The 57,671-nt window shown below is 43.8% G+C and carries 45 protein-coding genes (2 of these 45 cut by a window edge); 35 read left to right on the forward strand and 10 right to left on the reverse strand.

Annotated elements, in window-relative coordinates; genetic code table 11:
* The 4 genes from EP58_RS15375 to EP58_RS15390 form a co-directional block, all read left to right on the forward strand.
* Positions 1-115 carry the end of an ABC transporter ATP-binding protein gene (locus EP58_RS15375; protein WP_052164953.1) on the forward strand. Its footprint begins 782 nt before the window's first position, so only the last 115 of its 897 coding nucleotides appear in the window; its start codon lies beyond the left edge, outside the window; the stop codon is at positions 113-115.
* 28 nt (positions 116-143) lie between these two features.
* A complete protein-coding gene (locus EP58_RS15380) occupies positions 144-707 on the forward strand; it encodes a helix-turn-helix domain-containing protein (protein ID WP_036094721.1) in 564 nt (187 codons plus the stop codon).
* Positions 708-808: 101 nt separating this feature from the next.
* On the forward strand, positions 809-1,927 hold the full coding sequence (locus EP58_RS15385) for a nitric oxide synthase oxygenase (RefSeq protein ID WP_052171480.1): 1,119 nt from the start codon (positions 809-811) through the stop codon (positions 1,925-1,927).
* Between the two features lie 604 nt (positions 1,928-2,531).
* Entirely contained in the window at positions 2,532-2,870 is a 339-nt protein-coding gene (locus EP58_RS15390; protein WP_036094722.1) for a hypothetical protein, read from the forward strand.
* A gap of 60 nt (positions 2,871-2,930) precedes the next feature.
* Here the strand turns inward: EP58_RS15390 and EP58_RS15395 are convergent, their stop codons facing one another.
* A complete protein-coding gene (locus tag EP58_RS15395) occupies positions 2,931-3,491 on the reverse strand; it encodes a hypothetical protein (RefSeq protein WP_103034794.1) in 561 nt (186 codons plus the stop codon).
* 302 nt (positions 3,492-3,793) lie between these two features.
* Between EP58_RS15395 and EP58_RS15400 the strand changes: the two genes are divergently transcribed.
* The 12 genes from EP58_RS15400 to EP58_RS15455 all read left to right on the forward strand — a co-directional run bounded on the left by EP58_RS15400 (position 3,794) and on the right by EP58_RS15455 (position 17,903).
* Positions 3,794-4,453, forward strand: coding sequence for a DedA family protein (locus EP58_RS15400; protein WP_036094724.1), 660 nt, complete (start codon positions 3,794-3,796; stop codon positions 4,451-4,453).
* A 516-nt stretch (positions 4,454-4,969) separates the two neighbouring features.
* Positions 4,970-7,273, forward strand: coding sequence for a glycosyl hydrolase family 18 protein (locus EP58_RS15405; RefSeq protein ID WP_036094725.1), 2,304 nt, complete (start codon positions 4,970-4,972; stop codon positions 7,271-7,273).
* A 273-nt stretch (positions 7,274-7,546) separates the two neighbouring features.
* On the forward strand, positions 7,547-8,395 hold the full coding sequence (locus EP58_RS15410) for an aldo/keto reductase (protein ID WP_036094726.1): 849 nt from the start codon (positions 7,547-7,549) through the stop codon (positions 8,393-8,395).
* Between the two features lie 634 nt (positions 8,396-9,029).
* Entirely contained in the window at positions 9,030-12,335 is a 3,306-nt protein-coding gene (locus tag EP58_RS15415) for a pectate lyase-like adhesive domain-containing protein (protein ID WP_052171472.1), read from the forward strand.
* Between the two features lie 18 nt (positions 12,336-12,353).
* Positions 12,354-12,632: a hypothetical protein gene (locus EP58_RS15420; RefSeq protein ID WP_036094727.1), complete on the forward strand. Its 279-nt coding sequence runs from the start codon at positions 12,354-12,356 to the stop codon at positions 12,630-12,632.
* Positions 12,625-13,332, forward strand: a complete 708-nt coding sequence (locus EP58_RS15425; protein ID WP_052164951.1) for a WxL domain-containing protein — start codon at positions 12,625-12,627, stop codon at positions 13,330-13,332. The genes EP58_RS15420 and EP58_RS15425 overlap by 8 nt, the downstream gene beginning before the upstream one ends.
* A gap of 19 nt (positions 13,333-13,351) precedes the next feature.
* Positions 13,352-14,080, forward strand: a complete 729-nt coding sequence (locus EP58_RS15430; protein ID WP_077917953.1) for a WxL domain-containing protein — start codon at positions 13,352-13,354, stop codon at positions 14,078-14,080.
* Positions 14,081-14,129: 49 nt separating this feature from the next.
* Entirely contained in the window at positions 14,130-14,870 is a 741-nt protein-coding gene (locus EP58_RS15435; RefSeq protein WP_036094729.1) for a WxL domain-containing protein, read from the forward strand.
* A gap of 502 nt (positions 14,871-15,372) precedes the next feature.
* Positions 15,373-16,116: a WxL domain-containing protein gene (locus EP58_RS15440; RefSeq protein ID WP_036094730.1), complete on the forward strand. Its 744-nt coding sequence runs from the start codon at positions 15,373-15,375 to the stop codon at positions 16,114-16,116.
* A 69-nt stretch (positions 16,117-16,185) separates the two neighbouring features.
* On the forward strand, positions 16,186-17,208 hold the full coding sequence (locus EP58_RS15445; protein WP_036094731.1) for a WxLIP family cell surface protein: 1,023 nt from the start codon (positions 16,186-16,188) through the stop codon (positions 17,206-17,208).
* Between the two features lie 99 nt (positions 17,209-17,307).
* Positions 17,308-17,565, forward strand: coding sequence for an AbrB/MazE/SpoVT family DNA-binding domain-containing protein (locus EP58_RS15450; RefSeq protein WP_052171473.1), 258 nt, complete (start codon positions 17,308-17,310; stop codon positions 17,563-17,565).
* Positions 17,562-17,903: a type II toxin-antitoxin system PemK/MazF family toxin gene (locus EP58_RS15455; RefSeq protein ID WP_036094732.1), complete on the forward strand. Its 342-nt coding sequence runs from the start codon at positions 17,562-17,564 to the stop codon at positions 17,901-17,903. The genes EP58_RS15450 and EP58_RS15455 overlap by 4 nt, the downstream gene beginning before the upstream one ends.
* 54 nt (positions 17,904-17,957) lie before the next feature.
* Here the strand turns inward: EP58_RS15455 and EP58_RS15460 are convergent, their stop codons facing one another.
* The 3 genes from EP58_RS15460 to EP58_RS15470 are packed head-to-tail and all read right to left on the reverse strand — an operon-like array spanning position 17,958 to position 20,432.
* Positions 17,958-18,452, reverse strand: a complete 495-nt coding sequence (locus EP58_RS15460; protein WP_036094733.1) for a HugZ family pyridoxamine 5'-phosphate oxidase — start codon at positions 18,450-18,452, stop codon at positions 17,958-17,960.
* 26 nt (positions 18,453-18,478) lie between these two features.
* Positions 18,479-19,465 (reverse strand): FecCD family ABC transporter permease, encoded by a 987-nt coding sequence (locus EP58_RS15465; protein ID WP_036094734.1) that lies wholly within the window; start codon positions 19,463-19,465, stop codon positions 18,479-18,481.
* A 1-nt stretch (position 19,466) separates the two neighbouring features.
* On the reverse strand, positions 19,467-20,432 hold the full coding sequence (locus tag EP58_RS15470; RefSeq protein WP_236637268.1) for an ABC transporter substrate-binding protein: 966 nt from the start codon (positions 20,430-20,432) through the stop codon (positions 19,467-19,469).
* A 151-nt stretch (positions 20,433-20,583) separates the two neighbouring features.
* Between EP58_RS15470 and EP58_RS15475 the strand changes: the two genes are divergently transcribed.
* From EP58_RS15475 to EP58_RS15510, 8 genes are all read left to right on the forward strand, one after another.
* Positions 20,584-20,919 (forward strand): PadR family transcriptional regulator, encoded by a 336-nt coding sequence (locus EP58_RS15475; protein WP_036094735.1) that lies wholly within the window; start codon positions 20,584-20,586, stop codon positions 20,917-20,919.
* Entirely contained in the window at positions 20,900-21,436 is a 537-nt protein-coding gene (locus tag EP58_RS15480; protein WP_036094736.1) for a DUF2812 domain-containing protein, read from the forward strand. Before EP58_RS15475 ends, EP58_RS15480 begins: the two co-directional genes overlap by 20 nt.
* A 74-nt stretch (positions 21,437-21,510) precedes the next feature.
* Complete coding sequence (gene relB, locus EP58_RS15485) at positions 21,511-21,744, forward strand: type II toxin-antitoxin system RelB family antitoxin (protein WP_036094737.1); 234 nt, start codon at positions 21,511-21,513, stop codon at positions 21,742-21,744.
* Between the two features lie 236 nt (positions 21,745-21,980).
* Positions 21,981-22,439, forward strand: a complete 459-nt coding sequence (locus tag EP58_RS15490) for a DUF4352 domain-containing protein (RefSeq protein ID WP_052164950.1) — start codon at positions 21,981-21,983, stop codon at positions 22,437-22,439.
* A 20-nt stretch (positions 22,440-22,459) separates the two neighbouring features.
* On the forward strand, positions 22,460-23,734 hold the full coding sequence (locus EP58_RS15495; protein WP_036094738.1) for a nucleotide sugar dehydrogenase: 1,275 nt from the start codon (positions 22,460-22,462) through the stop codon (positions 23,732-23,734).
* Positions 23,735-23,748: 14 nt separating this feature from the next.
* Complete coding sequence (locus EP58_RS15500; protein WP_052164949.1) at positions 23,749-24,417, forward strand: sugar transferase; 669 nt, start codon at positions 23,749-23,751, stop codon at positions 24,415-24,417.
* Between the two features lie 262 nt (positions 24,418-24,679).
* The gene (locus EP58_RS15505; RefSeq protein ID WP_036094739.1) at positions 24,680-28,570 is read left to right on the forward strand and encodes an immunoglobulin-like domain-containing protein; all 3,891 of its coding nucleotides are present in this window, start codon (positions 24,680-24,682) and stop codon (positions 28,568-28,570) included.
* 164 nt (positions 28,571-28,734) lie between these two features.
* Positions 28,735-29,361, forward strand: a complete 627-nt coding sequence (locus tag EP58_RS15510; protein ID WP_036094740.1) for an NAD(P)H-binding protein — start codon at positions 28,735-28,737, stop codon at positions 29,359-29,361.
* Between the two features lie 64 nt (positions 29,362-29,425).
* On the opposite strand, the gene EP58_RS15515 is transcribed toward EP58_RS15510, so the two are convergent.
* The gene (locus tag EP58_RS15515; RefSeq protein WP_159106232.1) at positions 29,426-36,448 is read right to left on the reverse strand and encodes an immunoglobulin-like domain-containing protein; all 7,023 of its coding nucleotides are present in this window, start codon (positions 36,446-36,448) and stop codon (positions 29,426-29,428) included.
* A 488-nt stretch (positions 36,449-36,936) separates the two neighbouring features.
* Positions 36,937-38,394, reverse strand: coding sequence for an AcpB/EbpR/MafR family transcriptional regulator (locus tag EP58_RS15520; protein WP_036094742.1), 1,458 nt, complete (start codon positions 38,392-38,394; stop codon positions 36,937-36,939).
* 468 nt (positions 38,395-38,862) lie between these two features.
* Here EP58_RS15520 and rpsF point away from each other — a divergent pair, with 468 nt between their 5' ends.
* From rpsF to EP58_RS15550, 6 genes are all read left to right on the forward strand, one after another.
* Positions 38,863-39,156 carry a 30S ribosomal protein S6 gene (gene rpsF, locus EP58_RS15525; RefSeq protein WP_036094743.1) on the forward strand — a complete coding sequence of 98 codons (294 nt, stop codon included), beginning with the start codon at positions 38,863-38,865 and terminating at the stop codon, positions 39,154-39,156.
* 59 nt (positions 39,157-39,215) lie between these two features.
* On the forward strand, positions 39,216-39,776 hold the full coding sequence (gene ssb, locus EP58_RS15530; RefSeq protein ID WP_036094744.1) for a single-stranded DNA-binding protein: 561 nt from the start codon (positions 39,216-39,218) through the stop codon (positions 39,774-39,776).
* A gap of 54 nt (positions 39,777-39,830) precedes the next feature.
* Positions 39,831-40,070 carry a 30S ribosomal protein S18 gene (gene rpsR / locus EP58_RS15535; RefSeq protein WP_036061496.1) on the forward strand — a complete coding sequence of 80 codons (240 nt, stop codon included), beginning with the start codon at positions 39,831-39,833 and terminating at the stop codon, positions 40,068-40,070.
* 459 nt (positions 40,071-40,529) lie between these two features.
* Positions 40,530-41,924 carry a branched-chain amino acid transporter BcaP gene (locus EP58_RS15540; protein WP_036094745.1) on the forward strand — a complete coding sequence of 465 codons (1,395 nt, stop codon included), beginning with the start codon at positions 40,530-40,532 and terminating at the stop codon, positions 41,922-41,924.
* 139 nt (positions 41,925-42,063) lie between these two features.
* A complete protein-coding gene (locus EP58_RS15545) occupies positions 42,064-43,065 on the forward strand; it encodes a DUF4003 family protein (protein WP_036094746.1) in 1,002 nt (333 codons plus the stop codon).
* A 330-nt stretch (positions 43,066-43,395) separates the two neighbouring features.
* Complete coding sequence (locus tag EP58_RS15550) at positions 43,396-44,283, forward strand: aldo/keto reductase (protein WP_206539790.1); 888 nt, start codon at positions 43,396-43,398, stop codon at positions 44,281-44,283.
* A 69-nt stretch (positions 44,284-44,352) separates the two neighbouring features.
* On the opposite strand, the gene EP58_RS17100 is transcribed toward EP58_RS15550, so the two are convergent.
* Positions 44,353-45,096, reverse strand: a complete 744-nt coding sequence (locus tag EP58_RS17100; protein WP_052164948.1) for an HNH endonuclease — start codon at positions 45,094-45,096, stop codon at positions 44,353-44,355.
* 89 nt (positions 45,097-45,185) lie between these two features.
* Positions 45,186-45,731, reverse strand: a complete 546-nt coding sequence (locus EP58_RS15560) for a TetR/AcrR family transcriptional regulator (protein ID WP_036081475.1) — start codon at positions 45,729-45,731, stop codon at positions 45,186-45,188.
* Positions 45,732-45,866: 135 nt separating this feature from the next.
* Here EP58_RS15560 and EP58_RS15565 point away from each other — a divergent pair, with 135 nt between their 5' ends.
* Positions 45,867-47,999: an MMPL family transporter gene (locus tag EP58_RS15565; RefSeq protein WP_036094748.1), complete on the forward strand. Its 2,133-nt coding sequence runs from the start codon at positions 45,867-45,869 to the stop codon at positions 47,997-47,999.
* Between the two features lie 262 nt (positions 48,000-48,261).
* On the opposite strand, the gene EP58_RS15570 is transcribed toward EP58_RS15565, so the two are convergent.
* Both EP58_RS15570 and EP58_RS15575 read right to left on the reverse strand, forming a co-directional pair.
* Positions 48,262-52,077: an immunoglobulin-like domain-containing protein gene (locus tag EP58_RS15570; protein WP_036094749.1), complete on the reverse strand. Its 3,816-nt coding sequence runs from the start codon at positions 52,075-52,077 to the stop codon at positions 48,262-48,264.
* A gap of 116 nt (positions 52,078-52,193) precedes the next feature.
* Positions 52,194-53,015, reverse strand: a complete 822-nt coding sequence (locus EP58_RS15575; protein ID WP_036094750.1) for a hypothetical protein — start codon at positions 53,013-53,015, stop codon at positions 52,194-52,196.
* Between the two features lie 472 nt (positions 53,016-53,487).
* Here EP58_RS15575 and EP58_RS15580 point away from each other — a divergent pair, with 472 nt between their 5' ends.
* The 4 genes from EP58_RS15580 to EP58_RS15595 all read left to right on the forward strand — a co-directional run.
* Positions 53,488-55,464, forward strand: a complete 1,977-nt coding sequence (locus tag EP58_RS15580; protein WP_036094751.1) for a DHH family phosphoesterase — start codon at positions 53,488-53,490, stop codon at positions 55,462-55,464.
* A 1-nt stretch (position 55,465) separates the two neighbouring features.
* Positions 55,466-55,912: a 50S ribosomal protein L9 gene (gene rplI, locus EP58_RS15585; RefSeq protein ID WP_036094752.1), complete on the forward strand. Its 447-nt coding sequence runs from the start codon at positions 55,466-55,468 to the stop codon at positions 55,910-55,912.
* 135 nt (positions 55,913-56,047) lie between these two features.
* Complete coding sequence (gene dnaB / locus EP58_RS15590) at positions 56,048-57,448, forward strand: replicative DNA helicase (protein WP_052171474.1); 1,401 nt, start codon at positions 56,048-56,050, stop codon at positions 57,446-57,448.
* A gap of 178 nt (positions 57,449-57,626) precedes the next feature.
* On the forward strand, positions 57,627-57,671 hold the 5' end (the start) of the coding sequence (locus EP58_RS15595) for a Crp/Fnr family transcriptional regulator (protein WP_052164946.1). The gene runs 627 nt beyond the window's last position; the window shows 45 of its 672 coding nt (coding positions 1-45); it begins with the start codon at positions 57,627-57,629; its stop codon lies beyond the right edge, outside the window.

The raw sequence follows: 57,671 nt of genomic DNA on the forward strand, positions 1-57,671 counted from the left end.
AAAAACGGTTTTGACGAAGCAGAAATATGAGAAATTGAAGTTTCCGGTCATATATTTCACAGCGTTACTCCTTTTATTTATGGCGAGCGCGAGTAAATTATTAGGCCTATGGTAATGAGCAATTCAAAAAAGCAGGTGAGAAGATGGGGAAGAGGCAGGCAGTTATAACGCTTCAAAAAGAGGAATATTTAGAAGAAAACGGGGAATATATTATTTTATCGGGGCATTTGACGTGCAGCATGGGTGAGCAGTTATTATGTTTTTTACGCGAAGGGGAACGGGCGATGTTACATGATCAACTTTTGCCAGAAGCGCTCGTGTATCAAGCACGTGATGTGGTGAGATTATTGAAATTAGAGAGTAGCATGACGAATATGCGCTTAGAAGAGCGATATCGGGAGTTTGAGAAAGAAATAGTGGGACTAATGATGGAGCGAATGGAGATGCTGACGCAACAGAAAAAACAGCGATTAGTCAGCACGCTTTTGAAGTTAGGGAGAGAAATAGGAGTTATAGAAGGGGCGAATTGCCGGATTCCGAAAGTTTGGAATCAAATCGAATTGGCGAGTTACATCAACTGTACGAGGGAGTACCTGCTTACTCAAAAAAGGGTTTTGAGGGAGGAAGGCGTCATTTTGGATAGCCATCAGTGGGTTTTGTTGGACTGGGAGCGATGGACGGGGAAAGTGGCAGTGACTCAAATATAGTGGAGAGAGGACTTCTTAATAAGATGAGGAGTTCTTTTTTTGTGTGGGCTTGTGTTAAAATGAGAACATAAGTAAGGTCTAGGAGGTACGCAAAAATGGCGATGAAAACAGAGGAAGCAATCGAATTTCTAACGAAGTCTTACGTGGAATTGGGCAAAAGTGGCGCGGAATTGGAACGCCGTCGCGATGAGGTGAAGCTGGAAATCGCGCAAACCGGTACATATTCGCATACGTTTGAAGAACTGGCAATCGGTGCAAAAATGGCATGGCGGAACAGTAACCGTTGCGTCGGCAGGCTGTTCTGGGATCGCATCCAAGTAGTCGACGCTCGTGAAGCAAGGACGGTGTCGGAAATTCGCGTTGCCCTTTTTGAACATATCGAAAAAGCAACGAACGGCGGTCAAATCCGGCCTTTCATCACGATTTTCAAGCCAGGTAGCGATGGTCCGCGGATTTGGAATCACCAGCTGATTCGTTACGCCGGATACGCGTCAGAGCAAGGCCGTGTCATCGGCGATCCAGCGTCGGTATCCTTCACAGAAGTCTGCGAAAAGCTCGGCTGGCGTGGCGCGCGCACCGAATTCGACATTTTGCCGCTCGTAATCCAGGAAAGCGTTGAAGCAACGCCAACTGTCATCGAAATCCCGCCTGAGCTCGTGCTCGAAGTCCCGATTGCGCATCCCGATTTCCCATCAATCGCCGAGCTCAGCCTGCGCTGGTATGCCGTCCCGATCATCTCCGAAATGCAGCTCGAAATTGGCGGCATCACGTACCAGGCGGCGCCGTTCAACGGTTGGTATATGGAAACCGAGATTGGCGCGCGGAACTTCGCGGATGAAGGCCGCTACAACAAGCTCGCCGCCGTCGCCGAAAAACTCGGACTGAGCACGAAGCGTCTCGATTCGCTATGGAAAGACCGCGCGCTAGTCGAGCTTAATGTCGCCGTCCTCGACTCCTATCACAAAGCCAAAGTCCAGATTGTCGATCACCATACCGCGGCTCGCCAATTCGGCCAATTCGAAACAAACGAGCAAGCCGCGGGGCGCGAAGTCACCGGCGAGTGGGCATGGCTAATCCCGCCGCTATCCCCAGCAACGACGCACATGTTCCATCAACGCTACCCAAATAAAATCGTCAAACCGAACTTTTTCTATCAAGACGCGCCGTTTGAACGCACCGAGATCACCCCAGTAAAGCGCGGAGGCTGTCCGTTTCATTGAGTATATGGGTAGGGCATAACCGAAATAAATCGGCGACAAGCGTTCGCATTGTTGGGACTGTTCGAAATGAAATGAGCTACAGCCCCAATATGCCTGTGAGCATCGCGAATAGGCGGTCCTTCATTATATTTAGAACAAGGATGCGGAACATCTTTGCGGTTCTGCTACACAAGAGCCGTTTCGCTTAACTTCTTGCATGGTCGAGGAAACTACCCTCTCCCTGCTTTCAGTCATCACATACACCAGCATGCTCCGCTTTGTTGTGGTTCTTTGAAGCAAAGCGAGTTAGAACCTCAATATGCAAAAGAATGGAATGAGTTTGCCATCCTCATTCCACCAAATCCCCGGAATACAAACGCTTTTGCTCGATTTGTGTAAAGCTTAATCTTCGTCTTACCCAAAATAAAGGGTGATGCGATGCTTTCTTAGTTGGAGTTTTGTCCAGACCTCATAAATCATGCGAATGTTTGTCGTTGATTGTTTTAGTTTATGCAACTATTCTTGTCAAATACTATGTAAAAATGGTAACATAGAAGCATCCAGGAGTTTGCGTTAGCTTATACGCGAAAACGGATAAATATGTCTTTCGAATGGAGTTTTTACGATGAATTTTGCGAAAACATTGGGGATTATTGGAGCATTGCTCGCGATGGGGCTTAGCCTAACCGTTATTTCCGTCGACAGCATTGCACGCGTTTTGGAAGAAGATTCATTAGTATTCACGATTCTGAACTTCATAGCATTAGGTATGTCATTTGTCGGCTTGTTCGGCGCCATTATCATGAACAAAGCACCGTTAAAAGGCGGCGTCATGCTAATCGCTTCGGCCGTAGCCTGCACAATGAGCGTATCGATGATGTTCTTACTTCCAATCGTACTACTTTGTGTGGCGGGATTAATCAGCCTAAGCACAGCAGACGACCTAACCGAAGCAAAAGCATAATCAAAAAAGCAAAATCCGTGGTTCACTCAGAAGTTTGGAGTGAACCACGGATTTTGTTTTTTATTGATATTTACTATAAAGCCGATCCGCCTGGTCTCTCAATTCCTTCATGTCTTGGCGCGCTTTATTCAATTTTTCATCCGATTCGTTTTTAGCTGAATTTAACTGAGTGGCTTGCGTGTTCAACGTATCAACTTGCGCTTTATATTGGTCTCGCTCAGATTTTAGCTGATTAATCGTATTGTTCAGCTGGCTAATCTGATTATTCAATGCGCTAACATCATTATTTTTTTGATTCACTTCATTTTGTTTGTTTTGCAGTTCTGTCATTTTCGTATTCAATTCTTGTTGTTTTGCTGCAATTTGATTATCTTTATCAGTTAATTGGTTTTTCACATTTTGAATGTCGTTCGTCAATTCATTAATTTTTTGTGTGTTATCCTGTTTGGTTTGCGTCAATTGCCCGATTTTTTGATCCGCCCAAGTCAACACTTCGGAAACCCTAGCCTTGTCGCTTTCTCCGCCCCATAAAATCACACTCGCGCCCAGTACAAGTGTCCCCGTCCCAAATACCATCAACGCTACCAACATAACAACTGTAAACCTCTTCATTTTCCGCATGATTTTCAACCCCTTTTTAGTGTTTTAGATGAAAAATTCCGACTTTTTAAGTATAATCAGAGAAATTCAACTAAGCGTAATATCTTAAATGTTAATAAGTTAATACTGAATTATACCACTGCGCCTAAATGTTGAAACCTCGAAAATAAATTTATTTTAAAAAAAATGTTAGCCTTGCGCAAATTGTTAAGTTTATGTAAATAAGTCCCTAGTATGATATAGAATGAACCAAAAATATGTTACAATAGAAGCTAACTGTGACTAAATAGAAAGCAGAAATTAAGTTAGGACGTGATAGGTTCGTGGATATTATCCAAGCGATGATCAGTTTTATCATCCATATTGATCAGCATCTTGTTGAAATTATCAATACATTTGGCATTTGGACATATGTCATTATTTTCTTAATTATATTTGTAGAAACGGGACTCGTTATTTTCCCATTTTTGCCAGGAGATTCCCTACTTTTCGCAGCGGGCGCCTTGGCAGTATTACCAGGATCGGAGCTCAATATTGTCATCCTCCTCATCGTCTTGTGGGTAGCCGCAGTACTTGGCGACACCGTCAACTACCATATCGGTAAAAAAGTCGGCACTTCGATTCCACCAGACAGCTGGCTCGGCAAATTTATCAATCAAGAAAAAATGGACAAAGCTGAAGCGTTCTTCAACAAGCATGGCGGTAAAACAATTTTCATCGCGCGTTTCATGCCATTCATCCGTACTTTCGCGCCATTCGTAGCCGGTGCAAGTCGCATGAATTACCGTTATTTCTTAAACTACAACCTACTAGGCGCAACAGTCTGGGTACTACTTTGTACGATGGCCGGCTATTTCTTCGGGAACATCCCAGTCGTAAAAGATAACTTCTCACTCGTTGTACTAGGCATTATTTTCGTATCAATTTTACCGATGATTTTCTCGTTTGTTAAGAGTAAAATGGACAGTCGGAAAGCTAAATAAGTGATTGGAAAAGTAGATGAACCCTGATTCGCGGTTTCGTCTATTTTTTTATGGCTATATCCTTGACTTATTTGAAAGGAGCACCAAAATACAGCCAAATATCATTGGAGAGCAGATACAAATCACAGTAAATAATAACTATGCAAAAGCTACCGTAGTAGGATTCCGTTTTATAGAATTATGAACATAAAATCTAAAATTCCTAATAAAAATCCAACTAATAGTTTCAATCTAGCTCTGAATAATGCATTTAGAAACTCATAATTAGCATTAAAAGACAACCTGTGTAAATAAAAACCAACCGTGTAAGTAGTGTGTGTAACAAAAATTACATCCAAAATGCGATGTTAACGCTTTCTTGTTTGGCACAATACTTGCATAATACATAAGTGACCAGAATTTAGTACACGGTAAAAGGGGGATCTAACGGGGGATTTTTGAAATTCTGGGTTTAGAAATTGCAGAGAAAGTAGGCATACCGTAAGCAGAACGCAAAAATTATGAAGAGGTGAAGAAATGAAAAAGGTAACAAAGAGGGTTGTAAGTGTAGTCTCGGTGTTGTTGTTAGTCGTTTCGTTATTTGCGTCATCCGTTCTAGGTAGTGTAGGGAATTCTTCTGTGAAAGCTAAAGCCGCAACCACATCGCAATACAGAAATGTGATGTATTATGGAGATTGGTCCATTTGGGGCGGGGAAGGTCAGTTTTATCCGAAAGATATACCAGCAGAGCAATTAACACATCTAAACTTTGCGTTTCTTGATTTCGATAGTAACGGAAACTTGAAATTCACAGACAAAGATGCAGCAGTTGGCGCACCAGTTGGGCAAGATGGAGTTCAATGGGGCGGAGCAAATGCGGGTATTTTAAACGCGTTACAAGAGTTGAGAGCAAAAAATCCGAATATGAAAATCGGTATCTCCATTGGCGGTTGGTCGAAATCTGGTGACTTCTCTGCAATCGGAGAAAATGCCACAGCGCGTGCTAATTTTGTAAGCAATGTCATGAAATTTATCAAATATACAAATATGGATTTTGTCGATCTAGATTGGGAATATCCTGCATCTGTTCGTGCCGCTGACTTAGTGGACAATAAGAACGATGAAGGTACACCAAACGCAAAACCAGCGGATAAACAAAACTATATTACGCTTCTTCAAGACCTGCGTACGGCTTTAGATAAGCAAGGTGTAGATGTGAAGAAAAAATATGAGTTATCTGTAGCGTTACCAGCGTCTCAAGGCATGCTTGCAAACGGTGTCGATGTGGCGAAACTTTTCAATGTTGTTGATTTTGCGAACATCATGACGTACGATATGAACGGTGCTTGGACTCCGAATAGTGCGCATCATACGGCGCTTTACGGCAACCCGGCGGATCCTAATTATAGCGATGGTTTCTCTGTGGACCAAACGGTGAAATATCTGAAGAGCCAAGGTGCAGCATCTGAAAAAATCGTTGTCGGCGCAGCATTCTACACACGTGGTTGGAACAAAGTGGAAGCGGGTACGAGCACTACGCAACCAGGGCTTTTCCAAGCAGCTACAAAAAATAACAAAGATGCAGACTTAGGAGCAACATACGGCGCTCCAAACGAAAAACCACTAGCAACAGGTGACGGTGGTCGTGCAGGCGGAGTTTGGGCATATAAGAGCATCGATGCTTTGAAAGCCAAATCACCAACGTTAGTCGAATACTGGGATGACGTGGCAAAAGCGCCATATCTATACAGCAAAACGACTGGCGAATTCTACACTTATGACAATGTTCGTTCTGTCACTGCCAAAGCGCAATACGTGAAAGATAATAATTTGGGCGGAATGATTTCGTGGATGCAATCTCAAGATAAAGAAACCACGTCAACAAAACGCGATGAATTAACAAAAGCAATTAAACAAGGGTTGTTCGGCGCTGGAGCACTTGCAGCAAACACGATCGTCTATTCGAACCTAAACGTAGAAGCCACTGTAGCGCCATATAGCGAAAACGGTGTCGGCTATGAAATCACAATCAAAAATAAAGAAGTAGCCAATGAAACAAATGAAGTGTTACAAGCGACCGAATTTGCAGCAGAAACCGTAAAATTACCGAAGTTCTACATCCCTGTAAAAGCTGGCGAAACATTGACCGCTGGGGATTATAAAGCCGGTACTGTAGCGACTGCCAATGGTTACACAACAATCGATTTGGCGTCTGTCTATGATGCACAACAAATTCCGCAAGGCGCAACGTATACATTCCGATTGAAATCCAATCTAACGTCTGTAAACGCGAACAACATTGCGAATATCTCCTTAACACAACGCATGTCTAAAACTGGCACAGAGCTTGGCAAACAAGTCATTTTCGGTGGAGGCGCGGTGGTTCCTGATCCTAGCGACACAGTAGCACCAACAGCACCAACGAATTTGGCAACAGTAACAGCGAACGTGACAGACGTGGTGGTTCCATTAAGTTGGACAGCTGCAACGGATAATGTCGGCGTAGCAGGTTACAAAGTGTATCGCAATGGTACAGAAGTTGCGACTGTTTCTGGAACAACATACACAGACACAGGCCTTACAGCTTCAACAGCTTATTCGTATACTGTAAAAGCCTATGACGCAGCGGGCAACGTTTCGCCGTCAAGTGCAACACTTTCTGTAACAACAAAAGCTGGTACAGTAACACCACCAGTTGGAGCAGGTACGTGGAGTTCAACAGCTGTTTACAATCAAAATGACCAAGTGACTTACAATGGTCACACGTATAAAGCGAAATGGTGGACACAAGGCGATGTTCCAGGGGCAGAGCAATGGGGCCCATGGGAACTAGTCGCGTGACGACAAACGCTCATTGTTGGAACTGTTCGACATGAAATGGAGTTACAGTTCCAATATGCAGGGGAACGAAGTGAGTCTGTAATCCTTGGTTCCTTTTGCCTAGCATCTAAGCATTTGTCGTCCTGCTCACAGTTTTGTGGGAGATCCTGATTGGAGTTAATAGAGAAGTGGGGGAGTGATTGGGCTCTCCTGCTTTTTTTGCGTGTGGAATCTTTGGAAAATTGTGTTTGGAGGTCTATACTGGAGGTGAATGATTATTTGGGAGGTTTTGATATGGAGTTGAAGGCTACGGATAGGAAGGTTTTTCATAATGGGCAGGGGATTCCGCTTGTTGGGATCGGGGTTTGGAAGATGCAGGATGAGCGGGAGGCGGTCAATGCGATTCAGGTGGCTGTCGACGCTGGGTATCGGGCGATTGATACGGCTAAGGTGTATGAGAATGAGGCGTTTGTTGGTCGGGCGATTCGTGAGGTCGGGACTCGGCGCGAGGATTTGACGATTACTTCGAAGCTTTGGAACGCGGATCATGGCTATGACGAGACGCTGCGGGCTTTTGAGACTTCTTTGAAAAAATTGCAACTGGATTATCTGGATTTGTATTTGATTCATTGGCCGGTCGGGAGTTACAAGGATTCGTGGCGGGCAATGGAGCGGCTGTATAATGAGGGGTTGGTGAAATCGATTGGTGTGAGTAACTTTCATCAGCATCATCTGGAAAATCTATTCACGACGGCGAATGAAAAACCAGTGATTGATCAGATTGAAATGCATCCATTGTTGTCGCAGAAACCATTGCGGGCGTATTTGGAAAGTCAGGATATCGTGCATGAGGCTTGGTCGCCGCTTGCGAAGGGTGGGGAGTTGTTGCATCATCTGGTGTTGACGGCGATTGCGGAGGATAAGGGTTTGACTGTGGCGCAGGTGGTTTTGCGTTGGCATCTGAATAATGGCTCGGTGATTATTCCTAAATCGGTGACGCCTGAACGGATTCGGAGCAATTTTGATGTGTTTGATTTTGATTTGAGTAATGAGGAGATGGCGAAGATTGATGCGTTGAATGAGGATAAGCGTACGGGGTCTGATCCGGATAGTGAGGAGTTTTTGGCGAGGACTTGGAACTGAATAAATCCAGCATACTGAAATGGCGGTATGCTGGATTTTTTATTAGATTTTATTCGATAACTGTTGGTAATACTGCCTCGAGCGCTACAATTAGGTCTTGGTTTGTTGTTTGTTTGATGTGAACAATGTTGGGAAAGATGCCGTTTTGTTGAAGCTAATTCTGGCATACATATCGATGGTGGACACAACAACATTCGAAAATCTGGCTTGCAAAATGGAACCGATGCACATGGGGCAAGGGTCTAGCGATGTGACTAAAACAATATTTTCAGGCTCGGGTAAATAGTTGGTTTCTGTGAGTTATCAGCGGAAATGTCTGGTGTTACTTTTTGTAATGTGACTATTATCATATTAAAATATTTTTGTCAACGCCATTTTGTGCATTGAACGACTATTTAGGTTGTTTTTTGTGTCTAAAATGTGTCTAAAACAGAAAATTAATCAGTATTTTTGTCTAAAAATAGTGAAATATATTACGTATGTGTTATTATTGGAATGTGAGCGGGAGATTTTTAAATACCGCACTAGTTATTTTCTGCGTGCTTTTTGAGTGGTGGAGATGATTAGATAATGGCAGAATTATAGAAGACTGAAAAAAACATATAGTATACAATGATTGGGGAGACGTTTTTTTATGAGGGAAAGAAGGCATATTCTTAGGACGCTTATTGCATTTCTCGTTGTCGGACTTGTTATACTAGGTCCGATGCAAGGTTGGGGCGCGAATCTTTTAAATCAATCACAAGAGAATATGGACATCATGATGACAACGGACTTGGCTGAGGTAGAAATAAACCAATCTGTTGTTATTCTTTTTGAGGATAAGTCGGAGGATGGGACGCTGACTTTTGCGATTCCGGATGGGCTGGTTTTTGATGAGGCGAAGACCGTGGAGGCAAATCAGGGTGTGAATATTTTTACGTTTGATGAGAAGGAACGGGTTTTGACGGGGACGCAGCGGACTGGGAAGATCGTTTTGCGGGTGAGTCGTGTTGGGGATTTCCAGGTGACGGCGAACAAGTTAGTGGATGCGCAAGTGGTGGCGACTAGCGGGTTGGTGGTGACGGGAATCGCGAAAAAAGTGGCGCGTGTGGCTCGAGCTGTGAATACGGCGGATGTGTATGATGACGCGACATTGCGTGCGGCGCTGAACAATAAGGATATTACGGTTATTAATGTGACGAAGGATTTTCAGGTGACGGCGAACGCGAATGAGCTGAGTCAGTATTTTCCGACGAAATCATCGCTGCTTTTTAACGGGAATGGGCATACGGTTGATTTTCAGGGGTTGAGTGCTTGGTTTACGATTAGTGCGGCGACTCCGATGAATATGACGATTAAAGATGTGAATATTCTTGGGCGGAATTATTATGGTCCGGTTCGGCTTACGGGGACGCGTGGTTACGGGAAAATTCGCTATGAAAATGTGACGTATACTGGTGCGCAAATTACGGCTTCTTATGAGGCGGATATTGACATTGCTGGGCGTGTGGAGTGTCGGATGGTCACGAGTTATGTGAGCTTGGCGGGCGCGACGGTGACTACGCAGGCGAGTAACCAGGCCAATTTTGAGGCGACGAACATGAACTTTTTGGAAGGGTCGCATTATATTGGAAATACGGTGAATGCGGGCGCGTTTCTGCTTTATTCTGGCGGGAATGTGGACGTGGGCAAGAATGCGATTATTGATTTGACTTCTTTTGGCAATGGTGGCGAGGGTGATACGACTTACGCGACGGTTGCAACGCAGGGCAATATCAGTATTCATGATGGTGCAAAATTCAATATTAATACGGATGCTGGGAGTCGGCGTGGCGGGATTCGTGCTTCGGGTGCGAGTAGTCAGATTTTAGTGGAGTCGGGCGGCGAGCTGAATATTAATACAAAAGGTGCGCTGGATGTTTACCGGCACACGATTTACTTAGGAAATGGTGCGGGGATAACGGTTCAGAATAATGCGAAATTGAATGTGCGGGCGGAAAATACGGCGGGCTCGACGACGAATATTATTGATACGGGGAGTAGTAGTAAATTCCTGATTGGTAAAAAGGCGACGTTCAACGTGTATAGTGACGGGACGGCTTCGAAACAGCTGATTTCGATCGGTTCGAGTGCGTTGTTTCAGTTCGCTGATGCGGCGAGTGTGGATTTGAATTTGAATAATACGAATGCGAATAGTCGGTTGATTTATATGGCGGGTTCGGCTGGGAAGCTGGTCGTGGATGTGCAGCGGGTGTTGGCGTGGAATGCGATTGGTTCGACGGGGAACAAGGACGCGACGTATGAGTGGAATCCGATGTATGGCATGAATATTAGTTATACGGGCTCAAACGTGACGGCTGCGGCGGGGAATTCGTTGACGACGCCGGTTCAGGATAGTTTTCGAACGAATTTCCGGACGCAAAATTTTAAGCGGGTGTTGTTTGAATATATTCCTGATGTGGCGGTGACGCTGGATATTTTGACGGATGCGCATTTGCAGGCGAATAGCCACGTGATTACTGGGACGACGAATCCGGGTGCTTGGGTGATCTTTAGCGGCTCGACGGTGATTCCGGCTGGGACGATTGCGGCGCAGAGCGTGAATGATGCGACGTTGTACCATGTGAAAGCGGATGGGACGGGGAATTTTTCGTATGCGCTACCTGTGAATAAGTATTTTACGGCGGGTGAGACGATTACCGCGAAGTCTTATTTGAATGGGAAAAGTGCTACGGCGACGACGGTTGTGAAGGATTTGACGGCTCCAAATGCGCCAGTTTTGAATGGGATGAAGGATCGGGATGTTGTGATTTCAGGAACTGCGGAGGCGAATGCGACGGTGCGGGTGTTTGGTGCCGATGATACGGTTTTTGCGAGTGGTCAGGCGAACGCGGCGGGGGTTTACTCGATAGCTGTGCCGGCCGGGAAACAACCGTTAGTTCCGTATTCTGTCTATTATACAAAAGCGACGGATGCTGCGGGAAATATCAGTGCGAAGTCGAATCTGGTGACGGTTGCTGATACGACGCCACCGACGGCGAATCCGATTATGCAGACGGTGGATTTGAATGCCGCGTTTACAACGAATGCGAAATCGCTTGTGCGGGATGTGCATGATAATGGCGGTGATGGGGATGATAATCTCACGTATACGCTGACGAAAAAGCCGAACGTTTCTGTGGTAGGCTACACGACGGCGGAGGTTCGGATTCAGGATCGTGCTGGGAATGCGTTATTTGTTTCGATTCCGGTTTTTGTGAAGGATGGTTTTACCGTGACGAATGATAAGGCGATGCTTCAGGCTTATGGTTTCACCGTTTTTGGTAAGGATTTCCCAACGACGCCGGCTGCGGTGGATCAGATGATTTTTACCGAGGCAAAAGTGAAGGCGTGGGGCGTGCCGAGTGGGCAGGATGTGACGTCGCAGGTGCAGATTGTGGATCGAGGTGGTTTATCGAAGACGCCAGGCTCGTATTTGGTGAAGCTGAGCGTGCTGGGCGTTGAAAAGACGGTGGTTGTGACGGTGAAGGCCGGGACGCTGGCGTTTAAGGATGTGACGCATGATGTTTCGTTTGGAACGGCGACGATCAGCTCGAAAAACAAGATTATTGCGCCAGAGACGGATTTAAAAGTGACGATTGAGGACACGCGTGCGGTGATTTCGGATTGGAAGTTGTCGGTGAAATTGACGCAGAATTTGCAGACGTCGGACGGTGAGGAAGTGGCGAATGCGCTGATTGTACGGCAAAAAAATGGGCTGGGCGTGACGTCGGATATGCCGCTTGGCAGTTCGGCGACACCGGTTTATGAGGATAAAACGGGAATCGATGGCGTCAAAGTGGTGGATATGGCGCCGAATCAGTCGCAAAGTATTTTGCTGAATATCGAACCGGGTACGGTGAAGGCGAATAAGGAATACACGGCGCAAATGGAGTGGACACTGGAAAATGGACCATGATAGTAAGGAGGGAAAGCGATGCGAAATATAACACGATTCCTAGCTATCGCAGTGTTTAGTGGATTTTTATTTGTTGGCCAACCTGTGTTAGCGGAGAGTTATGAGTCGGATGTCGGGCTGACTTTTGAAGGATATGAACCGAGTCGTGAGGTCCCGCCGAAGTCGACGGGTGGCGTGGTTGCGTTGCCTGAAACGGGAGATGTTGCGCCTGGCGGGATGCAGCTGGTTTTTGGAGTGGGATTGTTGTGTTTAGGCGGTTTCTTGTTGGGCCAAGCGAGGAGGCGGGCGGATGATTAGGAGATGGATGCTGGTCGTGCCGTTCGTGTTGGCAAGTTTGGCTGTGGGTAGCGATGTGACTTTTGCCGTTTATGAGTCGAATGTGGATATGATTTTGGAGGGGCAGGTGGAGGTTGTTGATCCTGTGAATCCGGTTGATCCGGGAAAACCTGTGAGGCCTGTGAATCCTAGTAAGCCGGGGACTCCGGGGCCGCTGAGCATTGATTATGTGTCGAATATTTATTTTGGAAAGCATCGGATTGGGAAGGAAACGTCGACGTTCTATGCGAATTTGGAGCGGGTTGTTCAGGCCGACGATGGCGCGGAAATTGATGTGCCGAATTATGTGCAGGTGACGGATAATCGCGGGAATAACAAGGGTTGGCAGTTGAACGTGAAGCAGGCGGGGCAATTGAAAAATGGGAATCATGTTTTGGAGGGTGCGCAATTGACGCTTTTGAATACGAAGCTCGTTTCACCGTCACGTGGCATGGAACCTGCGTCGAGCCAGAATATTCGGCTGAATCCGGTTAGTGGTGAGGCTTCTGAGGTGATGTACGCCGCGGAAAACCAAGGTACTGGGACGTGGATTGGTCGGTTTGGTAAGGACGCGGATGAGGGCAGGAGTAGTATTCGGCTCACTGTTCCGGGCGACACGAAGAAGTATGAAGGGCATTATAGTACAACCTTAATTTGGGAGTTACTTGACTCTCCGATTTAAGCGAGAAAGGAATGAGGCTATGAAAAGGGGCATCGGAATGGTGATGCTGGTCGTTGTGTCGGTTGCGGTGCTGGGGATGGTTGGTGCGCCTAGTTTTGCGAAGAGTACGACGTCAACGGGTGACATTATTTTAGAGCGCGGGACGACTTGGCACAAACCGATTGATCCGACTTTGCCGGGTGACGGGCATGAGATAACGCCGACTGATCCGGACGTGAACCCGCCGACACCAGGGCCGCTGAGTATTGATTACATTTCGAACATTCATTTTGGCAAGCAGAAGATTACGGGAAATGATGTGCGGTATTTTGCGGATAGTGACCATATTAAATTGGATGCGACGGGCGCGATTAAAGATGTGCCGAACTTCATTCAAATTACGGATGATCGCGGAAACAATGCGGGTTGGCGGCTCACTGTGAGGCAGGATATGCCGTTTACAAATGGGAGTCATGCGCTAAATGGTGCGGTTTTGAAGCTGAGTAATCCGAAGGCGGATAGTGTGACGGCGAAGGCTCGGAATAAGCCGCTGGTCCGCGAAGTGACGCTAGATTCTTCTGGGAAAAATGCATCGGAGGCTATTTTGGCGGATGAGAATCAAGGCGTGGGCACGTGGGTGCATCTTTATGGCGCCAACGCTGCGATTGGGAAGAAGAGTATTACGCTGGACGTGCCGGGTGAGGTGCCGAAAGTGGAGGGTGTGTATAGGACGACGCTTGTTTGGACGCTGAGTGATGCACCGAGTTGAGCATACTTTTAAGGAGTAAAAAATCAAAAAACGAAGGGAATTAGAAACGATGAAAAATTTAGGGAAATTAGTTTTAGCAGGAATTGTAGTATTGGGAGGAACATTTACTTATGCGGCGCCAATATTCGCTGCAACGGCGGGCACGACGACTTCAAAAGGAGATATCACGTTTACGACGGATGACGGGACGGCGCCGACAAATCCAACTGACCCGACTGATCCGGGAAAACCTGTAACACCAACGGATCCAGATAAGCCGACACCAACAACGGGGCCGCTGCGTATCGATTATATCTCGAATATTCATTTTGGCGAGCAAGTGATTTCAGGGAGCGACACGACTTATAAGGCGAAATACGATGAAGTTTTGACAGAAGATGGTGTGACGAAAAAATACGTGCCGACTTTTGTGCAGGTGACAGATAATCGCGGTTCGAACGCGGGTTGGAAGTTGCAAGTGAGCAATGACCAATTTGCTGCGGGCGCGAATGAACTGACGGGTGCGGTTTTGACGTTCAAAGATGCAAGACTGAACTCGACAAACTTGGCAAAACCGGATAACGTAGCGGCCGTCGTTTTATCAGGAAATAGCGTGAACCAAGACGTGGTAAACGCGCCAGAAGACACGGGGATGGGCGTATGGACGAACACATTTGGAACGGTGACAGGGCAAGACGCGGACGCTGAGAATGCCAGTGTGACACTGAAAATCCCAGGCGAAACGAAGAAAGTAGCGAGCAGTAAATATGTGACGACGCTGACATGGACGTTGGGGGATACACCAGACTGAAAAGCTGAAGAAGCCCGTTAGCCCCGAAAAAATTTGTTAGGGGGCGCAGTAAAAGTCCTCCTTTGACTTTTGCGGAGGCCACGAAAATTTCGAGGGGCTGGGAAAAGGAAGGCAGTCTCATTACATTCCACTGCATATTGAGGTTCTAAATCAGCAGGAGATGCTTCATAAGAACCACAACAAAGCTGGATCTGGAAACGACAATAAGTCAACCCACGGAGCGTTCCCACAAACAAGATTGCCGAACACGGACCACCACAAATCAAAGCTACGTCTTCTAAAACCAGTTCTAAGAAGCAAGAGCAAAAAAGGAAGGCAGTCTCATTACATTCCACTGCATATTGAGGTTCTAAATCAGCAGAAGATGCTTCATAAGAACCACAACAAGAACACCCACATTTCCACGCAATCCCACCTCGCTCTACCACCTCTCGTCATGAAAGAGCCCCCAAGCTCAATCATGACATCCAAATAAAAACAAAAAGACAGGGGAATTTTAAATATGAATTTAATCAAATTAGCAACTTTAAGCACCATCATGGTAGCATCACTTTCCGCAACAGGTCTAAGCGCATTCGCCGCGGACAACGACACAACATCCGACGCAAAAGTAATGTTCAAAGCAGACGACGGCGGAACAACCAATCCAACCGATCCGACTGATCCCGGAAAACCGGTCGATCCAACTGATCCAGTAAACCCAACAACAGGAGCGCTACGAATCGATTTCGCCTCTCAAATCAATTTTGGCGAGCAAACGATTTCTGGTGCCGCGAAAGATTACTACGCATTATACACCGAATTACAACCGCTAGATGAGGCAGGTCAAGCTTCTGGCGCTAAAAAATATGTACCGCATTACGTGCAAGTGACGGATAATCGTGGCTCAAACGCGGGATGGAATTTGACGGTATCGGGAACGACTTTTAAAAATAGTACTGGTGAAGTGCTGACTGGCGCGGCTTTGACGTTATCTGACGCGACATTAAGTTCGGAAATGGCGGACACATTGAAACCTGGCACGGTGACGCCAGAAGTGACGGTGGGCGCAACGCCGGCGGAACTTGTGAGCGCTGAGGCGGACAAAGGAATGGGGACTTGGGTAGACTCGTTTGGGACTACGCCAGGGACGAGCAATACGGATACGAATAAAAGCGTGAAAATCCACGTTCCGGCTGAAGCTAAGAAAATTGCTGGTGAAACCTATACATCGACGCTGACTTGGACGATTAATGATACACCTTAATGCTCTAAACATTTGGCAACGCTACTTACTATGAGTAGTGTTGCTTATTTTTCTCGAGGAGGCTGGAAAATGATCAAAAAACTAGTAGCAGCACTAGCCGTGATTGGCGTGCTTATCAGCGGGATTTTAATACATACAGAAATATCGAAAGCTGCGGAAATGAATTTTTCGGTGTCGGCGGTTATTCCGGAAAATCAGATTGATAAGTCAAAAACCTATTTTGAGTTGCGGATGAAACCGGGGCAAGTGCAGGAGCTGGAAGTTGTGCTGACCAATGGTTTGGCGCATCCGGTGACGGTGGAAACCAACGCAAATACGGCGGTGACGAACGATAATGGCATTGTTGATTACAGTAATAAGGCGCCGAAATTCGATAATACGCTCCAAGCACCTTTTTCTAAAATTGCGGAAATGCCTGATGAAATCACAGTTCCGGCGAATGGGAGCAGGACGGTGAAGGTGAAAGTGACGATGCCGCGCGATCCTTTTGATGGCTTTATTTTGGGCGGACTTCATTTTTCTGAGAAGGATAATGGGGATAAAAACGAGTCGGGAGAGGGCGTGCAGATTAAGAATAAATATGCCTACGTGATTGGCGTGATTCTTTCTGAGAATGATGTCGCGGTGAATCCTGATATGAAATTGAAGCGAATTAAGCCGGATCAGGTCAACTACCGCAACGTTTTGAAGGTTAATCTACAGAATATCAAACCCGTGATTCTGCAAAGTTTGGATGTGGATGCGCAAGTGTATAAGGATGGTGACGGCGAGGCGCTTTACACGACAAAACAAAGTGCGCTGCGCATGGCTCCGAATTCTAATTTTGATTTTGGGGTTAGTTGGAATAATCAGGCGTTCAAACCGGGCAAATATCGTCTGAAAATGGTGGCGACGTCTGGGGATCACACTTGGAAATGGGACGAGCCGTTTGAGATAAAATCAGATGTAGCAGCGGATTTCAATGATAAGGCGGTGGGGCTCGAGAAGGATTACACGATGTGGTACGTTGCGGGCGGTGTTTTGTTAGGGTTGTTGGTGCTTGGATTAGTGTTCTGGTTAGGACGGCGAACGAGGAAGAAGGATGAGGAATAAGTTTTAATAGTTTGTATATACGCGTATAACTTGTTGGTTGACAAAAAAGTTATACGCGTATATACTTGATGTAGGGATTAAAAGTCGGAGGTGAGAATTATGCTTGTGAGGGCTACTAAGTTAAAAAAGTGGGGAAATAGCCAAGGTATTATTTTACCGAAAGAAACATTAAAACAAGCAGGGGTGGTGGATCTTGAGGATGTTTCATTTGATATAATTTCAACAAGGCATGAGATTATCCTAAAGCCTAAGAATAATACTACAAGAATGGAAAAATTATTTGAAAATTATACAGGTGGGCATTTAAATGACTCAGAAATCATCCAGAATAGCGTAGGGGAGGAGTTTGATTTATGACATCGGAGAGTACAGAGCTACTCAGATCAGGGCAAATAATTATGTTGAACCTATCTCCAACGAGGGGACATGAACAAAGAGGGCATAGACCATGCTTGGTTTTGTCAAATCAAATTCCAAATTCTAATATGGTATCGGTTGCTGCTATCACATCGAAAGTTCGACGTTTTCCACTCCACGTTGATTTGCCGGAAGGGCTGATGACAACTGGGCAAGTGCTTCTAGAACAAAATCGGATGCTGGATGCTAATGCCAGAGGTTTTAAAATCGTAGAAGAAGTTCCAGTTGAGATAATGGATAAAGTGAAAGATTTGTTAAGTGTTTTGTTCGATATTTAAAAAAGATTCTATATATACACAAATCGTGTATATATAGAATCTTTTTTTTGCAACCTATTTCTTCTCGACCACAATATGCTCCAGCTTCTCCGCTGCGAAATCCACGGTAAATGCTTGTCCAAAGCCAATCACATAGCGGCCGTCTTTTGGTGTCAGCTCGAAAATCGACATGTCGATGGTGCGCAGTAATTGAATCAGTTGGGCGCCATGAATCGCTGTCATTTTTTCGAAAATCATTTCCAAATCGTCATTGCCGATATTTTCAGCGGTGCATTTCAGATAAAGTCGCTCGCGTGCGAAGAGGTTTTTCGTGTCTTGTTCATCGGCAATCATCATAATCTGAATCGTTTTGCTTTGCTCGATAAAATCGTAATGCTCGGCAATCGCGCTGATGTAGATGTAGAGTTTGCCTTCATGCGCAACGAAAGGCGCGTAGCTAATGAACGGATTTCCGTCCGCGTCGTTTGAGCTAATCACGATTGTTTTTCGACTCGCGACAAATGCATCATAGCGCGATTTTACTTTGTCAATATTGATTGTTGCTACCATATTTTATCCAACCTTCCATGCTAAAATTAGATGTCTCCTGTGCGCATTAAATAGAGGAAGTACGGCGCGCCAACGATGGCCATAATGATTCCGGCGGGTATGTCGAGCGGTGCAAAAAGGGACCGGCCGATCGTATCTGCTGCGAGTAAAACGAGGGCGCCGAGAACCATGCTCATCGGGATGAGGCGCCAATAATTCGAGCCGACTAGGAAGCGCGCCATGTGTGGCACAACGAGACCAACGAAGCCGAGTAGTCCGACGACGGAAACCGAGATTGCCGCTAGGTACACCGCGATAATCGACAGCATAATGCGTGTCTGATTCATTTTTTCACCAAGATTTACAGCGATATCGTCGCCGAGACTTAAGATATTGGCTTTTCGAATGAAGAGAATCGCAAAAATCCAGCCAATTATCGAGTAGGGAAGGAGCAGTTCGACGTCACCCATTCCTTTTGCGGCAAGGCTTCCGTTCATCCATTGCACGACGGCGGGTAATCGGTCGCTATACAGAATCGAGAGCAGGCCGATGATTCCGCCCATAATCGCGTTGACAGCGACGCCAGACAGGATGATGCGCATCGGCGAAATTTTGCCATTTTTCCAAGCGAGCGCGTAGACAATCACGACCGCGACGAGCCCGCCAATCATGCCGGCAAGCGGTGCAAAACTGCCAAAGTTCGGGAAAAGGAGTACGATGGCCAAAACGGTGACGGCGGCTCCGCTGGAAACTCCGGTTAAACCAGGATCGGCCAGTGGATTGCGCATCACAGCTTGCAAAAAGGCTCCTGATACGGCGAGATTTGTACCGACAATGACGGCGATGAGGACACGCGGAATCCGCAAATTCCATAAAATCGTTTGGGATAACTCGGCGCCTTCGCCAAATAAAGTACGGACGCTTTCTATCGGAGCGATGTGAATACTTCCGACGCCAACCGCGACAATCATCGAAACCACAAGTAAAATGGATGTCGTCCCAATGATAAACCAGCTTTTTTGTTGACGTTCCATCTTATTTGTAGAGAATGTCTTTCAGCTGTTCCAGGCCAGTTGTTGCGTTGGCAAGGGATGCATAGCCGAAAATATCATAATCGAGCGCTTGAACTTTATCGTTTTTGAAGGCATTTAATTTTTCCCAAGCGCCGTTTTTCTTCACATCTGCTTTGAATTGCGTCAAGGCGGCATTGGCATCTCCGTGCGATACGAGCAGGATCGCGTCAGGGTTTGCGGCCGTGACATCTTCCATATTTAGCGGTACATAGGATTCTTTCGTTTTCATCGTTTCGGTGACGATGTTTTTCGCTTTCACCGTTTTCACAAGGCTGCCGACGTAAGTTGTGTCATTCATCAGCATGAACGAGCTGCCAGTTCCGAATAAAATCATTACTTTTGGCGCAGCTTTATCTGGAATTGAGGTGACGATTTTGTCTTCGTCTTTTTGCAATTTGGTGAGGTATGTAGTAGCGGCATTTTCTTTATCGAACGCGGTGCCAAGAACCTCCAGCGATATTTTTAAATCAGGGTAGGAATCGGTCGGCAAGTAAGCGCCTTTTAGATTGATTTGGCTGATTTTCTTGTCGATGCTATCCTTGATGGACTCGGAACCAATGACTAAATCCGGATTCAGGCTCGCGATTTTTTCAACGTCAGGCTCAACCGCAGAACCGATTTTTGGAATAGCTGTAAAATTGTCTGGAAGTTTGTGCGTGGTGCTCGGAATACCGACGGGCGTGATTCCTACTATATCAAGCATTTCGGTCACGGAAACAGAAGTTGCGACGACATTTTTGGCAGGTTCAGTTGGAAATTGTGCGGCAAGCATCTTGATTTGCGCTGCTTCGGTTTTGGATTTCACCGGTGTCGTGTTGCCGTGTCCGGATGTTTTGACTTCCGCCTTCGTGGCTTTATCTGTTCCGCCGCAACCAGCTAGCGCTAAAGCCGATACGGTTACGATACTAAAAACTAATTTCTTCATCATCTCATGGAGACCCCCTTTAATCTTAATTGATAGTGATAATCATTATCAATTAATTGGAGTATACCAAATTTGGTTTTGTTTGGCAAGCTTGCAAATTATATCGAGCCGTGATATATTGTGATTATCAAATACATCGAGGTGTGATATATTTATGGATGAAAAACTAATAAAAACCTACGTCCCGATGACAGAGACCGCCTTTTACATTTTGCTATCTTTAATGCAACCAAGGCACGGTTATGCGATCACAGATAATGTCAAAAAAATGACGAAAAACCGCATTGTTCTAGGTCCAGGAACCATTTACGGCAGCCTATCGAAAATGAAAAAAGACCAACTAGTCGCGATCATTCAAGAAGAGAAAAATCGGAAAATCTATCAAATTACGGAACTAGGAAAACAAGTTCTTGGAATGGAAAAATCACGCATTGAGGAACTATACACGAATTCTAGGGAGGCGAGCCAACATGACGAAGAAGGTATTTAAATTTATTACGGTGGATAATGTGGAGAAGGAAGAGGCGTTTTTGGAAGAAATGGCGAATCAGGGGTGGTTTTTCAGTAAGTATGCTTCATTACGATATCATTTTGAACAAGGCGAGCCAGCCGAATACACTTATTGCATTGATTATAAGGAAGAAGCTGGCGATGAAGAGGAGTATTTGGCGTTGTTTGAGGACGCAGGTTGGGAGCACGTGTATGCGTATCCAATTTTGAGCGGCAAGTGGATGTATTTCAGGAAAGCGGTGAAGGAAGGCGCGCCGAAAGAAGCCATTTTCACAGATGACGCCTCGATGGTAGTGCTTTGGAAAACAATCCGTTCGCGGTGGACCTGGTTTGGTGGGAGTGCGATCTTGATGCTAATCGTCGTGGGAATCGCCACCTTACTTGCCTCAGTGTATCTGATTGGAAGTATTTTCACGTTTGCAGTGGCGCTATTTCTCATCGTCCTCTACGGTAAAATGTACATCAGAATAACACGAAAAATCAAGCTCAGAAGTTAGCGCTCGCTATGTTTCTCGATCTCCTTAGTCAAAGCCAACGCATTTTGAGCTAATATCAATAAGGAGGATTATGCATGGCTACAATAACAGTTCACGTTTCAGATGTAGAAAAGCAGTTTTTAGATGAAATGGCAAAGCTTAAAGGAAAGAGTTTATCTGACTTACTGAAAACAACAACACTTGAATCATTAGAAGACGAATATGATGCTCGCGTGGCTGATTGCGCATATGAAGAATATCTAAAGAAGCCTGAATCATGTCCTTTGTCTGAAACTATATCAGAGTATGGATTAGGTAACGGTGAATGAGCGACTAGATTAAGTCCTACAATGAAATATTATCAAAGAAAAACCCCTGTCTCGGGCGTGAGATAGGGGTTTTTCTTTGGATACACCCGTACTCCATAACCCTCCTCTGTCCTACAAACTGAAAATCCAAATCAATTTTCTGGAAAATCCCTGTTTTTGGATTTCGGGATGGTAAGCTATGAGTATATTAAATCGCAACACAAAAAAATAATCGCAAATAAGAGAGGAAGTTTTTTATGAAGAAAAGTAAAAGCTGGATTGCATTATTTATTTTAAGCTTGACATTGGTAGCGGTCGTCGCAGCATGTGGTACTACAGCAGGTGCGAACGATATCGGGAAAACCAGAACGGCCAATGATTTAGAAATAACAGTGACGCATGTCGAAACTTTAAATAGTAAGAATGATAAAAAACAACTCGCAAAAATCGATTTTGAAGTCTTGAATGTAGGATCAGACGAAGCAGGCGCTGGAGCAGGAGATTTCGTTGTGAAGACGGAGAACGGCAAGAAGCACAGTGTCTACGGAATGCACGCCAACAACTTCGGTGACGCGATTGCAGCAGGAAAGACGCTTCGAGGTTCTGGTTACTACGAAGTACCGGCAGGCAAGCAGGACGTGACGGTCATTTATCAACCGGCAGTCGGCAAGGCAGATCAAGAAGCGACATGGACAATTACACTCCCTGAAAAATAAGAAAGGCGGAATGCAAAACAATGAAAATTACAGTAGTAGGACTTGGATATATTGGATTACCAACCGCGATTTTGTTTGCGAAGTACGGCAATAAAGTGACAGGTGTGGATTTATCCCCAGTCATGACGGACAACTTAAACGCTGGACGAATTCACATTGAAGAACCCGGACTCGAGGCAGACTTGCAAGACGCTTTGGCCTTAAATAATTTTCACGCTAGTACAACACCAGTCAGCGCAGATGCCTATATCATCGCAGTACCAACGCCTAACAAAAACGACGAGTATAAATCATGTGACACAGCGTATGTTGAGTCAGCGCTAGGAAGCATCGCACCACTTTTGAAGGAAAACGACACGATTATCGTCGAGTCAACGATTGCGCCAAGAACGATGGCAGACGTCGTACAACCGCTTATTGAAAAACAAGGATTCACCGTCGGGCAAGACATCTTCTTAGCACACTGCCCAGAACGAGTTTTACCAGGAAACATCATGCACGAACTAATCCATAACCCGCGTATCATCGGCGGAATCACCGAGCAATGTACAGAAAAAGCAGCAGCAGTATACGGCGAATTTGTTGAAGGCGAGATCATCAAAGCACAAGCCGGCGAAGCAGAACTCAGCAAATTGATGGAAAATACGTACCGTGACCTCAATATCGCACTCGCTAACGAACTTGCAAAAATCAGTAATTACCTCGAAATTGACGCTCTACGTGTGATCGAAATGGCGAATAAACACCCCCGTGTCAACTTGCACCAACCCGGCCCCGGCGTTGGCGGACACTGTTTAGCCGTAGATCCATACTTCGTTATTGCAGCAGCCCCTGAACAATCCCCACTTATGCAAACAGCCCGTAAAGTAAACAACAGTATGCCAGAATATGTCGTAGAAAACGTGAAGCAAATCATGGAACAACGCGACGGAAACACAGTGACGCTATTTGGTTTGACCTATAAAGGTAACATTGATGACATCCGTGAAAGCCCGGCGATGGAAATCAAAGAAATGCTCACAAAAGAAGGTTTTGACGTAAAAAGTTTCGACCCCCATGTTGTATCCGCGCCACTAACAGGTGAAGAAGCATGTGAAGATAGCTCGCTCATCGTTGTTTTAAGCGATCATGACGAATTCCGCACGATTCCAACCACTTACACAGATAAAATGCGCTCAGCCATCGTTTTTGACACGAAAAATATGGTTCAAAACGTCGGTGAACAAGTCGTCTACGCCAATTACGGCAACCTGCATGAGATCACCAAGGACGTGGCACAATACCAATTCAATTAAGGACGTGAAAGCCCATGGAAAAGACCTATTACAATTTCCGAGAACAGGCCAGAACAGCCCGAGAAACCCACGAAAAACCACTGCACGACAAAGTATGGCGCATCTTCGACATCATCGCCGCCGTCTTTGCCCTCCTCATTTCCCTCCCAATCCTCCTCGCAATTGCCATCACCATCAAATTCGAAAACTGGAAAGCCCCGATTTTCTTCAAACAAAAGCGCGTCGGAAAAGACGGCGAACTCTTCTATATGTATAAATTCCGCTCGATGTACGTCGATGCAGAAGCACAACTCGCCAAACTCCAGACCCAGAATGAAATGGACGGCCACATGTTCAAAATGAAAGACGATCCCCGCATCACCCGCGTCGGAAAATGGATTCGCAAAACGAGTCTCGACGAATTCCCCCAATTCATCAATATTTTAAAAGGCGACATGTCCTTCGTTGGACCACGCCCACCACTGATGACAGAATATGCGAACTACACAAACCACGAAAAAAAGCGTCTCCTCGTAACACCAGGATGTACCGGTTTGTGGCAAGTCAGCGGCAGAAACAACCTGACTTTTAACGAAATGATTGACCTCGATTTAGCATACATCGAAAAAAGATCGATCCTCTTCAACATCAAGATTCTACTACTCACTTTCAAGGAATTCACAAGCAAAGGAAACGGCATGTAAAAAACCGCGTGTCTAAAAAGTTGATTTTCAAAAATAAGTTTCTGGAAAATCCCTGTTTTAGGGAAAAATCTTGATAAAGTATACGTAGGCCAACAAATTAGGAGGTGGGAACAATGTGAAACGAAGCAGCACGACCCAATAAGAAAACAAACAATTATCCATTCCTCGTAACAAATTCCCTCATAAAGATTCTTAATAATAATACCCCAAAAAATTCAAGTTATGAGACAGACTCTCATAACAAAAGGAGAAACAATAAAACATGAAAAATCAAATTCCATTCAACGTATTACCTACTAAAAAGGTGAAAAAAGCTCTATTCGCAACACTAGCAACAGTAACAGTTTTATCACAAATGTTAACAGTATATCCAACAACGAGTGCAGCAGCAGAAGGATCCGAAATTGGAACAACAGAAGCACCAACACAAGTAGGCGATTTTGCGACATTAAAACGAATCATTGAAGAAGATAATGGCATTACAAATATAGAATTAACAGCAGACATCACGATGACAGCAGGAATTAAGATTAATCTCAAGAAAACATCCCTTACAATAGATGGTAAAGGTTATACGTTAACAGAGAGCAAGGCGGCTATCAATGACGCATGGCAAACGATTTACACATACACTGGCGCGGCGATGAAAACCATGAATATCAAAAACATGAAGATTCGTGGTACCCATTACTACTCACCATTCACAGTATACGGTGGTTATAAAGGTGTAGAACAAAACTTTGAAAACATCGATTATGTTGGTCCGCAATTTGTTTATAATACAGCCGGATCTATTAACTTCACCGGAAAAAACAAAATTGTAAATGGAAAAGGTGTCGATAATTTAGGAACGCTAAATGAACTTATAGAAGCTAATAACGTTACAATCGCAGGTGAATTCATTGGTGAGCATAATACAACAGGAACATACGCTGTCGTTTTAGCTGGCGCGAACCCATTCTTCACTATTAAAGATGGTGCAAAAGTAGATATCGCTGCAAATGGTGGAGAACTTCTATATGCTCCAGCAAACACAGCAAACTTCATTGTAGGGAAAAGTGCAACATTCAACTTAAATACGCTTCGTGAGGTATTCCCACTTGCAATGGCTAACGTAACATTTGATACGAGCTCTACAACAACAATTAATCGTACAGACGTATCAGCTGCCGCACTAATATCCGTAGGGCAAAATTTAACTATAAATCCAAACGCAAGCTTGGTAGCAAAACAACCAGCAGCATCAAATGCAGCAGCACACATTTTCCGTACAACAGCAGCAAACGCAACAATTAACATCAATGATCCACGTAAATTAGACTTAGATGCAAACGGAACTGGCGCTAACCGCGTATTCTCCGCTTACGGTAAAACAACCATTAACTTCAACGGCTTATCAGAAATCGGCGTATTTAAACCAACAAACAAAACAGAAACGCCAGACCTATCATGGCAAAATGCAACATTCCAAGTTGTTCAAGCATCTGCACAAGCTGGAATCGTTCAAGTAGGCGCACAGTCATCTACTAACGACATCCAAACTAAATTCGTACTAGCAGACGCAAAACGTATTACAACAACAGGAACAGTTGAGATTGCACAAAAAGCAGTAAACGAACTTTTCACTAACAACGACCCAGCAACAGATGCAATCAAAGATACAACAACACAAGCAAAAATTGACGCAGCACAAAAATTAGTAAACGCAGTAACAGATACAGTAGAAAAAACAGCATTACAAAAAGATCTAGACCGCGCTCAAGAACTTTTAAACGAGCGTAATGCAGCAAGTACAGATAAAGAACGTCAAGCAGCAGCACAAAAAGCAGTAAACGAATTATTCACGAGCGATCAACCATCAACAGATACAATCAAAGACACAACAACACAAGCTTCCATTGACGATGCGCAAGGATTAATCGACCTAGTAGTAGACCCAACAGTAAAAGCAGCACTACAAAAAGACTTAGATCGTGCCCAAGAATTGTTGAACGAACGTAACGCAGCAAACGCAGCAGAAAAAGCACGTCAAGAAGCAGCCCTAAAAGCAGTAAACGAACTATTCAACAGCGACAAACCATCAACAGACGCAATTAAAGACATCACGAACCAAGATGCAATCGATGCAGCACAAAAATTAGTAGATGCAGTAACAGATCCAACAGTAAAGGCAGCACTACAAAAAGATCTAGACCGCGCTCAAGAATTGCTAGATGCACGTAACGCAGAACTAGCAGCAGAAAAAGCACGTCAAGAAGCAGCCCTAAAAGCAGTAAACGAATTGTTTAACAGCGACAAACCATCAACAGACACAATCAAAGACATCACGAACCAAGACGCGATCGATGCAGCACAAAAATTAGTAGACGCAGTAACAGATCCAACAGTAAAAGCAGCACTACAAAAAGATCTAGACCGTGCGCAAGAACTATTAGATGCACGTAACGCAGCAGCATCATCAGAACAAGAACGTCAAGAAGCAGCGAAAAAAGCAGTAGACGAGTTATTCACTAGCGACAAACCATCAACAGATACAATCAAAGATACAACAACACAAGCTTCCATCAACGCAGCACAAAAATTAGTAAACGTAGTAACAGATCCAACAGTAAAAGCTGAACTACAAAAAGATCTAGACCGTGCGCAAGAACTTTTAGACGCTCGTAATGCAGCAGAAGCAGCAGAGAAAGCACGCCAAGAAGCAGCACAAAAAGCAGTAAATGAATTGTTCAGCAGCAACACCCCATCAACAGACGCAATCAAAGGATCAACAACACAAGCTAAAATTGACGCAGCACAAAAATTAGTAGACGCAGTAACAGACCCAACAGTAAAAGCACAACTACAAAAAGATCTAGACCGTGCGCAAGAACTTTTAGATGCTAAAAATGCAGAACAAGCACGTCAAGAAGCAGCACGTAAAGCAGTAAACGAATTATTCACGAACGATACACCAGCATCAAACGAAATCAAAGACCCAACAATCCAACCATCTATTGATGCAGCACAAAAAATCATTGACACAGTAACAGATCCAGACGTAAAAGCACAATTACAAAGAGATTTAGACAAAGCACAACAACTATTAGACATGCGTTCATCAACAGTCGGAACAATCACACCAGCTGACTTCCTAATCGGTGGCGACAAGTATGTAACAGGAACATTCACAGGAAGCGTAGCGAAAATCTCTCTACTTGTAAATGACAAAGAATACACGGGCGGAGCAGTCAAAGCAGACGGTACCTTCACCTTCTACGCAAACGACAAAAACATCAAGAAAACCGACACAGTATTCGCAGTAGCATACGACAAATACGGTAAAGAACTAGAAAGAACAAAAGTGAAATTCGTAGTCGTAACAGCAGGTAAAATCACACCAGCAACTTACAACCTAGCATCAGACAAAAACATCACAGGAACGTACACGGAAGACGTAGCAAAAGTAACGGTAACAGTTGGCGACAAAGTGTACAAAGGCGGAACAGTAGCAAACGGCACGTTCACATTCTATGCTTTTGACAAAATCAAGAACACAACAGACGCAGTAACGATCCACGCATACGATTCAGTAGGTAAACTACTCGACACGAAAACACTAAAAGTAGTAACAGGCGTACCAGTTGTAACAAAAGGTAGCATCACAGTAAACGACATGTTAGTACCAGGCGACAAAAACATCACAGGAACATATACAGATGACGTACACTATGTAGTTGTAACAGTAGACGGTACAGAATATAAAGGCGGTACTTTTGTAGACGGCGAATTCAAGTTCTATGCATTCGACAAAATCACAAGCGCTAGCAGCAAAGTAACGATGCAAGCCTTCGATAAAGCCGGTAAAGTCCTAGATACGAAAACAGTGAAACTTGTAGCACCAGCAGGCGAGAATGCAAACAAAGGCGCAATCACGCTGAACGCATTCACACTTGGCGACAAAAACATCACAGGAACTTACTCAGGTGAAGTAAAATCAGTACAAGTAACAGTAGGCGAAACAACGTATAAAGGCGGAACATTCACAGACGGCGAATTCAAATTCTACGCTTTCGACAAAATCAAATCCACAACAGATACAGTTACTATTAAAGCACTAGACAAAGACGGTAACGTATTAGATACAAAAACAGTAACAGTAGCAGCAAAATAATTAGTTAGACTTTGAGTGGTAACCCGGAAATTTAGGGTTGCTGCTCTTTTTTATTTTAGGGCGTTATTTTGACAGGGTGGAAGAAATTGCTTATGATGAGGAAGAGATGCATTGTGATTCGAATCACATAAAATCTCTAACTAAAAAAATCGGGGGAATGCAGAATGAATATCATAATTTTAGGCGCATTTGGGCATCTTGGAAAGGCGGTTTACCAACTTTTAGAGCCGCTGCCGAATGTCAATTTGACGTTGTTTGGACGGGAAAAAGAGAATATCGAGGTGGCTTCGACGACAAAAGTGATTTTTGGTGATGCGACGAATCCAGAAGATTTGGAAGATGCGCTTCGTGGACAAGATGTAGTTTTCTCAACGCTTGGTCCGTTTCATGTGGAGACTTTCGCGAAACCGCTAGTGGAGACGATGGAGAAGCTGGATGTGACAAGGCTTTTTTGGACGACGCAGTTTCAAATTAGACAGGACGAAGTGACGGAGGAGAACATTGCACTTGCGAAGACGTTTGGCTTTGATGAGGAGATGGAGCGGACGTATGTGGCGAATCAGAAGCTGGGCGCGCAGATCATTGAAGATAGTAGCCTCGATTACACCTTGCTGATGCCGCATTTCTTTAAATACGATAACAGCATCGCAAAAGTGATTCTGCAGGACGAGGATGAAACGGTGGAAGGTGAGCCGATTAGTATTTATAGTTTGGCGCTAGGACTGGTGTATTTATTGCTTCGACCTGAGCTTTATAGTAAAAAAGGTGTTATTATCTCTGCCGCTGAATGAGATTAGCGTTTAATATGTATTAAGAGCCCCCTGATTATGGAATCTAGAGGGCTCTTTCGTTGATTTAGTTTACAATAACATTAGTTTCCTGAAGAATCTCGTTCGTCGCATTATACGCGGTCAGGACAACTTTATCATTCTTACTTGTGATTAAACTTTTCGCATAGTACTGGAATTGACCGGCTGGGAGAACTTGAACAGTCGCTTGTTGCACGTTGTTTACTGTTAGGCGTATTCTCACTACATCGCCTGTATATTCCCCTTTTACGTAGTTGTCAGCTCCGATTGTGAATGGGTTTACCGTGACGCTTCCGCTGGCTGATGCGATGGAGAGCACTCTGCTGGTAACTTCTTCGCCTGCTGTATTAAAGGCCACTATTTTTACGCTATCTGTGGCTTTTGTAATGTTTGTTTTTGCGTAATATTTGATGATACCATCTGTCGTGCCAACTCGTTGTAGTGTAACGCCATTGACTTGTAGCTCGATTTTTTTAATATCGCCAATGTATGTGCCTGTTATATAGTTATCTTTGCCGATAGTGAACGTGTTTAGGGTGTCGATTGCTCCTGTGATTGTGACGGGCTTGGTGTCGAGTACTTTTCCGGTGCTGTCATATGCTGTCATTGTAGCAGTATCCTTTGCACTGCGAATGATGTTGTTAGCGTAATACTTGAAATCTGGAGCAGTGACGCCAACTTTTGTACCTTCCACGCCATTGACTGTCAAACTAACTCTCGTAACGTCACCAGAAACTTGACCAGTTACGTAGTTTTCTTTGCCAGGTGTGAATGTGTTTATCGAAGTAATTTTTCCAGCTGTTGCATCAGTAGTAACTGAAATCGTTTTTGTGTCTAAGACTTTGCCGGTATTGTCGTAACCAGTGATCTTAACCACGTCCTTTAGGTTCGAAATAATGTTGCTTGCGTAGTACTTGAAGTCTGGCGTCGTAGCTGGAATTTTCGTACCTTCTACACCATTAACTGTCAAACTAATTTTCGTAATGTCACCAGAGACTTGGCCAGTTACATAATTTTCTTTACCAAGCTTGAATGGATTTAGAGAAGGGAAGGTTCCTGTTGTAAGTTCTTTCGTGACGATAACTGATTTTGTGTCTAAGACTTTGCCGTTCGTGTCATAACCAGTAATTTTAACGTCATCTGTTAATTTGAGAATAAGATTTTTTGCATAGTACTTAAGGTCTGATGCAACAACACCGACTTTCGTACCTTCCACACCGTTGACTGTCAAACTGATTCTCGCAAGATCACCAGTAAATTGCCCGGTTACATAGTTGTCTTTACCGATATAGAAGAAGTTTGGTGTCATTTTAACGGTTGTTGACATTTGCACGTTTACCTTCGTTTTTTGTAGCTCGTTACCGTTTTTGTCATAAGCAATCACGGAAACTTGGTCTGTAGCTGCTTTGATTTTGTCTTTTGCGTAATACTGGTATGGCGAACTGCTGACGGGAATGATTTGTTGTGGCGCATTGTTGATTTCTAGCCCTATTTTAGCGACGTCGCCAGTATACGTTCCTTTCACGTAGTTGTCCACGCCAAATGTAAAGGCATTTGCAGTGATAGTTCCCGATGTTTTGTTGTCTAATAAAAATTTGGCTTTAGCTAGCTGTGCTTGTAGTTCTGCTTTTAAAATTGGATCTTTTACAGTGTCTACTGCTTTTTTGGCTGCGTCAATGGCTAGTTGGTCTGTAGCTGGTTTGATGGAGCCTGAATCTGGGCTGTTATTTGTGAATAATTCTGAGACAGTTTTCGCTGCTGCTGCGTCTTTTTGTGCATCTGCTGCTTCTAGGGCATTATTTGCTGTTGGTCCCCAGTTGTTTGTTGTGAACGCACGGACAGTAAGTGATGTCGTTTTTGGCAAAACAGTTCCTGCTGTATATTTCGTTGCTTTGCTTGATACAACGCCGTCTGCTCCCATCGGATCGGTGCCGTCTGTTGTGTAGTAAACGTCTGTGTTGGCATTCGGGTTGTTTAAAACGACGCCGGATCCGCTTGGGATGATGCTAACGTTTTGCAATGTGTGCGCCATGCCGTATTTTGTCCACATTTCTAGGTTGTATTTCACACGGTCTGGGACTTGGGCTTGAACTTTGACTTGTGTTGTTAACCAATCTTTGTAGATAGTCGTTCTAGCGCCCATGAATGCTGCGTCAAGTTTGTATGCTGCATCGATTTCTTTTTGGTTATCCAGAATGAGTTGTCTCACGTTTGCGACAGATAATGGAGCACCGTCTGCACCTGCGAAGTCACCGTTTGCTGGACCGATTTGTTTTAGTACTTGGTCTTTTACAAGTGTTTTGAACTCGAGGTTTCCGGCTGTTGGGACAGTGGTACTATCTCCTGAAAAATTACCGAACAGGATGCCGGCGCCTTTTCTTGAGTTAGCGTCTGCCCATTTGTAGCGATACGTTCCGCCGCCACCTGCAAAGACAGAAGAGCTTGTCCCAGTGCCGCCGTTATTGTAGAAAGCACCGTCTGTATCATTGATATTGAATTTCATCTTAACACCATTACCGTTTAAAATATCATTGGAAACGACGGCATCTACTTCTTGTTCGGTATCAATAAACATGAAGAGAATTTGTGTTTTGATTAAATCTTCTACATCGACATAGTTTTTGAATTCTTGGAAGTTTTTCGCTGTTGCGACGGCTTTTACTTTTGTTAAAATGTTCGCGTCACCTTCGCCAGCTTCTACGATACCGGGAATAAAATACCCATCTTGGAAGCGGATTTTCGTGTAGTTATCATCGCTGTCGCCGAAGTATTCTTCAAACATGTTTTGACCAAAGTCTTCGCGCATTGTTTTTACGCCCATATATTTCCCGTTGTAGTAGTAGTGTACATATTTTGTGTGCAGGGAAATTTTATTCATTTGTTGTGCCAATGTGTTTGTAACGGTTTCGTCGTAACGGTTGTAGCCTAGGTTATAGACGTCGTTTTGCGGACCATCTTGACCTTCTTTTAATTCTAACTTACTGAATTTACCTACGACTGGGAAAGTTTCGCCTGGTGTTGCGTCAAAGAAGTTGTATTTTGCTTTTTTCGCGTTGTAGTCACGGTGGAATTTCACTGCTACGCCGGAGTTGTACTGTCCAACACTTGCTTGGCCGAATTTTTTTGCGCCGGAGTAGTTGAAATAGTTGGTTCCGCCGCTACCCATGTGTGAATCTAGATACTCAAATGTTCCTGGTGTGTAAGGATCAGCCACTAAATCTGCTGCTGCCCCAGTTACGGAAACGATTGGAAAATCATCGATGGCTTGTGCGTATTCATCGCTTGTAATGTTGTTTTTGAACTGCCATTGATAGCCTGATGTGACTTCGTTTTTGTAGTTATCGCGCAGAACGTACGTGTTGGAAAGGACGCCAGTGTTACCAGTTGCGTCATAGCCGTAGACTTTAACAACGGTTGTTTTGCTGATTTTGATTGGGCCAGTGTAAACCGTACCTTTTGTCGCGCTTGGTTCGCTGCCGTCGAGTGTATATTTTAGTGTAATGCCGGCTTTTGAAGTCATTGTTAAGTCAAAACCAGTGTCATACATGCCGCGATCTTTGCTGAATTGGACGGCGTAGTTTGTTTGACCGCTGTTGTTGGACGTGCCAAACGTTTCATTGCTGAATAGCGTTAATGTTTTGCTTGCGTCTGTTTGGCGCCCGAATGTTTGGTTGTACGCTTGTTTCGTATACTTGATCGAGTCGACCGTTTTGAATTCAGAACCGATTTTTGCGGATAAAACAACGTCGCCGCTACCACCGATTTCGAAGCTTAGGTGATTATTTCCAAGTTCGGGCGCTTTATCTGAATACAGCACGCGGAAACCTTTGGCCGGAATAACAAGGTTGGAAAACTCGAATTTGTCGAGTGTTTTTGTTTTATCGGTCAGGTACATACCCTTGCCTAAAACAACCGGGACATCATTGTCGTTGTAAAGCTCGACCCAGGCGTCTTTAGAGCTTGTGGTGCCTTCTGATGATAGTTCGTTGATGAAGACGTTTTTGATTTTGTCTGGTGTCGTGAGGGCGCCTTCGATGCTTGGACCTTTGGCATTGTTTTTGTATTTGATGATGAGTCTGGCTGAGTTGGCTCCGCCGCCTTGATAAACACTACCGATGTAATTATCACCATCGACGCGGAATGCCATGGATTGACCGTCTTTCCAGCCATTGAAGCGATTTTCGTTGATGATATCTTTCAAATTGGCCGTGCGAACGATTTGGTTAGTTGCTGTGAATGCTGGTTGACTATACTTCACGACCATGTTGCTGTAAGAACGGGAAGTGATGTTTCCAGCTGTGCTTTTGTATATTTCTGGATTGCCAAGTTCGCTACGGATCTCCATGTTAGAGCTTACTTTTGCAGTGGTTGAAGCGGATGTTGTGAATTCTAAATAAGCATCTTCAATTTCTGCTGATTCTGGGAGGTTAACATTGTTAAAACGGAATGCTGAGATGTCTTTGTACGCGGGAGTAAGGGTAGCTGACCAGTAACCGCCGATTCTTAGGTTGTCACCGAGGTTCATTGTTTTTGCAGTACCGTATTCCTCTGCGTCGTCGTTTGCTGTTGCCACTTGAGCTCTAGAATCACCGTCTTCTGAGTAATATTCTAGGACTAATTTCGGCGCCATTGTAGCACTTGATTCAAAAGAACGGGCAACGTAAGATCCAGTTTTATCGCCATCTACTTTGAAAACAAGGTCTTTCAGTACGGCGTTGGAGCTGCGCATTTCATTGATAACTTCTGTCAAATCGCCTGTGTTCACAAGATCGTTGACTGCTACTTTTGCTGGTGTTGTAGATTTCGCAGTAGTTTCTGTCAGGGCGCGATTTGTGAAGGAAGCAACGGTGGATGCGAAGGCCTCACCATTTCCGACTTGACCTGCAACTGACAAATTCGTTGGTGTGCTTGATGCTGTTAGTGTCGTGAAGGTAAGGTAAGCTTTTGTAATCACGGCATCGGCTGGGATAGAAACATCTGCAAAACGCACAAATGTAGATTCGGGCACAGCTCTTAGAAGACCGTGTAGATTGAGTGATGTAGCCGTCAAATTGGTAGATGTAGCATTTACTGAAGCATCATCTGTACCGGCTTTGACAAGGTATTCTTTTTTCGCTGAAGGAATGTTTTCCGCATCATCACGAATGGAATACACATACGCTTGAACACCGCTATTTTGTTTGGCGTTATAGGCATAGGCCTTCACTGTCATATTTTTGTCGACTTTGATCGGGCCTGTATAAGTCGTGCCGTTTGTTTCGCTAGGCGTTGAGCCGTCAAGCGTGTATTTGATCGTGTTGATGCTGTCTGTTTTTAGCGTTAAGTCGAAACCGGCTTTGTACATTCCTGTTGTTTGGCTAGGCGTGATGTTTACTAGTGGAGTCGCGCCATTGTTCGAGCTTTCATACGTCCCAGTTGTATAGGAAACGAGATTTTTGTCGGCGTCATTAAAACGGCCTAATGTTTCGTTGTAAGGCATTTTTTTCACGGCAAAAGTATCCAGCGTGTGGAAGCTGCCGTCGTATTTTGTAGATAGATAAAGCGTTGTGTCGCGGTCGCCTAGCGTGAAGTTCGCAGACGCATTATTTTGCGTACCGTTTGCCTTCACGACGCGGTATCCTTTTGCTGGGATATAGATGTTGCTGAGCTCAGATTTACCTAAAGCATTGGCGTCATCGGATATAAAAACATCTTTTGAAAGAAATACTGGAGCATCGTTGTTGTTGAAAATTTCGATCCAGCCGTCTGTCTGAACGTCCGTCCCCATGCTCGCAACTTCGTTTATAAATAGGTTTTTTATTTTGGCGGGATCTTGGGTAACTTCTTCGCCAATCGCGTCTTTTTCGCTGTATGAATATTTAATAACAAGCTTTGGTTGTAGGGCAGCATCGGTTCCACCTTGATAAATACTGCCGATATAGTTGTCGCCGTCGACTTTAAAAGCGAGCGCGTTTCCGTTTGTCCAACCCATTAAGCGTGTTTCGTCGATGATGCTTTTTAGATTAGGCGTTCGGATAACTTGTTTGGTGGTTGCAAAAGATGGTTGCTGGTATGTCACGGTAGAAGCTGTGTAGTCACGGTTGCTGATGTTTCCAGCGGTAGTTGCGTAGGTTGCTGGATTGCCTAATTCGGCTGCAATCGCCATGTTGGAAGTCTGGTTGGCAACGGTAGCTTTTGTTGTAAATTCCAAATAAGCATCGTCAATTTTCGCGTTTTCTGGAAGGTCTACATTCGCAAAACGGAACGCGGATAGGTTTTTATTTGCCGGAGTTAGTGCTGCTGCTGTGTAACCGCCGATTTTCATTTCAGCATTTAAGGCGATTGTTTTAGCTGTGCCTGATTCTTCTGCGTCATCGGATGTGTTGCTGATTTTCGCGTTGTATTCGCCTGTTGGAGACGTGTATTCAATCATGAGTTTTGGTGCCATTGGAGCGCTAGAGTCGAAAGAACGCATAACGAATGAGCCTACGCCACTGCCAGTTACTTTGAACACGTAATCTTTAATGTCCGCAGTATTCGCGCGCATTTCTTTCACTATAGATGAAACGTCGTCGGTATTGAAAATGGTATTTGTGGCAACAACGGGGGTTTTCATGCTCATCGTGGTGGTTGTGAAGGTGCGGCTTGTGAAGGATGCGACAGTGCTTGCAAATGCTGCTTGCGTGCCAAGTTCTCCTGCCACATTAATGGTCGTGGATTGAGCGGCTGAGGATGCATCACGAGCTGTGAATGCGATGTAAGCTTTTGTGATTTTTGCGTCTGTTGGTAAGGCTACATCGGCAAAACGTAAATACGTGGCCTGTGTTGCGCCTGCTAAACCGTGTAAATCAAGGCCGGTACTCGTTAAGTTCACCGCCGTACTCGAAACTTCGGCGTCATCGGCACTTTTTTGAATCGGAAATTCTTTGGCGAATGCAAATGTTTGCTCCTCGTTCACAGTGTTTGTAGATTGCGTCATGGCTTGGGTTTCTGCGAATGTCACGATATTCCCGATGGAACTAGGTACTATGAGAGAGACGATCATCGCCATCGATAAAACTTTTAATCCAAAATTACTTTTCTTTTTCATGTTTAAAATCATAACTACTTATGCATAATTCTTTATGGCTGGCAGTTATATCCTCCTTATTTTCTCTAGAATAGTTAACATTTTTTCTTTGTTTGTGTCGAACCATTATTTTACAATTAAACCGTGTTTTTCTATATCGGATAGATTGATTTTCATTATGTTATAGAAATATCTAATCGCATGGTAATGCTAGATTCATAGCACTCAAACATGCGTGTTAATCACCACTTTCCTAGTTATTTTTAAATGGGAGCGCCTTTGCTATTCGCTCTTATCCCTACTTATATTTTACCTGCGTTTGGGGTTTCAAGTCATTAGAATGGGCGTAACTTTTTTTGCGTAAAATGGGATGTTCACAGAAAAGACATCAATGTAACAGCTTAAAAACGCATGATTTGTGATTCATCAGAGTGCATATTTATTCGCTAAAAAGCAGAAAAAGCAGCATGACTCACCTAACTAAAAGTAGGGAATGATACTGCTTTTTCTTATTTGCTATGGGATCTAGCTTCCAAAACCTCACCTAAAGCGGTGAAATCTCGTTTTATCGGCGGCATATGCCAAACGAGCACGTCGACGTCCGTGATGCTGGGCAGAGGCGAGTCACTGATAATAAGATCGTGTTGCGCCCAATGTTCCCTAGGCTTTAGATCATCACAGAAAACAATCATTTCCTCCGAATAATAACGGCGAATCTGCGTTTTCAAATATTCCTCCCACATGAACCCGCTTTTTGAAATGATTTTAACGTGAAGAGCGCGAGTATATGCCTCCGTCAGTAACGCCACAGAAAAAAGATTATGGATGTAAGTCGCAATAACCTCTCGATTGGACCTCAAAAACTGAAAATCCGGCCAAGTTTCATATTTTTTCAATGTCGTTATAATTTTTTCTTTCTCCTGCGTATCGGGAACAAGTTTTTTCGAGAAATAATCGACATCCAGGATCAGATTTGCTTTTTCAATGAAAAGAAAGCGCGCCAGATAATCCACAATACTCACTTTTAGCGCAAGCGTATCCGCAACGCGACCATTCAAAATCGTCAAAAGATCCTCCGCAATCGATGTACGCGGACCTTGAAATTTTTCGCTATAGTACAGGCGCATCACCATCCGTTCACGATTGACATACGTAAACGAACCCAGGAAACACATAATAATAATCATATAACGCTCCACAGGAATTATATGGCTACCAAGCGCATCTTCCAAATCACTAAAATCAATCTCCATCGCATTATGATACGTATAAATATCTTTCCAAAATTGCTCATCCTCCGCGCTTGGATTAATCGTATGCCCTTGTTTAATGCGCCTCAAAGACACTGCAATAGCCGTTGCATAATCGACACGGGTACTAGGTGAAAAATAAACTTTCATATGATGTTCGAATTTTTGAATAAATTTATCTATATAGGTTTCAAAGTCGAAATCCGGAATGACCCAACCAGAATACGGATAGCACTTACTGAAAAGATGGTAGAAAAAGAAACGGATATTCATCTCACCACCCTGTATTTCGAGCGGGGCATTGTTCAGCACAAGCCGACTTCTAGCCAAGAAAGTATCCACCTCAGCCAATTTCACATAGAAGGTAGACCGACTCACAAAATTGTTCTCCGCCCATTCCGAGATTGTCGTTTTCTCGCCATCAAAAGCAGAAAGCGCCAATTGGAACAGGTGACTTGTCGATATCATATACGCCGTCAAATAATCAAAATTAATCTGAGGAGTCGTTTGCATCGATAGCTTTTTATCCGCCTCAAGAATCTGAGCGACATCCTCGGGAAGTGTGGCGTTGAGCGTCTCGATGTCCGCATTCAAAGTATTAACAGAACATTCCACAATAGTAGCAACTTCTTTTTTTACAATCGGAGCATCTGCAAAAAACAGCAAATTGAGTAGTTTTAATCGGCGATAATCCGATGCGGGAATAATATTTTTCACTAGTAAAACCTCCCTCGTATCCTTATGCTACTATCCTAATGAAATTTCCAGCTGAGGTCAAATATGAGTTACCATTTTCTTGCGCAATGTAGAAATATCACTATATAGAAGAAAGCAGAAAATTCGACGCTATTTCTAACACAATCAAGGTTGCGATACCCAATAAGCTATGCTATAATTATACCTCGTGAGTAATTAAAAATTATTCCTTGCCCGTTTCTAGTCCCGAAGCCGCAAAACGTGTTGGAAAGACTGGAGAGGTTGTTATAATATAAGAGATGAAACGCTTAAAAAAGATTGTAGGTCCTTCTTGTTTTTAAATGGGTAGGACGTAAAATTCTGCTTTAAACAAATCGAGCGAAAGCGTTTGTAGTCCGCAAAATTGTTGGAATGCGAACGCTTGCCGCCGATTTATATCGCTTATGAACCAACTTCAGGGCCGCTAAGACCACAAGGAGGTGTAAAGAGATGGCAAGAACATATGAAATTATGTACATTATCCGTCCAAACATTGAAGATGAGGCGAAGAAAGCTTTAGTAGAGCGCTTCGACGGCATTTTAACTGACAATGGTGCGGAGATCATCGAATCGAAGGATTGGGGTAAACGTCGTTTGGCTTATGAAATCGAAGACCATAAAGACGGTTTGTACCAAATCACTCGTATTTCTGCTACTGCTGCGGATTCTATCAATGAATTCGACCGTTTAGCAAAAATTTCTGATGATATCATTCGTCACATGATCATTAAAGAAGAAGCTTAATATTCCCCGAGTCATGGCTCGGATTTTTATGAAAAAAAGAGAGGAGGTTGGTTCTACTTATGATGAACCGTGTTGTATTAGTTGGTCGTCTGACAAAAGATCCTGAATTACGTTACACTCCTGCGGGCGTTGCAGTTGCGACATTTACACTTGCTGTAAACCGCAACTTTACTAACCAAGCTGGAGAACGTGAAGCAGATTTCATCAATTGTGTTGTTTGGAGAAAGCCGGCTGAAAACGTTGCGAATTTCCTTAAAAAAGGGAGTTTAGCAGGTGTTGACGGTAAGGTTCAAACGCGTAATTATGAAGGTCAAGACGGTAAGCGTGTCTATGTAACAGAAATTCTTGCTGAAAGTGTCCAATTCCTAGAACCCCGCAGTGCAAACGGTGGCGGTAATGGTGGTGGCTACAGCAATAACAATAATGATGGCGGTGGACAGCAGCAGTCGTATAGCACTAGCAATACTGGCGGCGGCTTCAACCAACAGAATGATAATAGCTACGGACAACAGAATCAACAACAACCTCAATCTCAGAGTTACCAAGCACCACGTAACGCCGATCCATTTGCTAGTGATGGCAAGCCAATCGACATTTCAGATGACGATTTGCCGTTCTAATAAATCGAGAAGATTACGTATGACTGGATTTTAATTTGATAGGAGGAAACTATAATGGCTGGAGGACGCAGAGGCGGACGCCGTCGGAAAAAGGTTTGTTACTTTACTTCGAACGGAATTACGCATATCGACTATAAAGATACTGAGTTACTGAAAAAATTCGTTTCCGAACGTGGAAAAATTCTTCCTCGTCGTGTAACTGGAACGAGCGCTAAATATCAACGTAAATTAACGATTGCTATCAAACGCTCACGCCAAGTAGCATTATTACCATTTGTTGCTGAAGAGAAATAAAACCTGAACCTCCCGATTTCGGGAGGTTTTGTTTTGGTTGTTTGAACGAAGTGAATTACAACCAAAATATAAGGGTGAGCGCAGCGAGCAGTTAATCCACCAGAGTTGTTCCCCTGATACACCCACCAAACCTGATTGAGAGTAAAACCTCGCTAGAAGATACACCCCAATGCAGGCCAATTGGTTGTTTGAACGAAGTGAATTACAACCAAAATATAAGGGTGAGCACAGCGAGCAGTTAATCCATCAGAGTTGTTCCCCGATACCCCACCAATCCAAACCAACTTTTCCAACCTAATTTCCCAGCCCTACAAAAAACATACATAACAAACCCAAGCTGTACTTCCTTTTACTTATCTCGTTTAAAGCATTGACGCACATACGCATTAAAGTGTATGATAGATAGAGGATTTTAAAATACATTTTATAACAAAAAACAATAGGGAGCTATAAAAAATTATGTTTTGGAAATCGTTATTAAGAAAGAAACCGTTAGAAGCACTTATTCATAATAAAAGTAATAGTATTCATTTGAAAAAAACGCTTGGCGCGATGGATTTAATTTTCCTAGGCGTCGGGGCGATTGTTGGAACTGGGATATTCATTTTACCAGGAACGATTGCGGCGCTTTATTCGGGGCCGGCAATCGTGCTATCCTTTGTCATTGCGGCGGTAGTCTGTGCGCTCGCGGCTCTTTGTTACTCTGAGTTTGCGTCGTCGGTTCCGGTTGCAGGAAGTGCCTACACGTATGGCTATGTCATTTTTGGGGAATTTATTGCTTGGCTGCTCGGCTGGGCGCTTTTGCTGGAGTACGGTTTGGCCGTGGCATCGGTTGCAAGTGGCTGGTCATCGTATTTCAAAACGTTGCTGTCTGGATTCAACTTGCATATTCCCGATGCGATTTCGGGTGCATTTAATCCGGCGGCTGGGACTTATGTCAACATTCCGGCGATTGCGATTGTCGCGATTATTGCGTACTTATTGACGCGCGGAATTCGTGAATCGACACGGGTCAACGCGTTCATGGTTATTTTGAAAATCAGCGTGATCCTGCTATTTATCTTGGTTGGCGTATTCTATGTGAAACCGGATAATTGGGAGCCGTTCATGCCATTTGGATTTAGTGGCGTGCTGAACGGTGCAGCGCTAGTATTCTTCGCGTATCTCGGGTTTGACGCGGTTTCGTCGGCTGCTGAGGAAGTAAAAAATCCGCAGAAAAACATGCCGATTGGGATTATTGGGTCGCTGCTCGTGTGTACGGTTTTGTATATCGCGGTTTCCATCGTATTGACTGGAATCGTGTCATATCAGGACTTGAACGTGGCTGATCCAGTTGCTTTTGCGCTACAAGTTATCAATCAAAATTGGATTGCGGGAATCGTGTCGCTGGGCGCGGTTGTCGGGATGATTACGGTTATTCTCGTGATGCTTTATGGCGGAACGCGCCTGATTTATGCGATGGGTCGTGACGGGTTGTTGCCGAAAAGCATGGCGGAAATCGATGCAAAAACAAACACGCCGATCAAAAGTACTTGGACGTACGCGATTGTTATCATGTTTTTCGCTGGTTTTGTGCCGCTGAATCGCTTGGCGGAACTGGTGAATATGGGGACGTTGTTCGCGTTCATGATGGTTTCGATTGGGATTATCTTTTTGCGTCGTAATAAATCGATTGCGACTGGCGGCTTCAAAACACCGCTATATCCGGTATTGCCGATCGTCTCCTTCTTGATGTGCCTATTCTTGATTACGAGATTATCCGTTGAAACGTGGATTGCGTGCGGGGTTTGGTTCTTGCTAGGCTTGGTTTTATATTTCACATTTGGACGTAGGAACAGTACGTTGAATAAATAGGAAAAAGGTACCTTAGCTACGTCGGTAGCTAGGGTATTATTTTTGGTCGGAGCAAAATTTTTTCGTGTTTGTAGTCTTTTTCTTCCTTTGGTACAATAGGGATAATAAATAACGTGATATCAAAGGAGTGCGACGGCGGATGGCAGATTTGGTTTTTGATAGTGGTAGAATTGTTCGTGATTTATTAGTGAACTTTCAGCAGGTGAAAAATTCGGGCGTGATGGGCGTTGATAAGCGGATTCGGTTTTTGGTGGCGCAGTTATTCACAAGTGAGCAGGAAGTGATGGATGGTCAGGCTTTCAAAGATGCGACGACGCTTTTTAAGAAGCAATTGGGGTTTTTCAATGCGCTCGATGGGAATACGCGGGCGTCGCTTGCTGGGCTGTTATTGGTGAATGGGCAAAATGATGAGAAGACCGTGGCGCGCGTGATTGATAATTATGAATTGCTTGTGGAAAGCGGATTCAAACGGACGAACTTTACGTATTTTGGCGCGTATTTGCTTTTGCGGACGGCGGATAAGCCGCGAAATGTGGCGGAGCGGGCGCGTAATATTTACATGGCTTTGCGGAAGCAGCATCCGTTTTTGACGGGGGCGGAGGATGTGACGTCGGCGGTTTTGATGGCGCAGCTGGATACGTCGCTTTCGGTGGAGCAGTTGACGGAAATCAATGAGTATTATTTTACTGAATTTAATCGTGCGGGATTCCGAAGAAACGACAGTTTGCAGTTTTTGGCGGCGACTTCTACGCTGATTTATTTGGATCGTGACGCGAATCATGTGAAAAAAGTGGTGCATTTGGCGGAAGAGCTCGAGCATGCGGATGTGAAAATTAGACCGATTCATTATGTGACGCTTGGAATTTTGGCGTATGTGAGGGAAAGTGCGGAGCTGGATGCGGTGTTTTTTGATTTGCTAGAGGCGATGCGGGGGGACAGCGGTTTGCGTTGGAATCGGGAGTTCTACACGGCGATGGCGCTTAGTTTGTACACGGAGGATCAGGCGCGCAACATGACGAAAGATCAGGTCGAGAGCTTGATGGTATCGGTGCACGTGTTGATTGCAATCGAGCGAGCGGCAGCGGCCAGTGCAGCAGCGGCAGCCAGTGCGGCGGCTGCGAGTAGTGGCGGAGGTTCTTAATTGACTTCGCCCCGAGACAGTGTAAAAATGAGAGGGTAAGTGTTTATCAAATGAAGCTGTGATAAAACTCAGAACAGGGAGAATCGCCAACCTAAAGTGGGTGGGACGTAAAATTTCGCTTAACACAAATCGAGCGAAAGCGTTTGTATTCAGGGGAGTTGGCGGAAGCCGGAAGCGGAGCATACTGGTGTATGTGAGAACCGGAAGTCTGTCAACTCCCCTGAATGCGAACGCTTGTCGCCGATTTATCTGAGGTAGGCTCCAGACTCATTTATCAAATAAGACAAAGAGGTGTTTCCATTGAACAAAATTAATCTTGGTAACAGTGGCATGCTCGTTCCTGAAATCGCGCTTGGTTGTATGCGTATGGCCGATTTATCGAAGGACGATGCGGCAAAAATGATTAACACAGCGATGGATGCGGGGATTAATTTCTTCGATCACGCGGATATTTATGGTGGCGGAAAATCAGAGGAAGTTTTTGCGGATGCGGTGGGAATGAATCCAGCGGTACGCGAAAAAATGATTTTACAGTCGAAATGTGGCATTCGCCCAGGCATGTTCGATTTTTCGAAAGAACATATTTTAGAGTCGGTGGACGGTATTTTAAAACGTTTGCAGACGGATTATATCGACATTTTATTGCTTCACCGTCCTGATACATTAGTGGAACCGGAAGAAGTAGCGGAGGCGTTCACAGCGCTTAAGAAAAGTGGCAAAGTGCGCGAGTTTGGTGTGAGTAACCAGAACCCGATGCAAATCGAGCTTTTGAGCAAATACGTGGAACAAAAATTGGTCGCAAATCAGCTGCAGCTCAGCATTACCAACACGGGCATGATTGACGCAGGGCTTAATGTGAACATGAAAATTGACCGCTCGATTGACCGTGATGGCAGCATTTTAGACTATTGCCGTCTGAAAGATATTACGATTCAAGCGTGGTCGCCGTTCCAATTCGGCTTTTTCGAAGGGGTTTTCCTCGATAATCCGAAATTCCCTGAGTTGAACAAAGTGATCGATCGCATTTCTGCTGAAAAAGGCATGGAAAATACGGCAATCGCGACAGCGTGGATTTTACGTCACCCGGCGAAGATCCAAACGGTGGTAGGAACGATGAACCCTGAACGTTTGCAAGCGATTAGCGCAGCGTCAAATATTACGCTGACACGACAAGAATGGTATGAAATCTATTTGGCAGCGGGTAATGAATTGCCTTAATCCGACGAATAAAAAAGGACACATGCATGACCACCGAATTTGAGGAGGTTTTGCATGTGTCACTTTTATTTAACGAAATATTCTTTGCCATAGTGTCCGTTTAGCAGTAACCTCTAGCTGTTCGGCTAATAAATGCTGTGTTTTTTGAATAGCATGGCCGAGTTGTCCAAACTGGCTTTGCGATGCTTTACTCGTTTGCTTGATCTGATTTTCCATTTTGTTCAACCGAGCGTTGATAGCCACGAGTTTTTTATCTAAATTTTGAATCAAGAGGGCTGTATCGGTGATTGTTTTATTTGCTTTTTTCGTGCGGGCGTAGAAAACTTGATATTGTTGCGTGTCTTTTGGCAGGAATGGGATAACCTGTTGTCGTTTTAATTTCCGCGAATGTTGCCATCGTTGTAGTAATGTCATGTGGAGTAAGCGCTTCTGATACAGATGCAACGGGAGTGAATCTTTTGCGAAGTTACATGTCATGCAAGCGCAGACTAGGTTTGTGAACGTTGTGAGACCGTTCTCGCAAGCCGGAATGACATGATCCGCCGTATCGCCGCGACCGCCACAATAAACGCATAGTTGCCGATCGCGCCTGCGAACCATTCGTTTAATATCTATTTCTCGGTAAAAAATATGAATCCGATCCGGCTGAATTAAGCCAGCAACGCCACCACTAATAAGCTGTTTGGCCTCGTCATAAGATATTTTACGCTTGCCTTGCTTGTTAGTATGCAGCGATATAGCCGTGATACTTTCCTTTTTTGCCAGTAGCCTATAATCGTAAAAATAATGAACCCCATCGAAAACTGTCTTCATGTCTAACCTCCTATGCAGTATGTCCATACGAGAATTGTACAATGGATAGCTAGAAGAGTCAAAAATAGTTTTTGTAACATTTTAAACGTTTATAAATCGATTTTCACTGGCAAAACGGCCTTAAACAGCTTATCCATCTGTGCCCAATCGGCGGGCGTTGTCATCTGCTGCGACCAATACATAATCGCGCCCAAATTTGCCGCATAAATATACGTCAACAGCTCAGCGGGAATATCATCTGAAAGCGTCAATTTATCCATATTCGCCTCGATATCCTTCTGAAATTCCGTCAAAAAAAACGAAGCCATCGTCTTGAAAAACGTATCATCATTCTTCTGCTTCTCAAGCACCAACTGCATATCCATGTATACCGTATCAAACCCAGACTGAAACGGATGATTAATCCGGTCCTTAATATCCAACGCAAAATAGTCCTGAAACTGCTCATGCAACACATACATTAACAAATCATACTTATCAAAAAAATGCTTATAAAAAGTAGTCCGGTGAATCAAAGCTTCCTTACAAATACTATTCACCGTAACACTAGCCAGCTCCTGCGTTTCAAGCATTTGCAATAGCGTTTTATAAAGTGCATTTTTCGTTTTTCGCACACGTAAATCCGAATCGTTCATCTACACATCTCCTAAAGTGTTGCTTAACTATACAGACCAAACAATCTGGTTCTTACATTTCATCTCGAAATCGTGTAATATACACTGTATGTCTATAAATATATAATAGCGTGAATCGAAGGAGGAAACAACCAATTGGCAAATTTACTTTACAAATTAGGACAGACTTTCGCTAAACACAAATGGAAAACAATCATTTCCTGGTTTGTTGTTTTAGGAATAATCGTGGCCGTACTAGGCGTCAAAGGTATTAATTTTACAGATGACATCAAAATGAGCGGTCTTAAATCACTAGATACATCGAATAAAATCGAGGAAGAATTCAAGCAGGATAGTCAAAAAGGCAGCATCCGCGTCGTCTTTAAAAGCGACCAAGAAAAAGGTATCGTGACACCTGAATCGCAAGCTGCAATCACGCAAGTTTTAGCAGAAATTAAGAAAAGTGATGACAAAATAGAAAGCATCGCGAACCCGTACGAAGCAAAAACAATCAGTCCAGACATGACAACGGCTTTCGCTGATATTAGTTACAACGTCAGCGCGCTCGCGGTCAATGAGAAATCGATTGATAAAGTCAAAGATGCGCTAAAAGGCATGGATGACAAGCATCTTCAAACCGAGATGACTGGTAATGTCATGATTACACCAATGGATATCGGCGGTTCATCAGAAGCAATCGGTATCGTGGTGGCGCTAGTCATCCTGATCATCGCATTTGGTTCGGTAATCGCAGCAGGACTGCCAATTATCACGGCGATTCTAAGCTTGGGAACAAGTGTCGGCATTATTGCGATCATTTCCAGTTATTTCGAAATGCCAAACGTCACGCTCACGCTGGCGGTCATGATTGGCCTCGCCGTTGCGATAGATTACGCGTTATTTATCCTATTTAAATACCGCCAAATCATCCGCACCGAGAAAAATCACCTAAAAGCAGTCGGACTCGCGACAGGAACAGCAGGTAGCGCCGTCATTTTTGCCGGAATTACCGTTATTATCGCCGTATGTGGTTTATCCCTTGTCGGCATCGAATTCCTGACCGTTATGGGACTCGCATCCGCACTCAGCGTCCTATTCGCCGTGCTTTCCGCGCTAATCCTAATCCCAGCATTCATCGGCGTTTTCCATAAGAAAATTAAGCCACAAAAAGAAAAAGCCGGCAAAAAAGGCGACAACATTTGGACGAAATTCGTTGTTGGGAAACCACTTATTGCCTTCCTAATCGCGGTTATCGTTCTCGGCGGACTCAGCATCCCGTTCGGCTCGATGGAACTCGGAATCCCGGATAACGGCTCGAAACCGAAAGACTCCACCGAGAAGAAAGCGTACGATATTCTATCCGACAAATTTGGCGAAGGTTTCAACGGACCATTGGTTATTTTAGCGGATACAACAGAAAAAGGCAGTGCTGCCAATCTAGCCGCAGTCACAAAACACATTTCTGGTATGAAAGACGTGGCCATCGTAACGCCGCCAATGCCGAATGAAAATGGTGACTACGCGCTGATTACCGTCATTCCAAAAACAGGACCGACAAGCAGTAAAACAACGCAACTCGTTCATGATTTACGCAGCTACGCAAAAACAGCCGATAGCAAATACGGCGTCAACATGGAAGTAACCGGACAAAGCGCAATCAACATCGACATGTCCCAAAAACTCAACGACGCGATTCCAGTTTTTGCAACCGTTATTGTTGTATTGGCATTCATCCTGCTCACAGTCGTGTTCCGCTCACTACTGATTCCACTGACTGCCGTTCTTGGCTTCGTGCTCTCACTAACAGCGACACTCGGCTTCACGACGATGGTTATGCAAGACGGCGTATTTAGCGAACTGTTCGGCATCAGCACCACCGGCCCAGTTCTCGCCTTCCTGCCAGTCATCACGATCGGCATCCTGTTCGGACTCGCGATGGATTACGAGGTATTCCTCATGTCCCGCGTCCACGAAGAGTACACACTAACAAAAGACAACACGCATTCCATCAAAACTGGCTTGAAAGAAAGCGGGCCCGTCATCATTGCAGCAGCTCTGATCATGTTCTCCGTCTTCATCAGCTTCGTTTTCGCGCCAGACCCAATGATCAAATCAATCGGGATTGCGTTAGGTTTCGGCGTATTATTCGATGCATTTATCGTGCGTCTAACAATCATCCCAGCCCTAACAAAACTATTCGGAAAAGGCTCATGGTACATGCCGAAATGGTTGGATAAAGTGTTGCCATCGATGGATATTGAAGGGCATCATTTGAAGGATAAGAAGTAAGGATTTTTAACAGCATAAAACCCGCGGACATCGTAATCTCATACGTCGTCCGCGGGTTTTTATGTTACTTAATAAATACGGTCGCTATTGAATGTTAATCGTTTTAGAGGATACCGCAGATCCCATGGAATTATAACTAACAAGCGTGACTCGATCTGTTGCTTTTGTGATGCCCTGTATATTTTCCTAACAGATATGTTGGCACCCCTAAAGGAGACTATAACGAAAGTCTATAGAAGGATGTGTCAAACATTTTTTTCCCCTATGGAATCTTGACATCAACTGATATAATTTCTACGTTGTTTGAGTCAAGACCAATTAGCTTCACCTTATTTGATGCAGTTAAGCCTATTGATTTGATGTAATATTGAAAAGTACCATCGGGCTGAACATTGACAGTAGTTTTTTGTTCTAGATCATCAACACTAAGCTTTATCTTTTGTACATCGCCCTCTATAGAGCCTTTAATGTAACCTGTTTTATTAATCTCGCTTGTTAGTATTTTTGGCTTGTTCAAGACCTTCACTGTAGATTTAGCAAGAACGTTACCCTTGGAATCGTAAGCGGTCGCGATAACAATTTGTGTGGATGCTGAGATGAGATTTTTTGCATAGTATTGGAAATCGGAACCTGATGCGGGAACATTAATCCTTGTGCCAGCTACATTATCGACGGTTAGTTCGATTTTAGCAACGTCACCCGAAAATGTGCCTGTAACATGAGAGTCTCCCAATGTGTAAGTATTTGTTTGGATGTCTCCTGATGGTCCAATAGGAACGGTGACTTCACTTACTGGTATACCAGCTGAATTATAACCAATTAATTGCACCACTTGATCTTTATTTGTAATTAGCTTGTACGGATAATATTTAATTGTGTTATTTGTTACGTTGATGCGTTGCTTCGTCTCAGCATCTATTTTTAACTCTACTTGAACAAGATCACCAGTGTACACGCCGGTTACGTAGCTATCTTGACCTAGCATAAATTTAGACGGTTCAATGCTACCGGTTGCCCCTATGTCTACTCTCTTTCTATCTAATTCTTGACCTAATGAATCGTAACCAACTACAAAAACTTTGTCGTCTAACTTTGTAACTAGGTCTTTTGCATAGTATTTGAGGTTTGGTGGTGTTACACTTATTTTTCCTTTTTCAACGTCATTTATTATAATGCTGATTTTCGTAATATCACCAGAGAATATACCTTGTATATAGTTTTCTAAGTCTATTGTGTATGGGACTGTTGTCAGAGCGCCTTTTGTTGAGATTATATCAACCTTGACTCGATGCAACTCTTCGCCAGCCGAATCATAGCTGATAACATATACTTCTTTGGTTGCGTTATTTATGCCTCTGATAAAATAGCTGTACGTTGGAGATGTTGGAGTGATTTTTTGTTGCAAAGTACCGTCAATTTCTAAAGCTATTTTAGCAACCGGTCCAGTATATGTTCCAGTTACACGGTTGCTGCCATCAATTATTTTGTATTCATCTGCTTTCAATGTGGAAGGCTCTTTTTCAAAAACGAATTGGAATGATTCGCCTGACTTACCTGATGTATTTACGACTATATCCCAATTATCCCCTGCTGATGTAACGGTACCTTTTTCGGATTTTAAACTAATTGCGGTATAAGATTCTTTAGGTACCGAGAAGTGTATGGAATCAGCTTCCATGGAAGGGTCTGATAGTGTGATTGTTTTTGTTTGTTTATCTTCTGTGGTGGTATAGCGAATCATGATAGAACCAGGTGTATAGGCTTTGCTATTAAAATTGTGATTAGTCACAGTTCCATACCCAACTTCATCAGGAGCGCGATAGTTCATGATTGCTAAGTCTTGTTCTTTGTCAAGTACGCCTTGAACGCTACCTGTATTCGTAGTTAAGACGCCAGAATTAGTAGCCATTTTTTCTGTCTCTTCCTCAGAGCTGCCAGGTAAAATCATGTACATGTAGGAAGCGTTTGAAGGGTTTGCTCCGTGAGGGATAGTTAAGCCAGCATATGTTGCACTAACAATTTTTCTATTGTTGCTTGAGTCAAGTTCATCCCAATCTCCAGTTTGCTTTTGTTTATACGCGCTGATGCTTGATAGTTGCGGGAAGATATACCCGATATTTTGACTCGGTTTTGCGCCAGTCAGATATGCCCAGCTAGCATTTGCAATCTGTTTTGTTGCGTTCTGAGCTAAGGGTATTTCTTGTCCATTAACGCTAAGTGTGCTAGAAGAATCCGTTAGTTGGCGATTTTCAACTATTGTTTGGGTGTTTAGGCCTTCGTGTGAGTTTATATCTGTACCCATAGCTACAATTCTATCATCCAAGAAGAACCAAGATTTTTTGGCGGAAAGTGAGCTTCCGGTTACATTGGCCATGCTATAATCCATTGTAGCAGAACCATTTAGACCGTCTGAGATACCACCAGACCAAGATTCGGTATTACCAAATAGTTTTTGATTATCAGCGGGTGCTTCAAGAGAAGGGAGTTTCATATCTGATGTTGTACCAGGTAGCATTGCCATCCCAACTGTTGGATAGTAGTCGCCACGAAGAGCGTTATCCCCGTTGTAAAGAGAAAGTGCACCAGTACCAGTATAAAAGCCAGTTTTATTATGTGAACCAATAAATTCAAAAGCGGATATATTCTTAGAGAACATGCTGATCCCAGCTACATAGTCTTTATTACGATTAATCATTCGACGTGCGGTTGACATCAGTATATTTTTTTTACTTTCGCTGTATGTATCAGAAACAGCATCATTTGTTAGCAGTGTTTTAAATGTTTGTGCTTGTGAGAGGCTCATATTTTTATAAAAATCGGGTCCAAAGGAGGATTCGTAGATGGATGATTTTACAATATTACTATACGTATTTTTGAGAGAATCCTTTTTTTGACTGATTAGATACATATTGTAAAGCATTTTGTTTGCAACATCTTCGTTGGAGCCGTCTTTGTTTGAGGTTATTTTGCGCCCGCGAGTCATATCCAAAACTTCATTTTTATATAGCGTGGGTAGATAACTTTTATCTAGGTATAGGTAAATATTATTTTGAAAAACTTGAAAATTATTGGCGGAATCAGAATTGTTAAGAAGGGTTGTTCCATTGAATAATTGAAGTAGGCTAGCACTCGTTTCTAGTATATCGGTGCCATAACCACCAGTGTTATAGGGTGTATGCTTGTGCTGGATGAAGGAACCGTCTGCATAGAAGCCGTCGCTGGGCGTTGTGCCAGGAGCAATAGTTCTGTAGCCTCGCTCCATGATTTTAGCGCCTAGATTGATTTTATGTTGATCTAAACCAATTACGCCTCGCAGGACAATAATCATGCCTTTATTAATTCGATTTGCGCCCGATCCGATTGTTGAATCAGTTTCACTTTGTGGTTCGAAGTGGTCGAAAGCGTTTAAATAGCATTGGATCAGGTCTATAGAATCCTTTTCTTTTCCTGCTAACTCGGTTAGTTCCTTTTGCATTAGAATAACAGTATTTATAAGTTGCTTGGGTATAAATATATTCCAATCGTTTACATCATTTTTGGGAGTTGTAACATCTTCATTACTTGTATCAGTTTCATCACCCACATCAGTCATATTACCTGTATCGGCGGCTTGTGTATTTTCGTTGTACATATCCACATAAATAACTTCGAGTGAATCAAGAATTTGTTGTTTTAGAACAGCATCTTGATAATAAATGGAGCCTGGTGTATTGTATTGAATAGCCATTAGTTTTACGTTCATGACAGTTGTAACAATTGATTTGGAATTTTCTGGCCAATTTTTCAAACCATTAAAAATATAACGTTTTTTAGAATCAGTAGGTATTCCTTTAATATTTTTTGATATGTCTTTTAGAATAATGTTTAAATCAGCATCCCGATTTTTTAGTACATTCATCAAAGTAGCATCGCTCTCATCGACTTTGGTACCTAGTAAAAGTGTACGCCAGTTGTTTAGAGCTCTGTTTTGTTCAGCTACCGTTATGTTTTTTGGTATGTCTGCTGCCAATGCTGTAGTGGTACTAATAAATAGTAAAGCTGTAGCTAGCAAGATTGCTATAAAATATTTTCTTATCATAATTGTATGCTCCCTTTTTAATTATTGTATTACAAATGAAAATTCTGATATTAAAGAATAAATAGTCTTTTTGTGATAGGCGCATAACTCATTCTTCAGTGAATGAGTTATTTATTTTATTTTTTAGCTATAGCTAAATAGGTACTCAAATAAACGTTTCCACCAACTTCTAGAAATAGTTCGTCGTCTAGAGGGCATTCATGAACAACTGTATCGATTATATGGTTGATTAGATTAGTATGATTTTTTATAAGGGGGCTATGTGTATCAGCAGTAGGCATGACAATAAGATGTGAATCATAGTTGTACTCCTTACATAAATATTTATTTAGTTCAATCAACTGTCGAAAACCGTAATCCCTAATTCCTGTGTAATAATAGAATTTTTTATTTTCTATCGCCACACTATAATCTGAAAGTAATTTAGGAAAATCTCTTACCTTTTCTTCAAACCCTATATTGTTGTTAAAAAATAATTTTTGGCCACTTTTTCCATAAGCGGGTGTTGATATTCTTAGGTCAGGAACCATTCCGAAAACTTTTGTGACATAGGGGTTTATTAGTCCGTATAGAGTGGACCCTACGCCACCTTTAGAACTTCCAATTAAAATGACTTCTTTGTAATTATGTTTGCAAATAAATTTCGATAACTTGTTATTGAATTCTTGAATGATTAAATTTCCGTTATCAAACATATACCATCCATATAGATGGGAGTAATAGTCCTCAATAAAGAAAAAATCTGGTTCACTCAATTGTTCAGAAAGTTTGTAAAAATGATAACGGGTGTGTGTGGCTTTTACGGATTCTGAGCTTATAATTCCAGCAACAATTTTATCTGCATAGTCTTCATTAACACTGGTGAAGGCCCCCTGAAACACAACGATAAGTGTATCTGATCCTTTTTTTATATGTTTTCCCTCAAAACGAATATTCATTGTCGGTCACCTCCATTCAGATAAGATAATGATTCATGTCTATTTTATCACAGTATGTGTTTGTAGATTGTCTAGAATCCAATTTTAAAACGCTACATTCTAGATAAATTCTATATAAATAATAGTTTAAATGCAATATTATTCTTGCTTGATTTAATCATGAAATTACAAAATACACAACATTGTCACACAACGCTCTGGAAAAGTATACTTATTCGCAATTTCGGTGCAAAAAATACGGTTTAGTAGGGTATATGTTTTTTGTGCAACAAAACAAACATTGTTACATTTTCGCTTCATAGTAACATTCAAAACCCGATTTATGGTATGATTAGAGTATTCTTATCTTCGCGTAAAAACGAGGATGGGATCTTAAAGGGATGCTTGGGAATTTACATTTACAAGGCTAATTACATAACAATAGACACCTAATTTCGATGCTAATCTAAGAAAGCAAGGGGGCTTTTCGCTGATGTCAGGCTTTTTTCAGAAGAGAATGCTAAAATATCCATTGTATGGGCTAATAGCAGTCGTACTTGTCCTGACGGTTGTCACTTTTTATTATAAGTGGTGGTTGGCAGTACTCTTATTTGTTGCTGTTACATCGCTCATTATAACGCTGTTTTTCATGGAGAATCGGTTGAATAAAGAGGTTCAGGAGTATATTTCGAACTTGTCGTATCGGATTAAGCGCAGTGAGGGTGAGGCGCTGGTTGAGATGCCGATGGGGATTTTACTATATGATGAGAATTATAATGTGGAATGGTTTAACCCGTTTATGGCGAAATATTTTGGGCAGGATGATGACATTTTAGGGTCGTCGCTCGCGGATGTTGGGCCGGAGTTTTTGACGGTGATTCGTGGGGAAGAGGACCAGGGGATTCAGTCGATTGCTTGGCGGGAGCACCGTTTTGATACGATTGTGAAACGGAAGGAACGCATTATTTATTTGTATGACCGGACGGAATACTATGATTTGAATACGCGCTATCAGGCGGATAAATCGGTTTTTGCGATCATTTTTCTGGATAATTATGATGAGTGGACGCAGGGGATGGATGACCGTAGACGTAGCGCGCTGAACAATCTGGTGACGTCGATGCTGACGAACTGGGCGAAGGAACACCGGATTTATTTGAAACGGATTTCGTCGGATCGCTTTATTGCCTTTTTGACGGAGGCGCAGTTGGCACGGCTTGAGGAGGAGAAATTCCAGATTCTTGACCGGATTCGGGAGCGGACGTCGAAGCAGAATATTCCTCTGACGCTCAGTGTTGGGATTGGTTACAAGGAGAATGACTTGATTGATTTGGCGGATCTGGCGCAGTCGGGGCTTGATTTGGCGCTCGGTCGTGGCGGGGATCAGGTCGTGATTAAGCAGCCGGAGGGCCAAGTTCGTTTTTATGGCGGCAAGACGAATCCGATGGAAAAAAGGACGCGGGTTCGGGCGCGGGTTATCTCGCAGGCGTTGCAGGAAATCATTACGCAGAGCGATCAAGTTTTCGTGATGGGGCATCGTTATCCGGATATGGATGTGGTCGGTTCGAGTCTAGGCGTGATGAAAATCGCGGAAATGAACGAGCGGCAGGGTTATGTCGTGGTGGAGCCGGGCAAAATGAGTCCGGATGTGCAGCGTTTGATGCGCGAAATCGAGAAGTATCCGGACGTGATTCGCAACATTATCACGCCACAGGCTGCGCTTGATATGATTACAGACAAGAGTTTGCTGGTCGTCGTCGATACGCATAAACCTTCGATGGTTATCAATCGCGAATTGTTGGAGACCGCAGCACATGTCGTGGTTGTCGATCACCATCGCCGTTCCGAAGAATTCGTTGAGAACCCTGTGCTCGTCTACATTGAGCCATACGCTTCCTCGACGGCAGAGCTTGTGACTGAGCTGTTCGAATATCAACCAGCCACTGAAAAAGTTGGCAAAATTGAAGCAACGGCACTCCTTTCGGGAATTGTTGTGGATACGAAAAACTTCACGCTTCGCACTGGTTCACGTACGTTTGACGCGGCGAGTTATTTACGATCGCTTGGTGCAGATACCGTTCTTGTGCAGCAATTTTTGAAAGAGGATATTGAGACGTTTAGGCAGCGGAGTCGCTTGGTCGAGTCATTGGAAGTGTACCATGATGGCATGGCGATTGCGACGGGACACGAAGATGAAGTTTTCGATACGGTCATTGCGGCTCAGGCGGCAGACACGATGCTTTCGATGGAGAGCGTTCAGGCCTCATTCGTCATTACGCTACGCCCGGATAAGATGATCGGGATTAGCGCGCGCTCACTCGGCGAAATCAATGTCCAAGTGATCATGGAAAAACTGGGCGGCGGCGGACATTTATCCAATGCGGCCACTCAGATAAAAAATAGTACAATTTCAGAAGCTAAAAAACAACTTTTACAAGCCATCGATGCTTATTGGAAGGGAGAAAACTAAGATGAAAGTTATATTTTTAAAAGACGTAAAAGGCACAGCTAAAAAAGGCGAAATCAAAGAGGTAGCAGAGGGCTACGCACAAAACTTCCTCATTAAAAAAGGCCTAGCAACAGCAGCGACGAGTAGCAGTATCAGCGCGCTTGAAGGTCAAAAAAAGAAAACAGAAAAAGAAGCGGCACAAGAACTCGCAGACGCAAAAGCCTTGAAAGAAACCGTTGAAAAACTAACAATTGAACTAAAAACAAAATCAGGCGAAGGCGGCCGACTTTTCGGATCCATCACGTCGAAACAAATCGCCCAAGCCTTAGAGAAGGACCATAAAATCAAAGTCGACAAACGCAAAATCGACCTCCCAGAAGCCATCCGCGCACTAGGACACACAAAAGTCCCAGTAAAACTACACCACGAAGTCATCGCAACACTGGATGTTCACGTTTCCGAAGAATAAAGCCGAACTAATCCTCATGATTGAGAGTCCAAACGAGCGGGCGCCGACAAGCGTCCAGACCCTAGGCGAAGTTGAGCACCGAAGCAGAGCGTACGACTGTACGTGAGCATCGGAGCACAGACTTCAACGACGGAGATGGATGCTTGTCGGCGCCCGCATGAAAGGAGGGTGAATGTGGATACACTAGATCGTACCCCACCTCAAAATATTGAGGCGGAACAAGCCGTTTTAGGTGCAGTATTCCTGCAACCCGAAGCCCTAATCACAGCCTCGGAAATTTTAATGCCTGATGATTTTTATCGCCAGGCGCATCAACATATTTTCCAAGCCATGCTCGAACTGAGCGACCAAGGAAAAGCCGTCGATGTGGTAACTATATATGAAGCATTGGCGTCCACTGGAAAAATTGAGGATGTCGGTGGCTTGCCGTATTTGACGGAGCTTTCTGGAGCGGTTCCGACCGCAGCCAATTTAGAATATTACGCCCATATTGTGGAAGACAAAGCCTTGTTGCGTAGACTGATTCGCACCGCGACGCAAATCGCGACGGATAGTTATGCGCGCGAGGATGAAGTCGAAACCCTCATGGACGAAGCCGAAAAGAATATTTTGGAAGTTTCTTCACGTAAAAACGTAGGGGCTTTTAAAAATATTAAAGATGTCCTCGTCAAAACGTATGATGATATCGAGATTCTTCATAATCGAAAAGGTGATATTACTGGGATTCCGAGTGGATTTAGTGCGCTTGATCACATGACGGCGGGTTTTCAACGCAATGATTTGATTATCGTGGCCGCCCGTCCTTCCGTGGGTAAAACCGCCTTCGCACTGAATATCGCGCAAAATGTGGCTACTAAAACCGATGAAAATGTCGCGATTTTTAGTCTCGAAATGGGGGCGGAGCAGCTCGTGATGCGGATGCTCTGCGCAGAAGGTAATATCAACGCTCAGAACTTGCGTACCGGTTCCCTAACCGCCGATGATTGGCAGAAGTTGACGATCGCGATGGGGACGCTATCTAATTCGGGTATTTATATCGATGATTCACCAGGCGTGCGTGTGAACGAAATCCGTTCTAAATGCCGTCGTCTGCAACAAGAAGCTGGCCTTGGCATGATCGTGATTGATTACTTGCAGCTGATTTCAGGAAGTGGCCGTAATGGCGGTGAAAATAGGCAACAAGAAGTTTCCGAAATTTCACGTTCCCTAAAAGCTCTTGCGCGGGAATTAAAAATCCCGGTTATTGCACTGTCGCAGCTGTCACGTAGCGTGGAATCACGACAAGATAAGCGCCCAATGATGTCAGATATTCGTGAATCTGGTTCGATCGAGCAAGATGCGGATATCGTGGCCTTCTTATATCGTGACGATTACTATGATCATGAAAGCGAGAACGATGGTACAATCGAAATTATCATTGCCAAACAGCGTAACGGACCAGTTGGAACCGTGCAGTTGGCGTTTGTAAAAGAATATAATAAATTCGTCAACCTCGAAGTGAGGTATGATGACTCTCAAGTTCCGCATGGAGCCTAGGATGCAAAAGCAGTTGTAACAGCCAAATTTGGTTTTACAACTGTTTTTTTATTTTGCAAACTGTAACAAAATCTATGCATTTGGGACTCATTTACAGGAAATATGTTATTTTTTTTGGGGTAAATAATGGTATCGTTAAAGTACGGTTAAGATAACAAGAGAGGGGAGGGCGAATAATATGCAAGAGATGTTAGTTGAATTATACAGTCACCGCGTCATTCGC

Origin of the sequence: Paenilisteria newyorkensis (genome assembly GCF_000766145.1) — a bacterium.
In the GTDB taxonomy this organism is placed as follows: Bacteria; Bacillota; Bacilli; order Lactobacillales; family Listeriaceae; genus Listeria_A; species Listeria_A newyorkensis.

Bases quoted from the DNA above. Each gene is read 5' to 3' on its own strand.
- EP58_RS15380 (WP_036094721.1), top strand. From the start codon at position 144: ATGGGGAAGAGGCAGGCAGTTATAACGCTTCAAAAAGAGGAATATTTA.
- EP58_RS15385 (WP_052171480.1), top strand. From the start codon at position 809: ATGAAAACAGAGGAAGCAATCGAATTTCTAACGAAGTCTTACGTGGAA.
- EP58_RS15390 (WP_036094722.1), top strand. From the start codon at position 2,532: ATGAATTTTGCGAAAACATTGGGGATTATTGGAGCATTGCTCGCGATG.
- EP58_RS15395 (WP_103034794.1), bottom strand. From the start codon at position 3,491: ATGCGGAAAATGAAGAGGTTTACAGTTGTTATGTTGGTAGCGTTGATG.
- EP58_RS15405 (WP_036094725.1), top strand. From the start codon at position 4,970: ATGAAAAAGGTAACAAAGAGGGTTGTAAGTGTAGTCTCGGTGTTGTTG.
- EP58_RS15410 (WP_036094726.1), top strand. From the start codon at position 7,547: ATGGAGTTGAAGGCTACGGATAGGAAGGTTTTTCATAATGGGCAGGGG.
- EP58_RS15415 (WP_052171472.1), top strand. From the start codon at position 9,030: ATGAGGGAAAGAAGGCATATTCTTAGGACGCTTATTGCATTTCTCGTT.
- EP58_RS15420 (WP_036094727.1), top strand. From the start codon at position 12,354: ATGCGAAATATAACACGATTCCTAGCTATCGCAGTGTTTAGTGGATTT.
- EP58_RS15425 (WP_052164951.1), top strand. From the start codon at position 12,625: ATGATTAGGAGATGGATGCTGGTCGTGCCGTTCGTGTTGGCAAGTTTG.
- EP58_RS15430 (WP_077917953.1), top strand. From the start codon at position 13,352: ATGAAAAGGGGCATCGGAATGGTGATGCTGGTCGTTGTGTCGGTTGCG.
- EP58_RS15435 (WP_036094729.1), top strand. From the start codon at position 14,130: ATGAAAAATTTAGGGAAATTAGTTTTAGCAGGAATTGTAGTATTGGGA.
- EP58_RS15440 (WP_036094730.1), top strand. From the start codon at position 15,373: ATGAATTTAATCAAATTAGCAACTTTAAGCACCATCATGGTAGCATCA.
- EP58_RS15445 (WP_036094731.1), top strand. From the start codon at position 16,186: ATGATCAAAAAACTAGTAGCAGCACTAGCCGTGATTGGCGTGCTTATC.
- EP58_RS15450 (WP_052171473.1), top strand. From the start codon at position 17,308: ATGCTTGTGAGGGCTACTAAGTTAAAAAAGTGGGGAAATAGCCAAGGT.
- EP58_RS15455 (WP_036094732.1), top strand. From the start codon at position 17,562: ATGACATCGGAGAGTACAGAGCTACTCAGATCAGGGCAAATAATTATG.
- EP58_RS15460 (WP_036094733.1), bottom strand. From the start codon at position 18,452: ATGGTAGCAACAATCAATATTGACAAAGTAAAATCGCGCTATGATGCA.
- EP58_RS15465 (WP_036094734.1), bottom strand. From the start codon at position 19,465: ATGGAACGTCAACAAAAAAGCTGGTTTATCATTGGGACGACATCCATT.
- EP58_RS15470 (WP_236637268.1), bottom strand. From the start codon at position 20,432: ATGATGAAGAAATTAGTTTTTAGTATCGTAACCGTATCGGCTTTAGCG.
- EP58_RS15475 (WP_036094735.1), top strand. From the start codon at position 20,584: ATGGATGAAAAACTAATAAAAACCTACGTCCCGATGACAGAGACCGCC.
- EP58_RS15480 (WP_036094736.1), top strand. From the start codon at position 20,900: ATGACGAAGAAGGTATTTAAATTTATTACGGTGGATAATGTGGAGAAG.
- relB (WP_036094737.1), top strand. From the start codon at position 21,511: ATGGCTACAATAACAGTTCACGTTTCAGATGTAGAAAAGCAGTTTTTA.
- EP58_RS15490 (WP_052164950.1), top strand. From the start codon at position 21,981: ATGAAGAAAAGTAAAAGCTGGATTGCATTATTTATTTTAAGCTTGACA.
- EP58_RS15495 (WP_036094738.1), top strand. From the start codon at position 22,460: ATGAAAATTACAGTAGTAGGACTTGGATATATTGGATTACCAACCGCG.
- EP58_RS15500 (WP_052164949.1), top strand. From the start codon at position 23,749: ATGGAAAAGACCTATTACAATTTCCGAGAACAGGCCAGAACAGCCCGA.
- EP58_RS15505 (WP_036094739.1), top strand. From the start codon at position 24,680: ATGAAAAATCAAATTCCATTCAACGTATTACCTACTAAAAAGGTGAAA.
- EP58_RS15510 (WP_036094740.1), top strand. From the start codon at position 28,735: ATGAATATCATAATTTTAGGCGCATTTGGGCATCTTGGAAAGGCGGTT.
- EP58_RS15515 (WP_159106232.1), bottom strand. From the start codon at position 36,448: ATGAAAAAGAAAAGTAATTTTGGATTAAAAGTTTTATCGATGGCGATG.
- rpsF (WP_036094743.1), top strand. From the start codon at position 38,863: ATGGCAAGAACATATGAAATTATGTACATTATCCGTCCAAACATTGAA.
- ssb (WP_036094744.1), top strand. From the start codon at position 39,216: ATGATGAACCGTGTTGTATTAGTTGGTCGTCTGACAAAAGATCCTGAA.
- rpsR (WP_036061496.1), top strand. From the start codon at position 39,831: ATGGCTGGAGGACGCAGAGGCGGACGCCGTCGGAAAAAGGTTTGTTAC.
- EP58_RS15540 (WP_036094745.1), top strand. From the start codon at position 40,530: ATGTTTTGGAAATCGTTATTAAGAAAGAAACCGTTAGAAGCACTTATT.
- EP58_RS15545 (WP_036094746.1), top strand. From the start codon at position 42,064: ATGGCAGATTTGGTTTTTGATAGTGGTAGAATTGTTCGTGATTTATTA.
- EP58_RS15550 (WP_206539790.1), top strand. From the start codon at position 43,396: ATGCTCGTTCCTGAAATCGCGCTTGGTTGTATGCGTATGGCCGATTTA.
- EP58_RS17100 (WP_052164948.1), bottom strand. From the start codon at position 45,096: ATGAAGACAGTTTTCGATGGGGTTCATTATTTTTACGATTATAGGCTA.
- EP58_RS15560 (WP_036081475.1), bottom strand. From the start codon at position 45,731: ATGAACGATTCGGATTTACGTGTGCGAAAAACGAAAAATGCACTTTAT.
- EP58_RS15570 (WP_036094749.1), bottom strand. From the start codon at position 52,077: ATGATAAGAAAATATTTTATAGCAATCTTGCTAGCTACAGCTTTACTA.
- EP58_RS15575 (WP_036094750.1), bottom strand. From the start codon at position 53,015: ATGAATATTCGTTTTGAGGGAAAACATATAAAAAAAGGATCAGATACA.
- EP58_RS15580 (WP_036094751.1), top strand. From the start codon at position 53,488: ATGTCAGGCTTTTTTCAGAAGAGAATGCTAAAATATCCATTGTATGGG.
- rplI (WP_036094752.1), top strand. From the start codon at position 55,466: ATGAAAGTTATATTTTTAAAAGACGTAAAAGGCACAGCTAAAAAAGGC.
- dnaB (WP_052171474.1), top strand. From the start codon at position 56,048: ATGGATGCTTGTCGGCGCCCGCATGAAAGGAGGGTGAATGTGGATACA.